The organism is Streptomyces iranensis (assembly GCF_017874715.1).
GTDB classification, from domain to species: Bacteria; Actinomycetota; Actinomycetes; order Streptomycetales; family Streptomycetaceae; genus Streptomyces; species Streptomyces iranensis.
This window is the reverse complement of sequence record NZ_JAGGLR010000013.1, coordinates 57,672-113,095: the sequence shown is the minus strand read 5'-3', so window position 1 is coordinate 113,095 and position 55,424 is coordinate 57,672. Positions and strand designations below refer to the sequence as shown.

General features: G+C 71.8%; 56 protein-coding genes and 1 pseudogene (2 of these 57 cut by a window edge). 24 read left to right on the top strand and 33 right to left on the bottom strand.

Going from position 1 to position 55,424, the window contains the following annotated elements:
- Nucleotides 1-106 (top strand): annotated as a pseudogene (locus J2Z30_RS24230) (DEAD/DEAH box helicase) (it extends 2,385 nt beyond the left edge of the window).
- Nucleotides 107-229: 123 nt separating this feature from the next.
- On the top strand, nt 230-1,096 hold the full coding sequence (locus J2Z30_RS24225) for an alpha/beta fold hydrolase (protein WP_044570257.1): 867 nt from the start codon (nt 230-232) through the stop codon (nt 1,094-1,096).
- Between the two features lie 126 nt (nt 1,097-1,222).
- Here J2Z30_RS24225 and J2Z30_RS24220 read toward each other — a convergent pair whose 3' ends face one another.
- Nucleotides 1,223-2,152 (bottom strand): NYN domain-containing protein, encoded by a 930-nt coding sequence (locus tag J2Z30_RS24220; protein WP_044570260.1) that lies wholly within the window; start codon nt 2,150-2,152, stop codon nt 1,223-1,225.
- Nucleotides 2,153-2,366: 214 nt separating this feature from the next.
- Between J2Z30_RS24220 and J2Z30_RS24215 the strand changes: the two genes are divergently transcribed.
- Nucleotides 2,367-2,519 carry a DUF8834 family protein gene (locus tag J2Z30_RS24215; protein WP_209468813.1) on the top strand — a complete coding sequence of 51 codons (153 nt, stop codon included), beginning with the start codon at nt 2,367-2,369 and terminating at the stop codon, nt 2,517-2,519.
- Nucleotides 2,520-2,592: 73 nt separating this feature from the next.
- On the opposite strand, the gene J2Z30_RS24210 is transcribed toward J2Z30_RS24215, so the two are convergent.
- From J2Z30_RS24210 to J2Z30_RS24195, 4 genes are all read right to left on the bottom strand, one after another.
- Nucleotides 2,593-3,198 (bottom strand): MarC family protein, encoded by a 606-nt coding sequence (locus tag J2Z30_RS24210; protein WP_044570261.1) that lies wholly within the window; start codon nt 3,196-3,198, stop codon nt 2,593-2,595.
- 90 nt (nt 3,199-3,288) lie between these two features.
- Nucleotides 3,289-4,143: a PHP domain-containing protein gene (locus tag J2Z30_RS24205; RefSeq protein ID WP_044570264.1), complete on the bottom strand. Its 855-nt coding sequence runs from the start codon at nt 4,141-4,143 to the stop codon at nt 3,289-3,291.
- A gap of 123 nt (nt 4,144-4,266) precedes the next feature.
- Nucleotides 4,267-4,908 carry a DUF6758 family protein gene (locus tag J2Z30_RS24200; RefSeq protein WP_044570266.1) on the bottom strand — a complete coding sequence of 214 codons (642 nt, stop codon included), beginning with the start codon at nt 4,906-4,908 and terminating at the stop codon, nt 4,267-4,269.
- Between the two features lie 233 nt (nt 4,909-5,141).
- The gene (locus J2Z30_RS24195) at nt 5,142-5,747 is read right to left on the bottom strand and encodes a suppressor of fused domain protein (protein ID WP_044570269.1); all 606 of its coding nucleotides are present in this window, start codon (nt 5,745-5,747) and stop codon (nt 5,142-5,144) included.
- Nucleotides 5,748-6,196: 449 nt separating this feature from the next.
- Between J2Z30_RS24195 and J2Z30_RS24190 the strand changes: the two genes are divergently transcribed.
- Nucleotides 6,197-7,297 carry a magnesium and cobalt transport protein CorA gene (locus J2Z30_RS24190; RefSeq protein ID WP_020868609.1) on the top strand — a complete coding sequence of 367 codons (1,101 nt, stop codon included), beginning with the start codon at nt 6,197-6,199 and terminating at the stop codon, nt 7,295-7,297.
- Nucleotides 7,298-7,346: 49 nt separating this feature from the next.
- On the opposite strand, the gene J2Z30_RS24185 is transcribed toward J2Z30_RS24190, so the two are convergent.
- Nucleotides 7,347-8,363 carry a DMT family transporter gene (locus J2Z30_RS24185; protein ID WP_107073287.1) on the bottom strand — a complete coding sequence of 339 codons (1,017 nt, stop codon included), beginning with the start codon at nt 8,361-8,363 and terminating at the stop codon, nt 7,347-7,349.
- A gap of 84 nt (nt 8,364-8,447) precedes the next feature.
- On the opposite strand from J2Z30_RS24185, the gene J2Z30_RS24180 reads away from it, so the two are divergent.
- Nucleotides 8,448-8,993, top strand: a complete 546-nt coding sequence (locus J2Z30_RS24180; RefSeq protein ID WP_044570271.1) for a hypothetical protein — start codon at nt 8,448-8,450, stop codon at nt 8,991-8,993.
- A 76-nt stretch (nt 8,994-9,069) separates the two neighbouring features.
- Here J2Z30_RS24180 and J2Z30_RS24175 read toward each other — a convergent pair whose 3' ends face one another.
- Entirely contained in the window at nt 9,070-9,813 is a 744-nt protein-coding gene (locus J2Z30_RS24175) for a hypothetical protein (RefSeq protein WP_044570274.1), read from the bottom strand.
- A gap of 200 nt (nt 9,814-10,013) precedes the next feature.
- Here J2Z30_RS24175 and J2Z30_RS24170 point away from each other — a divergent pair, with 200 nt between their 5' ends.
- From J2Z30_RS24170 to J2Z30_RS24160, 3 genes are read left to right on the top strand one after another with little or no spacing between them, the layout of a single operon-like run.
- On the top strand, nt 10,014-11,297 hold the full coding sequence (locus tag J2Z30_RS24170) for a magnesium transporter MgtE N-terminal domain-containing protein (protein ID WP_044570276.1): 1,284 nt from the start codon (nt 10,014-10,016) through the stop codon (nt 11,295-11,297).
- Nucleotides 11,287-11,802, top strand: coding sequence for a DUF1003 domain-containing protein (locus tag J2Z30_RS24165; RefSeq protein ID WP_044570278.1), 516 nt, complete (start codon nt 11,287-11,289; stop codon nt 11,800-11,802). The genes J2Z30_RS24170 and J2Z30_RS24165 overlap by 11 nt, the downstream gene beginning before the upstream one ends.
- A 57-nt stretch (nt 11,803-11,859) precedes the next feature.
- Entirely contained in the window at nt 11,860-13,014 is a 1,155-nt protein-coding gene (locus tag J2Z30_RS24160; protein ID WP_044570280.1) for an Mrp/NBP35 family ATP-binding protein, read from the top strand.
- A 147-nt stretch (nt 13,015-13,161) separates the two neighbouring features.
- Here the strand turns inward: J2Z30_RS24160 and J2Z30_RS24155 are convergent, their stop codons facing one another.
- The 5 genes from J2Z30_RS24155 to sigE form a co-directional block, all read right to left on the bottom strand.
- Nucleotides 13,162-13,830, bottom strand: a complete 669-nt coding sequence (locus tag J2Z30_RS24155; protein WP_044570282.1) for a hypothetical protein — start codon at nt 13,828-13,830, stop codon at nt 13,162-13,164.
- Nucleotides 13,831-13,949: 119 nt separating this feature from the next.
- On the bottom strand, nt 13,950-14,420 hold the full coding sequence (locus J2Z30_RS24150; RefSeq protein WP_044570284.1) for a sec-independent translocase: 471 nt from the start codon (nt 14,418-14,420) through the stop codon (nt 13,950-13,952).
- 99 nt (nt 14,421-14,519) lie between these two features.
- Nucleotides 14,520-16,400 (bottom strand): S1C family serine protease, encoded by a 1,881-nt coding sequence (locus J2Z30_RS24145; protein ID WP_044570286.1) that lies wholly within the window; start codon nt 16,398-16,400, stop codon nt 14,520-14,522.
- A gap of 224 nt (nt 16,401-16,624) precedes the next feature.
- A complete protein-coding gene (locus J2Z30_RS24140) occupies nt 16,625-17,566 on the bottom strand; it encodes an anti-sigma factor family protein (RefSeq protein WP_044570288.1) in 942 nt (313 codons plus the stop codon).
- Nucleotides 17,563-18,378, bottom strand: coding sequence for an RNA polymerase sigma factor SigE (sigE, locus tag J2Z30_RS24135; RefSeq protein ID WP_078956654.1), 816 nt, complete (start codon nt 18,376-18,378; stop codon nt 17,563-17,565). Before sigE ends, J2Z30_RS24140 begins: the two co-directional genes overlap by 4 nt.
- A 130-nt stretch (nt 18,379-18,508) precedes the next feature.
- On the opposite strand from sigE, the gene J2Z30_RS24130 reads away from it, so the two are divergent.
- The gene (locus tag J2Z30_RS24130) at nt 18,509-19,174 is read left to right on the top strand and encodes an O-methyltransferase (protein WP_044570291.1); all 666 of its coding nucleotides are present in this window, start codon (nt 18,509-18,511) and stop codon (nt 19,172-19,174) included.
- Between the two features lie 219 nt (nt 19,175-19,393).
- On the opposite strand, the gene J2Z30_RS24125 is transcribed toward J2Z30_RS24130, so the two are convergent.
- Nucleotides 19,394-19,561, bottom strand: coding sequence for a DUF3117 domain-containing protein (locus J2Z30_RS24125; protein WP_003966491.1), 168 nt, complete (start codon nt 19,559-19,561; stop codon nt 19,394-19,396).
- A 355-nt stretch (nt 19,562-19,916) separates the two neighbouring features.
- Between J2Z30_RS24125 and chcB the strand changes: the two genes are divergently transcribed.
- The gene (gene chcB / locus J2Z30_RS24120; protein WP_044570294.1) at nt 19,917-20,723 is read left to right on the top strand and encodes a 2-cyclohexenylcarbonyl CoA isomerase; all 807 of its coding nucleotides are present in this window, start codon (nt 19,917-19,919) and stop codon (nt 20,721-20,723) included.
- Nucleotides 20,724-20,756: 33 nt separating this feature from the next.
- Here chcB and J2Z30_RS24115 read toward each other — a convergent pair whose 3' ends face one another.
- Together J2Z30_RS24115 and J2Z30_RS24110 are read right to left on the bottom strand one after the other, a co-directional pair.
- Nucleotides 20,757-21,353, bottom strand: a complete 597-nt coding sequence (locus J2Z30_RS24115; RefSeq protein ID WP_044570296.1) for a DNA-3-methyladenine glycosylase I — start codon at nt 21,351-21,353, stop codon at nt 20,757-20,759.
- The gene (locus tag J2Z30_RS24110) at nt 21,350-21,877 is read right to left on the bottom strand and encodes a DivIVA domain-containing protein (protein WP_078956655.1); all 528 of its coding nucleotides are present in this window, start codon (nt 21,875-21,877) and stop codon (nt 21,350-21,352) included. The genes J2Z30_RS24115 and J2Z30_RS24110 overlap by 4 nt, the downstream gene beginning before the upstream one ends.
- A 137-nt stretch (nt 21,878-22,014) precedes the next feature.
- Between J2Z30_RS24110 and folP the strand changes: the two genes are divergently transcribed.
- Nucleotides 22,015-22,875, top strand: coding sequence for a dihydropteroate synthase (gene folP / locus J2Z30_RS24105; RefSeq protein WP_044570298.1), 861 nt, complete (start codon nt 22,015-22,017; stop codon nt 22,873-22,875).
- A 26-nt stretch (nt 22,876-22,901) separates the two neighbouring features.
- On the opposite strand, the gene J2Z30_RS24100 is transcribed toward folP, so the two are convergent.
- Both J2Z30_RS24100 and dapE read right to left on the bottom strand, forming a co-directional pair.
- The gene (locus tag J2Z30_RS24100; protein ID WP_020868627.1) at nt 22,902-23,651 is read right to left on the bottom strand and encodes an LOG family protein; all 750 of its coding nucleotides are present in this window, start codon (nt 23,649-23,651) and stop codon (nt 22,902-22,904) included.
- Between the two features lie 926 nt (nt 23,652-24,577).
- On the bottom strand, nt 24,578-25,648 hold the full coding sequence (dapE, locus tag J2Z30_RS24095) for a succinyl-diaminopimelate desuccinylase (protein ID WP_044570301.1): 1,071 nt from the start codon (nt 25,646-25,648) through the stop codon (nt 24,578-24,580).
- A gap of 147 nt (nt 25,649-25,795) precedes the next feature.
- Here dapE and J2Z30_RS24090 point away from each other — a divergent pair, with 147 nt between their 5' ends.
- Both J2Z30_RS24090 and J2Z30_RS51760 read left to right on the top strand, forming a co-directional pair.
- A complete protein-coding gene (locus J2Z30_RS24090) occupies nt 25,796-26,716 on the top strand; it encodes a VldE C-terminal domain-containing protein (protein ID WP_078956657.1) in 921 nt (306 codons plus the stop codon).
- A 214-nt stretch (nt 26,717-26,930) separates the two neighbouring features.
- Nucleotides 26,931-27,542 carry a hypothetical protein gene (locus tag J2Z30_RS51760; protein ID WP_052701370.1) on the top strand — a complete coding sequence of 204 codons (612 nt, stop codon included), beginning with the start codon at nt 26,931-26,933 and terminating at the stop codon, nt 27,540-27,542.
- 146 nt (nt 27,543-27,688) lie between these two features.
- Here J2Z30_RS51760 and dapC read toward each other — a convergent pair whose 3' ends face one another.
- Nucleotides 27,689-28,810, bottom strand: a complete 1,122-nt coding sequence (gene dapC, locus J2Z30_RS24080; RefSeq protein ID WP_044570305.1) for a succinyldiaminopimelate transaminase — start codon at nt 28,808-28,810, stop codon at nt 27,689-27,691.
- Nucleotides 28,811-28,962: 152 nt separating this feature from the next.
- Nucleotides 28,963-29,289: a ferredoxin gene (gene fdxA / locus J2Z30_RS24075; RefSeq protein ID WP_014054705.1), complete on the bottom strand. Its 327-nt coding sequence runs from the start codon at nt 29,287-29,289 to the stop codon at nt 28,963-28,965.
- Between the two features lie 114 nt (nt 29,290-29,403).
- On the opposite strand from fdxA, the gene J2Z30_RS24070 reads away from it, so the two are divergent.
- Complete coding sequence (locus J2Z30_RS24070) at nt 29,404-30,420, top strand: GNAT family N-acetyltransferase (RefSeq protein WP_044570311.1); 1,017 nt, start codon at nt 29,404-29,406, stop codon at nt 30,418-30,420.
- Nucleotides 30,421-30,438: 18 nt separating this feature from the next.
- Entirely contained in the window at nt 30,439-31,275 is an 837-nt protein-coding gene (locus J2Z30_RS24065; protein ID WP_044570313.1) for a transglutaminase-like domain-containing protein, read from the top strand.
- 250 nt (nt 31,276-31,525) lie between these two features.
- On the opposite strand, the gene J2Z30_RS24060 is transcribed toward J2Z30_RS24065, so the two are convergent.
- The 8 genes from J2Z30_RS24060 to J2Z30_RS24025 all read right to left on the bottom strand — a co-directional run bounded on the left by J2Z30_RS24060 (nt 31,526) and on the right by J2Z30_RS24025 (nt 39,515).
- The gene (locus tag J2Z30_RS24060; RefSeq protein ID WP_044581429.1) at nt 31,526-32,098 is read right to left on the bottom strand and encodes a response regulator transcription factor; all 573 of its coding nucleotides are present in this window, start codon (nt 32,096-32,098) and stop codon (nt 31,526-31,528) included.
- 100 nt (nt 32,099-32,198) lie between these two features.
- Nucleotides 32,199-33,470: a sensor histidine kinase gene (locus J2Z30_RS24055; RefSeq protein WP_078956659.1), complete on the bottom strand. Its 1,272-nt coding sequence runs from the start codon at nt 33,468-33,470 to the stop codon at nt 32,199-32,201.
- A gap of 43 nt (nt 33,471-33,513) precedes the next feature.
- Entirely contained in the window at nt 33,514-34,257 is a 744-nt protein-coding gene (locus J2Z30_RS24050; RefSeq protein WP_044570315.1) for an ABC transporter permease, read from the bottom strand.
- Entirely contained in the window at nt 34,254-35,219 is a 966-nt protein-coding gene (locus J2Z30_RS24045) for an ABC transporter ATP-binding protein (RefSeq protein WP_044581431.1), read from the bottom strand. Before J2Z30_RS24045 ends, J2Z30_RS24050 begins: the two co-directional genes overlap by 4 nt.
- A gap of 319 nt (nt 35,220-35,538) precedes the next feature.
- On the bottom strand, nt 35,539-37,812 hold the full coding sequence (locus J2Z30_RS24040; RefSeq protein ID WP_044570318.1) for a peptidoglycan binding domain-containing protein: 2,274 nt from the start codon (nt 37,810-37,812) through the stop codon (nt 35,539-35,541).
- Between the two features lie 196 nt (nt 37,813-38,008).
- Nucleotides 38,009-38,377 carry a DUF6113 family protein gene (locus tag J2Z30_RS24035; protein WP_044570320.1) on the bottom strand — a complete coding sequence of 123 codons (369 nt, stop codon included), beginning with the start codon at nt 38,375-38,377 and terminating at the stop codon, nt 38,009-38,011.
- The gene (gene mshB, locus J2Z30_RS24030; protein WP_044570322.1) at nt 38,374-39,258 is read right to left on the bottom strand and encodes an N-acetyl-1-D-myo-inositol-2-amino-2-deoxy-alpha-D-glucopyranoside deacetylase; all 885 of its coding nucleotides are present in this window, start codon (nt 39,256-39,258) and stop codon (nt 38,374-38,376) included. The genes J2Z30_RS24035 and mshB overlap by 4 nt, the downstream gene beginning before the upstream one ends.
- 62 nt (nt 39,259-39,320) lie before the next feature.
- Entirely contained in the window at nt 39,321-39,515 is a 195-nt protein-coding gene (locus tag J2Z30_RS24025) for a hypothetical protein (protein ID WP_020868640.1), read from the bottom strand.
- A gap of 320 nt (nt 39,516-39,835) precedes the next feature.
- Here J2Z30_RS24025 and J2Z30_RS24020 point away from each other — a divergent pair, with 320 nt between their 5' ends.
- The gene (locus tag J2Z30_RS24020) at nt 39,836-41,998 is read left to right on the top strand and encodes a S9 family peptidase (RefSeq protein ID WP_044570323.1); all 2,163 of its coding nucleotides are present in this window, start codon (nt 39,836-39,838) and stop codon (nt 41,996-41,998) included.
- A 181-nt stretch (nt 41,999-42,179) separates the two neighbouring features.
- On the opposite strand, the gene J2Z30_RS24015 is transcribed toward J2Z30_RS24020, so the two are convergent.
- Nucleotides 42,180-43,439 (bottom strand): hypothetical protein, encoded by a 1,260-nt coding sequence (locus J2Z30_RS24015; protein ID WP_209468812.1) that lies wholly within the window; start codon nt 43,437-43,439, stop codon nt 42,180-42,182.
- Nucleotides 43,440-43,962: 523 nt separating this feature from the next.
- Between J2Z30_RS24015 and J2Z30_RS24010 the strand changes: the two genes are divergently transcribed.
- From J2Z30_RS24010 to J2Z30_RS23990, 5 genes are all read left to right on the top strand, one after another.
- On the top strand, nt 43,963-44,970 hold the full coding sequence (locus tag J2Z30_RS24010) for an ABC transporter permease (protein WP_044570325.1): 1,008 nt from the start codon (nt 43,963-43,965) through the stop codon (nt 44,968-44,970).
- A gap of 71 nt (nt 44,971-45,041) precedes the next feature.
- Nucleotides 45,042-46,832, top strand: a complete 1,791-nt coding sequence (locus J2Z30_RS24005) for an ABC transporter substrate-binding protein (protein WP_044581433.1) — start codon at nt 45,042-45,044, stop codon at nt 46,830-46,832.
- Nucleotides 46,833-46,924: 92 nt separating this feature from the next.
- Nucleotides 46,925-47,902: an ABC transporter permease gene (locus J2Z30_RS24000; protein ID WP_044570327.1), complete on the top strand. Its 978-nt coding sequence runs from the start codon at nt 46,925-46,927 to the stop codon at nt 47,900-47,902.
- A 19-nt stretch (nt 47,903-47,921) separates the two neighbouring features.
- Nucleotides 47,922-48,995, top strand: a complete 1,074-nt coding sequence (locus J2Z30_RS23995; RefSeq protein WP_044570329.1) for an ABC transporter ATP-binding protein — start codon at nt 47,922-47,924, stop codon at nt 48,993-48,995.
- Between the two features lie 26 nt (nt 48,996-49,021).
- A complete protein-coding gene (locus J2Z30_RS23990) occupies nt 49,022-50,152 on the top strand; it encodes an ABC transporter ATP-binding protein (protein ID WP_044570331.1) in 1,131 nt (376 codons plus the stop codon).
- 18 nt (nt 50,153-50,170) lie between these two features.
- Here J2Z30_RS23990 and J2Z30_RS23985 read toward each other — a convergent pair whose 3' ends face one another.
- The gene (locus J2Z30_RS23985; protein ID WP_044581434.1) at nt 50,171-50,953 is read right to left on the bottom strand and encodes a GNAT family N-acetyltransferase; all 783 of its coding nucleotides are present in this window, start codon (nt 50,951-50,953) and stop codon (nt 50,171-50,173) included.
- Between the two features lie 96 nt (nt 50,954-51,049).
- Nucleotides 51,050-51,742, bottom strand: a complete 693-nt coding sequence (locus J2Z30_RS23980) for a M15 family metallopeptidase (RefSeq protein ID WP_044570332.1) — start codon at nt 51,740-51,742, stop codon at nt 51,050-51,052.
- 115 nt (nt 51,743-51,857) lie between these two features.
- On the opposite strand from J2Z30_RS23980, the gene J2Z30_RS23975 reads away from it, so the two are divergent.
- Both J2Z30_RS23975 and J2Z30_RS23970 read left to right on the top strand, forming a co-directional pair.
- Nucleotides 51,858-52,133 (top strand): hypothetical protein, encoded by a 276-nt coding sequence (locus tag J2Z30_RS23975; RefSeq protein WP_044581435.1) that lies wholly within the window; start codon nt 51,858-51,860, stop codon nt 52,131-52,133.
- Nucleotides 52,134-52,195: 62 nt separating this feature from the next.
- On the top strand, nt 52,196-52,561 hold the full coding sequence (locus J2Z30_RS23970; protein ID WP_052701373.1) for a type II toxin-antitoxin system VapC family toxin: 366 nt from the start codon (nt 52,196-52,198) through the stop codon (nt 52,559-52,561).
- 10 nt (nt 52,562-52,571) lie between these two features.
- Here the strand turns inward: J2Z30_RS23970 and J2Z30_RS23965 are convergent, their stop codons facing one another.
- Complete coding sequence (locus tag J2Z30_RS23965) at nt 52,572-52,772, bottom strand: hypothetical protein (protein ID WP_044570337.1); 201 nt, start codon at nt 52,770-52,772, stop codon at nt 52,572-52,574.
- A 117-nt stretch (nt 52,773-52,889) separates the two neighbouring features.
- Nucleotides 52,890-53,903 carry an NADP-dependent oxidoreductase gene (locus J2Z30_RS23960; protein WP_209468811.1) on the bottom strand — a complete coding sequence of 338 codons (1,014 nt, stop codon included), beginning with the start codon at nt 53,901-53,903 and terminating at the stop codon, nt 52,890-52,892.
- A gap of 110 nt (nt 53,904-54,013) precedes the next feature.
- On the opposite strand from J2Z30_RS23960, the gene J2Z30_RS23955 reads away from it, so the two are divergent.
- Nucleotides 54,014-54,559: a TetR/AcrR family transcriptional regulator gene (locus J2Z30_RS23955; RefSeq protein WP_044570340.1), complete on the top strand. Its 546-nt coding sequence runs from the start codon at nt 54,014-54,016 to the stop codon at nt 54,557-54,559.
- Nucleotides 54,560-54,569: 10 nt separating this feature from the next.
- On the opposite strand, the gene J2Z30_RS23950 is transcribed toward J2Z30_RS23955, so the two are convergent.
- Nucleotides 54,570-55,424: the 3' portion of an epoxide hydrolase family protein gene (locus J2Z30_RS23950; RefSeq protein WP_044570343.1), read on the bottom strand. 270 nt of this gene lie beyond the right edge of the window; only the last 855 of its 1,125 coding nucleotides appear in the window; its start codon lies off the right edge, out of view — the gene reads right to left on this strand; it ends in the stop codon at nt 54,570-54,572.

The following is a 55,424-nucleotide window of genomic DNA, read 5'->3' as shown; positions in this document are numbered from 1 at the left end:
TGCCGAAGGCACCACCGAGGCCGCCGACGGTGACGAGGCCGCCAAGCCGCGGCGCCGTACGCGCGCCAAGGCGGCCGAGACCGTCGAGGCCACGGTCGAGGGCTGACCCGGCACAACGGCACACGGCGCCACGCCACGGCAACACGCCCAGGGGCCCGTTCCGCGACACCGCGGGACGGGCCCCTGGGCGTTCATGTGCCGTTTCCCGCGGGCTGTATAGCCTCGTCCCATGAGCAGGCCGCCCTTTCTCACATTGCCCGCGAGCGCCCGTGCGTACCGCCTCCGGACCGCGCGCGGCGAGTTCGCCGTCCATGACGCGCGGCCCGCTTCGGCGGCGCGCGGGACCGTCCTGCTGGTCCCGGGGTTCACCGGGAGCAAGGAGGACTTCATCGCGCTGCTGGAGCCGCTCGCCGCGGCCGGTTTCCGGGCCGTCGCCGTCGACGGCCGGGGGCAGCACGAGAGCCCTGGCCCCCGTAAGGAGGCCGCGTACGCTCAGGACGAGCTGGCGCAGGATCTGCTCGCGCAGGTCACCGCCCTGAGCGCGGCGACCGAGGATCCCGTCCATGTGCTCGGGCATTCGCTCGGCGGGCTGATCGCGCGGACCGCCGCACTGCGCGACCCGGGGGCGTTCACCTCGCTGACGATCATGAGTTCCGGCCCGGCGGCCATCTCCGCCCCGCAGCGCGCCCGGATCAAGCTGCTGATCGACGCGCTGACCGTGATGGACATGGAATCCGTATGGCAGGCGATGCGCGAGCTGGATCCGCCCGAGGCCGCCGATGAGTCGACACCGCCCGGGGTGGCCGAGTTCCTGCACCAGCGCTGGCTGGGGACCGTCCCGGAGCAGCTGATCGTCACCGGGCGGCAGCTGTCCGACGAGCCGGACCGGGTCGATGAGCTGGCGGCGCTGCGGCTGCGCGTCCATGTGCTGTCGGGCGAGGCGGACTACGCCTGGCCGGTGCCGCTGATGGACGAGATGGCCGGACGGCTGGCCGCCCGCCGGACCGTGATCGAGGGGGCCGGGCACTCCCCCAACGCCGAGCGGGCCCATCCCACCGCCGACGCCCTGATCTCCTTCTGGCGCGACGTGGGCTGATCACTGAGTGGGCTGAGCACTAAGTGGGCTGAGCACTAGGTGGGCTGGGCACTAAGACGTCGTAGGACGCGGGCCTGGCGCTGAGACATCGGCTGAGCCCGAAGCCCGCCCCGAGCCCCGACGGGCTCAGTACTGCGCCTGCAGATGCTCCCAGAAGCCGTCCCGCAGGGCCCGCCGCAGATCGGCGTGGGCGCGCAGCGAGAGCCGCAGCAGCCCCTCCGCGTCGATCAGCAGTTCCTGGTCCACGGAGCCGGGCAGATACGGATGGCCCGGCAGCAGCTCCGCGAGGGTCTCACGGCCGCGTGAGGACAGCCACTGAGCGGCGATCCGCGCCCCGACGAAGCGCACCTCGTCCCGGGTCGGGGCGGGCCCGCACAGGGGCGCGTCGCCGTTCGGCTCGTAGCCGGTGGCGCGCCGGGTGACATACGGCTTGCAGAAGTCGAGGTCGAAGGTGCGCTGGCTGTCGACCTCCCACAGCAGCGGCTCGGCCTGGTTGCGCCCGTCGAGGGCCTCGATGCCCCAGAGGTGGACGCGTGCTCCGTAGCCCTGGGCCGCCTCGACGGCGGAGACCAGGTCCTCGTCGCCGCCGATGAGCACGGCGTCGCCGATGGCGCGGTGGCGGGCGAGGGACTCCAGGTCGGAGCGGATGAGCGAGTCGACGCCCTTCTGCTGGTTGTTGGCGTTGAGGTTGCCGAGCCGGACCTTGACGTCGGGCAGTTCGGCGATGCCCTGCTGCTCCGGGGTGTGGATCCGGCGCCGGGCGCCGTCGAACCAGTAGACGCGCAGCAGCCTGCTGTCCGGGAAGATCGTGCGCGCCTTGTCGATGAACGCCTCGATGAGCCCCTCGGCGTCCAGCTCGAACGCCCGGCGGTCCTCCGTGCCCGCGACCAGCCGCCCGGCGGCCGCATAGACATACCCCGCGTCCACGAAGATCGCGTGAGTCGAGGGCGTGGTCGCGACCTCGGCGAGTACGCGCTGCAGCAGCTCGTTCGTGCGCTCGATGCCCGCGACGATCGAGGCGAGGTCTTGTTGGCCCGGAGGCATGGTCTCACTCATACGCGGTTCATTCTCCGGGCGGCTCCGTGAGGGGCACAACCGGACCCCGCCCCGGCTACCAGCGGATACTTAGGCTGCGAAAAAATTTTATTAGCGTAGGGAATGTTTTCGGGGGACCCTCTGGTTGAACACGTACAGGAGGGCGCGGCAGCGACGCTGCGCGACTCCGTACACATCAGTTCTCCTTCAGGAGGATCAGACGAAGGGAGAAGCCTTGCGCTTCGAGATCATGCGCCTTGACGACATCGATGGCACCGCCATCGAGAGCACCGTCGTAGACGCCGCCTCCGTCAACCGGATCGTGCAGCAGGCCGCCGCAATCGGCCAGCGCATCTACATCCGTCCAGCCGACACCGCCGCCCGGTAGTGCCGTAAGGCCCTCCCAGCAGCACAGAGCGCCGAGCGCCCCCGTACAGACGGTACGGGGGCGCTCGCGCGTATCAGGCGGTGTGGGCCACCTGGATGACGCCGTTGATGATCTGCTGGACCGCGATGGCGGAGAGCATCATGCCGGACAGCCGGGTGACCAGCACCACTCCCCCCTCCTTGATCACGCGGATGATCAGCAGCGAGTAGCGCATGGTGACCCAGAGCACGCCATGCATGGCCGCGATCGCGGTCCACACCGCCACCTGATCGCCGATCCCACGCGCGTGCTGGACGGCGAGGATCACCGAGACGATCGCGCCCGGCCCGGCCAGCAGCGGCATACCGAGCGGGACGAGCGCGACATTGACGTCCTTGGTCTGGGTCGGCTCGTCGTTCTTACCGGTGAGCAGATCGAGCGCGATCAGCAGGAGCAGCAGCCCGCCCGCGATCATCAGGGCGGGGACCGAGACATGCAGATAGTCGAGGATCTGCTGACCCCCGATGCCGAAGACGGCGATGACGCCGAAGGCGACGGCCGCCGCCTGGCCCGCCATCCTGCGCTGCACCTTGGCAGGGCGGCCCGAGGTCAGCCCCAGGAAGATGGGTGTGATGCCCGGCGGGTCCATGATCACGAACAGAGTGAGGAAGAGGGAGCCGAAGACGGCGACGTCGAACACGGTGAATGACCTTGCGGGGACGAGCAGCGGTGCGGTGCTGATGCGGTAAGGGAAACGGAGGGAAGACGGAGCAGAGGGAGAAGCGGGGGCTCAGCCGCCCGCGCCCGGCACCGGGAAGGCGCCGGTCGCCCGGCGCACGATCTCCCCGTAGATCTCGGGGTCGGTCGTGTACTCGCCGAGCCGACAGGTCTTACGGCTGCCGTGATAGTCGCTGGAGCCGGTGGTGAGCACGCCGAGCTCGGCGGCGAGACCTCGCAGCCGGGCACGGGTGTCCTCGGCGTGGTCCATATGGTCGACCTCGATACCGTCGAGGCCCGCCGCCGCCAGCTCGCCGATCGCGCTCTCCGGGACGCACTGGCCGCGCTTGACGGCCAGCGGATGCGCGAAGACCGTGACCCCGCCAGCGCCCTTGACCAGCCGGATCGCCTCGAACGGGTCCAGCTCGTGCTTCTCCACATGCGCCCGGCCGCCGTCGGCCAGCCAGTCCTGGGTGAAGGCGTCCGAGACGCTCTCCACGACGCCCAGCTCGACCAGCGCGGTGGCGATGTGCGGCCGTCCGACGGCCCCGTCCCCGGCGATCTCCGCCACCCGCTCCCAGGTGATCGGCACGTCCAGCTCGCGCAGTTTCGCGACCATCGCCTGGGCCCGGGGCACCCGGTCGTCGCGCACCAGCTCGCGCTCGCGCGCCAGCTCGGGCTCGGCCGGGTCGAAGAGGTACGCCAGCATGTGCAGGCTGACCCCGTTGAGACGGCAGGACAGCTCGGCGCCGGTGACCAGCGTCAGCCCGGAGGGCAGCGCCTTCGTCGCCTCCTCATGGCCGCCGACGGTGTCGTGGTCGGTGAGCGCGACGACGTCCAGACCCTGGGCGGCGGCGTTCCGTACCAGCTCGGCGGGGGTGTCCGTACCGTCCGACGCAGTGGAGTGGGTGTGCAGATCGATGCGCACGGCACGGGCTCCAAGCTGCGTTCGGGATGGACCGAGGGGACGCCCCAGCATAACCACGCCCGAGGCCGCCGACGTCGGCGGCCCTGACCTGTGCATGACGCACCAGCCCGGCGAGAAGAGGGCTCAGGGTGAGAGCAGCCTCGGGGAGAGCGCCCCGCAGGGCACCAGGTCGACCTCGGCCCCCGCGTCCCGCAGATCGGTGAGCACCATCTCGTCGTACATCAGCAGCCCGGTCTGCTCGGGCCAGACAACCGCCCACAGCCACAGCCCGCACGCCTCGCCCGCGAAGACCGCGCGGTCGTCCGGGGTGCCCTCGACATGCCACAGCGGGGTGGGCCGGCCGGCGGCCAGCACCTTGACGTGCGGCGGCTTGTCCACCCGCATCCCCGGCCCCGGATCGGGCCCCGGGAGGCCCGCGAAACGCGCGCCCAGGCCGACGCCCAACTCCTCGGCGATCAGCAGCAGCTCACCCGGGCCGCCCAGCGGGCCGGGGCCGGAGCAGGCCACGGCGGTGGCGCGGCCACCGCTGCGGTCGTCCCCGGCGCAGCCCACACCGGTGAACAGCCAGCCCACGGGCAGCGGCCACGGCATCCATACGGGCACCCGGGCGCGGTTGGTGACGACCACGAGTGCTTCGACGCTCGGCGGGACGACCGGCTGGAGGGGGTGCACCGTACCGTGCACGCCGCACTGCCAGGAGTCGGCGAAGAGACCGGGCGCTCGCACCCGGCCACCGCACTTCGGGCAACTGGGTTCGCCCCTCATAGGGCCCCACGGTCCTCCCCGGTCGTCGCCGCGTCAAGGACGATCACCCGTCCGGAGGTCACTTCCCGCACCAGTTCCCGTCCGGCCCGCCGCGGCCCCGTTCCGGCCCCGCCGCCGTTCGCTTCCCCGCCCCGCCGCCGTTCGCTTCCGGCCCCGGCGCCGTTCGCTTCCGAGCCCCACCGCGGTCCCCGTCCGGCCCCGCTCCCGGGCCTCGCCGGGCTTCCGTACGGATCTCAGCCCGACAGCGGCACCCCGGTCCGCACCGGGTCGCGCAGATCCGTGCCGTGCCGCAGCCAGCGGTCCTGGAGGGCACCGGCGCCGTGCACCCGCTTCCAGGCCGCCTCGTTCGTGGTCATCGGCAGCATCGGCAGGAAGCGCACCGGCTCCAGGGGCTCCAGCAGCTCCAAGTCCTCGACCAGGCCGCCCGGTTCGGCGACGAGGACGGAGCTGAAGGGCGCCCCGGGCCACAGCGGCCCGCCGAGGTCCAGCGACGCGCCGGGGGTCACCACGACCCCCTCGACCTGGGGCGAGGCGGCCAGCACGGCGAGCGGGCGGAGCACCTCGTCGAGGACGGAGAGGTCGGGACCGGAACCGCCCGCCCTCACGGTCAGCACCAGCTCGGCGCGCGGCCCGCGCAGCGGATCGGCGACGGCGGCGGTCGGGCTGGTCATCGGATGGTCCGACATGCCGAGCGTGGCGTAGCGGGTCACATCGCTCTCATCGCGGAATCGCAGCACCTCAATGCGGTCCGTACCGACGAAAGTGACGGCGGCGCGGGCGTCAGGCTCGCCCAGCGCGGTGATCAACCGGGCCTCGACCAGCTGAAGAACGTCTGACATGCGGTGAGCATAGATCGCGTATCGAACAGGCAAAGCGGCGACGTAACGGTTCTGCCGACTGATAGCCTTAATCCCTGCCCAGGGAGTTACAGATCGTCCCTCACGGGGGACCGGCCGGAGGAGGTGGGGCTGCGGTGGATCCTAGTCGACCGTGCAGTACCGACAGTTCTCCCGTCGTTTCCCCTCGGTATGCGACTTCATGATCTGAGCCTTCCGTACCCCGCCGCTCGGCGGTGAAACACGCGAAGCCCACTCGCACCCAGGGCATTTGACGGTAGAGCGCCTTCGTACCGCTTTGTTCAGTTCCGAAGAACCTTCCGTCAGCGCCATCGCACGGAGCGCCGCCCGCTTTGCGGACGTACGGGCACGGGATGTCGTACGTCCACCTTCCGGGCGCCGCGCTGCGCCGCGCGCCCGCCGCTGACGGCCGGCCTGTGAAGGAGCCCGTCATGTCGATGATCCGTGACCTGCGCGCAGCCGTTCGGCCTGCCCTGCGCCGTTCCCGTACCGCCAGCGACTACGACGCGACGCGTGACCCGTCGGTCACCAGCGCCGTGGTCGACTGCGGGGTCTACCGCGACGGCAAGCGGGTCAGCGAACACGTGAGCCCGGCGAAGGCCATGGAGCGGGTCCGCGAGGAGGGCGGGTTCGCCTGGATCGGGCTGCACGAGCCGACCGAGCGCGAGTTCGCGGGGATCGCCCAGGAGTTCGGGCTGCACCCACTGGCGGTCGAGGACGCGGTGCAGGCGCACCAGCGACCCAAGCTGGAGCGGTACGACGACACCCTCTTCACCGTCTTCAAGACCATCCACTACGTGGAGCACGCCGAACTCACCTCGACCAGCGAGGTCGTGGAGACCGGTGAGGTGATGTGCTTCACCGGCCGGAACTTCATCGTGACCGTCCGGCACGGCGGCCAGGGCTCGCTGCGCGCCCTGCGCCACCGGCTCCAGCAGGACCCGGAGCTGCTCGCCAAGGGTCCCTCGGCGGTGCTGCACGCCATCGCCGACCAGGTGGTCGACGGCTATCTCGCGGTCGCCGACGCGGTCCAGGACGACATCGACGAGGTCGAGATCGACGTCTTCTCCGCCGCGACCTCCCGGCGGGGCGGCGACGCGGGCCGCATCTACCAGCTCAAGCGCGAGGTGCTGGAGTTCAAGCGGGCCGTCTCGCCGCTGCTGCGGCCGATGCAGCTGCTGAGCGAGCGTCCGATGCGGCTGGTGGACCCGGACATCCAGAAGTACTTCCGGGATGTCGCGGACCATCTGGCGCGGGTCAACGAGCAGGTGCTGGCCTTCGACGACCTGCTGAACTCGATCCTCCAGGCCAATCTGGCGCAGGCCACGGTCGCGCAGAACGAGGACATGCGGAAGATCACGTCCTGGGCGGCGATCTTCGCCGTGCCGACGATGATCGCGGGGATCTACGGCATGAACTTCGACTACATGCCGGAGCTGCGCTGGAAGTTCGGCTACCCGACCGTGCTCGTGGTCACGGTGGGCATCTGCTTCGCGATCCACCGCGGCTTCAAGCGCAACGGCTGGCTGTAGGGCCGGACGGCGAGCGGGCCCTCATCGGCCGGGTCGGGCCCTTGGCGAGTTAGCCGGGGTCCTTCGACTCAGCCAGGGTCGTTCGACTCAGCCGGGATCGTTCGACTCTGCCGGGGTCGTTCGACGCGCCCTTCCCGTCCGCCATGATGACCAGCGCGAGTCCGACCAGGATCACCGCGAGCGCCGGGTAGGCGGCCACGGGCGGCATCTGGCCCAGCCACAGGGCCGCGATCAGGGCCGCCCCCGGCGTCTCCAGCAGGATCGCGGTCGAGGTGACGGACGGGCCGAGGCCCTTGACCACCCGGTTGATGAGAGTGTGCCCCAGCAGCTGCGCGGTGACCGTCAGCGCGGCCAGCCGTAGCCAGGTGGTGCCGCTGTAGCCGCCGAGTTCCGCGCCCGCCACCAGGCAGGTCAGCAGCAGGAGCACGCTGGTGGTGGTGTAGCAGACGTAGGCGTACGCGGTGGTGCTCACCGAACGGCGCACCTCCGCCCCGAGCAGCACGTACCCGGCCGCCGCGACCCCGCCGAGCAGCGCGAGCCCGTCACCCAGCAGCGCTCGTGGGGAGGCGGACAGGTCGACCCCGGTGAGGATCACCACACCGAGGATCGCCAGCCCCATGCCCAGCCAGGCGAGCGTGGGCGGGCGGTGGCCGCGCAGCCGCAGCAACAGCGCCGTCCAGATGGGGGTCGTGGTCACCAGCGCGGTCGAGGAGGCCACCGAGGTCATGTGCAGGCTCGGCAGCCAGGCCCCGAAGTGCACCGCGAGCAGCGCCCCCGCCCCGGCCGACAGCAGGGCCGTCCGGCGGCCCATCCCGCGCAGCTCGCCCCGGTGGCGCCACAGGGCGAGCGGGGTGAGCGCGCCCACCGCCATGGCGTTGCGCCAGAAGGCGATGGCGAGCGCGGGCGCCACCGTCGCGGCGGCCAGCGGGGCGGAGAGCGAGACCCCGGCGATGGCGACCGTAAGGAGCGCGACGTCCACCGGACCGCTGTGGAAGCGGCCACCGTCACCGGGTGCGGTGGGCGTGGCGGCGGAGGCTGGGACGCGGGCGGCACGGGCGGTGGACACGCGGCCAGCGTAAGGCGCGTGGCCGTGCGACGGAACTGACATTTCACGGGCTGGGACGGGGCGTGGCTGGCCTAGGCTGTCGGCATGACGCAGACGCCGATGGACCGTGCACTTGTCGAGGAGGCGGCCAAGAAGTCCGCCCTCATCTGGGTCCAGGGCACCGAGGGCGCCCCGCGCGCCCTGTGGCACATCTGGCACGAGGGCGCGGTCTGCCTCGTCGGGGACGGGCCCGACGAGCAGCCTCTCGAGGGCCTCGGGCTGGCCGACGGCGGCAGCGCGACCGTGACCGCACGCAGCAAGGACAAGGGCGGGCGCCTGGTGAGCTGGTCCGCGCGGGTGGTCGAGCTGGCCCCGGGCGGCGAGGCGTGGACCGCGGCGGTCGACGAGCTCAAGGGCAAGCGGCTGAACGCGGCCGACGCCGACCACATCGCCGAGCGCTGGGCCCGTGAATGCCGGGTGCTGCGGCTGGAGCCCGCGTCCGGGGCGCTCGCCGAGCACCCCAGCGGCTCCCTGGCGGCGGCCCCGCTGCCGTCTCCGGCGACCACCCGCCGCCCGATCCCGGCGGCGCTCCCCAGGCTCCTGGCCCGCCGCAAGAAGCGGGCCCGTGACGCCCGTAAGGACGCGTCCTAGCCATCCGACGACCATCCGACGACCGGGCTGGCGACCGTAAGGACGCGCCCTGGCCCGCGCGAGGCACCGGGATCGCCTACGGCGTCTCCGGGATCTGCTGCCCGTAGTCGAGCACATGGCCCTTCTCCGGGGCGGTCAGCTCGAAGCCCTTGTTCCAGTCCGCGAGCCGGATCACCCCCGCGCCGCCCGCCCGCTGCAGCCGCAGCGGATACGGCCTTCCCTCCAGGGACACGTCGAGCGAGCCGCCCTCACCGGCCTTACCGGCGCTGATGGTGATCGTCCGGACGCCGTCCACCCGCCCATGGTCACCCGTGGCGATCTTGCCGTGCAGTCCGAGCAACCCGTCGAGCAGCAGCTTCATATCGGTGAAACCGCTGAGCCGCTGGTAGGAGGGGTCGCCGGAGGGGACCTTCACATACTTGTCGTCCAGCTTGCCGGCCGCGTTGTCCGCGTCGCCGCCACCGCTCTCGCCGTCGTGCGACCAGAAGCCCGCGTCGGCCTTGAGGTAGAGCTCCTTGCCGACGCGCAGCAGCTCGAAGCTGGAGCCCTTGGTGGACACCTGGCCCGTGCCGCCGTCGGCGTTGAGCCGCATGTTCAGCTTGTAGGTGGCTCCACTGGTGACGAGGTTGCCGGAGAGCCGCACCGATTTCGCGCCGCCGGCCGCCTGACGGGCCTTGCTCTCGATCTTCGTGGCGGGGAGCTTTCCCACGCCGTTCGTCCCCGCGTCGGGGTCCTTCTCCCCGCCGCCGCCACACGCGGCGAGCGTGGCGGCCAACCCCGCGCACATCGCCGCAACGACAGCCCTGTTCCGGGTGCGCACGTCCGCTCTGCCTCCTGATGCCGGTGCAGTAGGGCAGCGTACCGGTGCCGTGCCGCGGTGTCCGCAGGGTGCCGCGGCGCCCTCGCCCGGCGGCAGGGCAGGTGCGGGCACGTTAGCCTGAACCCGGTGAAGAGCGGATCATTGCCTTGAATGACCACGAAACCTGATAAGGAAGCCCCAGATACGAGGGGAGGCAGGGCATGCCGACAGGCACCCCCCGGGTCTTCGTCTCGCATCTCGCGGGCGTCGCCGTCTTCGACCCGAACGGCGACCAGGTGGGGCGGGTGCGCGATGTCGTGGCGATGCTGCGGCTGGCCGGCCGCCCGCCGCGGGTGCTCGGCCTGGTGGTCGAGGTGGTCGGCCGCCGCCGGATCTTCCTGCCCATGACCCGGGTGACCGGTGTGGAGTCCGGCCAGGTCATCACCACCGGTGTGCTCAACATGCGCCGCTTCGAACAGCGCCCCACCGAGACCCTCGTCCTCGGCGAACTGCTCGACCGCACCGTACGGCTGGTCGAGACCGGTGACCCGGTGACGGTCCTGGACGTGGCGATGAGCCAGCTGCCCGCACGCCGGGACTGGGAGGTCGACAAGGTCTTCGTCCGCCGCGGCAGGACCCGCGCGCTGCGCCGCCGCGGCGAGGCGCTGACCGTGGACTGGTCGGCGGTCACCGGCTTCTCGCTGGAGGAGCAGGGGCAGGGCGCGGAGAACCTGCTGGCCACCTTCGAGCAGCTGCGCCCCGCCGACCTGGCCAATGTGCTGCACCATCTGTCCGCCAAGCGCCGGGGCGAGGTGGCGGCCGCCCTGGACGACGAGCGGCTCGCGGACGTCCTGGAGGAGCTGCCCGACGACGACCAGGTGGAGATCCTCGGCAAGCTCAAGGAGGAGCGCGCGGCCGACGTCCTGGAGGCCATGGACCCCGATGACGCGGCCGATCTGCTCTCCGAGCTCCCCGAGCCCGACAAGGAGCGGCTGCTGGACCTGATGCGCCCCCGGGACGCGGCGGACATGCGGCGGCTGATGTCGTACGAGGAGGGGTCGGCGGGCGGTCTGATGACCACCGAGCCGATCGTGCTGCGCCCGGACGCCACCGTCGCGGACGCGCTCGCCCGGGTGCGCGACCAGGATCTGACCCCCGCGCTCGCCGCCCAGGTCTATGTCTGCCGCCCGCCCGACCAGACGCCCACCGGGCGCTATCTGGGCATCATCCACTTCCAACGGCTGCTGCGCGACCCGCCGTTCACCCTCGTCGGCGCGGCCGTCGACTCCGATCTGCCGACGCTGCCGCCGGACACCCCGCTGCCCGTCGTCGCCGGCCATCTGGCCACGTACAACCTGCTCGCGGCGCCCGTCGTGGACGAGACCGGTTCGCTGCTCGGCGCGGTGACGGTCGACGACGTCCTGGACCATCTGCTGCCGTCCGACTGGCGGGAGCGCGAGCTGCACGCCGGGATGGCCCTGCCGGAGGCCGCCGATGGACGGTGACGGCGGCCGTCTGGACCGGCCCAAGGCGCGGCGCCGCAGCCCGCTGCCGCGCTGGGACCCCGAGGCGTTCGGCAAGGCGTCGGAGCGGATCGCGCGCTTCCTGGGCACCGGGCGGTTCATCGCCTGGATGACGGCCTTCGTGGCCTTATGGCTGCTCTGGAACATCCTGGCGCCGCCGCGGCTGCGGTTCGACCCGTTCCCGTTCATCTTCCTGACGCTGATGCTCTCGCTCCAGGCGTCGTACTCCGCCCCGCTGATCCTGCTGGCCCAGTACCGGCAGGCCGACCGCGACCGGGTCAATCTCGAACAGGACCGCAAGCAGAACGAACGGTCCATCGCCGACACCGAGTTCCTCACCCGGGAGATCGCGGCGCTGCGGACGGGCCTGGGCGAGGTGGCCACCCGCGACTGGCTCCGCGACCAGCTGGCGGACCTGCGCCAGGGGCCGGACGGCGGCCGGAGCGCCCCGCGGCCGGGCGGCCACGGCGAGACCCCGGCCGAGTGAGGAACGCGACCGCTGACGGCCGTCCGCACCCCACCCACGGCGCCGTACCATCTCCATATGGCTACCGACACCCTCCCAGCACCGAGCGAAGACGCGGTACGCGCCGCGCTCGCGACGGTCAACGACCCGGAGATCCACAAGCCGATCACCGAACTCGGCATGGTCAAATCCGTCGAGATCGCGGCGGATGGCTCGGTCGCCGTGGTGGTCTATCTCACGGTCTCCGGCTGTCCGATGCGGGACACGATCACCAGCAATGTGCGGACGGCGGTCGCCGGGGTGGAGGGTGTGACCGGAGTCACGGTCGACCTCGAGGTGATGAGCGACGAGCAGCGGCGCGAGCTGGCCACCTCGCTGCGCGGCGGCCAGGCCGAGCGCGAGGTGCCCTTCGCCAAGCCCGGCTCGCTGACCCGGGTGTACGCGGTGGCCTCCGGCAAGGGCGGGGTCGGCAAGTCCTCGGTGACGGTCAACCTGGCCGCCGCGCTGGCCGCGGACGGGCTCAAGGTCGGCGTGGTGGACGCCGACATCTACGGCCACTCGGTGCCGCGCATGCTGGGCGCCGACGGACGGCCCACCCAGGTCGAGAACATGATCATGCCGCCGTCGGCGAACGGCGTGAAGGTGATCTCGATCGGGATGTTCACCCCGGGGAACGCCCCGGTGGTCTGGCGCGGGCCGATGCTGCACCGCGCACTCCAGCAGTTCCTGGCCGATGTCTACTGGGGCGACCTCGATGTGCTGCTGCTCGACCTCCCCCCGGGCACCGGCGACATCGCGATCTCCGTCGCCCAGCTGGTGCCCAACGCCGAGATCCTGGTGGTGACCACGCCGCAGCAGGCCGCCGCCGAGGTCGCCGAGCGGGCCGGCGCCATCGCCGTCCAGACCCATCAGAAGATCGTCGGCGTGGTGGAGAACATGTCCGGGCTGCCCTGCCCGCACTGCGACGAGATGGTCGACGTCTTCGGCACCGGCGGTGGCCAGGTGGTCGCCGACGGGCTCAGCCGGACCACCGGTACGACGGTGCCGGTGCTGGGCGCCATCCCGATCGACGTACGGCTGCGCGAGGGCGGCGACGAGGGCAAGCCGGTCGTGCTGACCGACCCCGACTCCCCGGCAGGCAGCGCGCTCAAGGCGATCGCGGGCAAGATCGGCGGCCGCCAGCGCGGCCTCGCGGGCATGTCGCTGGGCGTCACCCCGCGCAACAAGTTCTGAGCGGGCGCGGTCGCGACCTGCGGCTGACGCATTCGCGAACTGGTCGCGGCGCGCGGCCTACGCGCTCGCGGGCTACGGCCGACGCGCTCGCGGCCCACGGCTGAGGGGCGGTTTCCCGGGGAAACCGCCCCTCAGCCGTGTACGCCCCTACCCGTCCCGCCCGTCGTAGCGGGCGATGTCCTTCACGACGGCGAAGCCCAGGCCGTAAGCGCTCATCCCGCGCCCGTACGCGCCGATGTGCACGTCCTCGTTCGCCGTACCGGCCAGCACCCAGCCGTACTCCGACTCGCGGTAGTGGAAGTCGGTCGGCACCCCGTCCACCGGGAGCGACAGCTGCGACCAGCTCCCGCCCTCCAGATCGTCCGCCAGCTCCCAGGCGATCGCGGTCTGCTGGTCCAGCCAGTCCTGGCGCAGCGCCCGCTCCATGCGGGTCGGCCAGGTGCACGACAACAGACCGGAGCCGGCCAGCCAGGCGGCCGAGGAGACCGAGGTGGCCTCCAGCTTGCCGGTGCCGTCCGCGCTGTCCCGCCCCGGGCGGCTGGCGACGGTGACGACCACCGTGAAGCGCTGCTGGTCCATATCGGTCTCGACCCGCAGGGACGGCTCCTCGCCATGGCCGGTCGAGCCGTACTCGACGATGCCGTCCGCGGCCGCGCCCACCTGCATCAGCCAGCGAGGGCCGGTGAACGCCTCGTCAAGCCCGTACCAGGGGAAGGCGGCCATCAGATAGCCGTCGACGCTCCGCCGGGCGTCGGCGGGCATCCCCTGCGCGGCCGCTGCCACACCTCGTTCCCCTAGCCGACCCGTGGTCTCCATGTGCGCGCGGCCTCCTCGTTTGCCCTGCGTCGTGGGCGGCCCGCCCCCCTCGGGCGACCCTCACCCCGGACAAAGGGAGGATAGCCATACGGGTCAACCAGGCCGGGCATACGGGGGGATCAAGTGGCGTCGGAGTCGAAAGGCGGACGCTCCTCGCGTCCCGGCTCCTCGCGCTTGCGCAGCAGGTCAGGCGTGCTGGAGTCGTCCTTGGACAGGGACAGCGGGGTGGTGTCGGAAGCCCCTGAAGAGCCCTGCGGCGCATCACTCTCCCGGCCGTGCACCGCGTCGGCGACCTCCGCCATCTCCTTGCGGAGGTCGAAGCCGTTACGGATCTCCTTCAGGCCGAGCTCATCGGAGTCCAGCACGTGCTTGCGCACGAAGGTCTTGGGGTTGAGGTCCTCGAACTCGAAGTCCTTGAACTCCGGCCCCAGCTCGGAGCGGATGTCCTCCTTGGCGCTGTCGGAGAACTCCCGGATCTTCCGGATGAACTGCGTCACGTCCCGAATCACCTTCGGGAGCTTGTCCGGGCCGAAGACGAGCACCGCAAGGACAACGAGCGCGACAAGCTCGAGAGGTCCTATGTCCAACACCTTGCAGCTCCTCAAGACGTCTGGGCCCCGGCCTGGGCCACTCAATACCGTACCTGGCGGTGGGGTCGGCGCGGGAGACGGCCGGGCCAACAAGGGGCGTCAGCCGCTGCTCGCCGAGCCCAGGGTCAGCTCCGCGGCGCGCTCCTTGCCGTCGCGCCTGACGGTGAGCCCGAGCCGGTCCCCGGGGCGGTGGCTGCGGATCTTCACGATCAGCTCCTGGCCGCTGTGCACCCGGACGCCGTCCACCTCCGTGATCACGTCACCGGGCTCGATCCCCGCCTTGTCGCCGGGGCCGCCCTCGGTGACCGGCGCGCCGCCGCCGGCGCCCTTGGTGTTCACCCGGGCGCCGTCGCCCGTGTAACCCATGTCGAGGGTGACGCCGATGACCGGATGGCTGGCCTTCCCGGTGTTGATCAGCTCCTCGGCGACCCGTTTGCCCTGGTTGATCGGGATGGCGAAGCCCAGGCCGATGCTGCCCCCCTGGCCGCCGCCGAGGCCGGAGCCGTCGTCGGCCGCCCGGATCGCGCTGTTGATCCCGATGACCCGTGCCTTGCGGTCGACCAGGGGGCCGCCGGAGTTGCCCGGGTTGATGGGGGCGTCGGTCTGCAGCGCGTCGACATAGCTGACGTCGCTGCCGTCCTCCTTCTCGCCGCCCGCGGTGATGGGGCGCTCCTTGGCGCTGATGATCCCGGAGGTGACCGTGCCCGCCAGGTCGAAGGGGGCGCCGATGGCCACGACGGGGTCGCCGACGCGCACCGAGTCGGAGTTGCCCAGCGGCAGCGGGGTGAGCCCGGAGACGCGGTCGACCTTGATCACCGCGAGGTCGTACCCGGTGTCCCGGCCGATCACCTCGGCCTTGGCGTCCTGGCCGCTGTTGAAGGTCACCGATATGTCGCCGTCCGTGCCGGCGGCCTGGACGACATGGTTGTTGGTGAGGATGTGGCCCTGCTTGTCGAGGACGAATCCGGTGCCGGTGCCCTCCTCCGCGCCGCCGCGCACATGGATGGTCACCACGCCGGGCAGCGACCTGGCGGCGATTCCGGCGACGCTGCCCGGGGACCTGGCCTCCTTCTCGACCGGGGCCTGCGGCAGCTTCACATCGACGCCCCCGGAGGCTCGGTCCCGCTCCGCGTAGGCGCCGATACCGCCGCCCAGGCACCCCGCGACCAGGGCGATCAGCAGCACGGCGATCCAGGCGCCGCGGCGGGAGACGGTCTTCCGCTCGCGCTCGGCGGGCGGCGGGGGAACCACGGTCCAGGGGTCGTAGCCGCCCCACTGGAGGCCCTGGGCCGACTGCGCCATGGAGGCACCCTGGTGGCCCTGATGGCCCTGGTGGGGCTCTCCGGGGCCCGGAGGCAGCTGTGTGCCGTGCGGCGGGGTCATCCCGGGGTGCAGCGGCAGGGGCGGGGGCGCGCTCTGGCCCGGTACGGGCCCCGCGGCGGGCGGCACGGTGGTGCCGTGGGGCGGGGTCATCCCGGGCGTCTGGGACGGCGTCTGGGCAATCCCCGGTGTCTGGGACGGCGTCTGGGCCATCCCCGGTGTCTGGGGCGGCCTCTGGGCCGTCCCCGGCGTCTGAGGCGGCGTCTGGACCGTCCCCGGTGTCTGGGGCGGCGTCTGGACCGTCCCCGGTGTCTGGGGCGGCGTCTGGGCCATCCCGGGCGGGACATGCGTGCCCTGCGCGGGGGTGGCCACCGGGTGCTGAACGGGCGGGGCCGGAGCCCAGGGCCCTGGGTCGCCGTAGGGCGGGGTGCTGTACGGATCGGGCTCATGCAACGGCCGGGGCGTCCGCTCCCCGGGCGCCAGGCCCTCCACGGGGGCGTCCACCGGCTCCGGCGCCATCTGCTCGGCCGCCGCCTCCGCACGCCCCTCGGCGCCCTCCGCCGCGTCGTTCGGCCGGTCGCCGGGTCGCGCGGCGGCCGGGCGGCTCCACCACCTCGGCTTCGGCTTGGGCCCGGGGGCCTCGGCCATCGGCTCGTCCATGATCTCCCCAAGTTCCCGCAGACAGGCAGGGACCGCACCCGTCCGGGGCATACATCGCCGCCTCCGGGTCGCGCTGCCCGGAGGCGATTCAATCAGGTCCGTCGGCGCTCGCGCAGGGCGGACGAAAAGACCTTGTCATGATCGGCAAAGACACGGACGGCCGGAGACTGGGCGCCCTGATCGCCGTCGTACTGCATCCGCGCTGCTTCCGTACTGCTTCCGCGCTACTTCGGGGGCGCGCTGACCCCGAGGTACGGCGAACCGCCCGGCGCGGGCCCGGACGGGACCTCCAGCTGGGTCGGCCGGGGGGCCGGGGGTGTGGAGTTCGACGTCCGCAGCAGCTCCGTGACCGACAGAATCGGCTGTATCAGCGGATTCAGCGCCGCCACGGGCTGGCGCAGGGACGGTGGGTACGGGGTGGCCGTCGGGGACGGGGTGAGCGTGCTGGCGTCCGTGGTGGCCGTGGTGGGCGGCAGGCCCACCTCCCGGCGGGCGCGCTCCCGCACACCCGCGTATACGGCGGTGTCGGCGGTGTCGGCGCCCACCGGGGAGACCGTGGTGTCGGCGCCGTCGGCCGAATTGCCCGGGGGGTCGACCGCCGCGTCCAGCGGCAGGGCCGCGCCGAGCGCGAAGGCCGCCAGGGAGACCGCTCCGGCCGCCGCGAAGGCGAACCTGCGGCGCGGGGCGGGGCGCTCGACCTCATGGATCCGGAAGCCGCGCTGACGCGAGGCACGGGCCGACGCCGCCGGTGCGATCGCGGTGCCCGGGGGCATCGCGGGCACGAAGGCGAACGCCCGCTCCCGTCTCTCCTCCGGCTCCCGCACATCGCGCATCTCGCGCACGTCCCGCGACCCGCCGCGCAGATCGCGCGGGCCGAAGACGCTTGAGCCCCCGAAGGGGGAGCCCCCCAGACCGTCATCGCCGCCCGTGGCCGGCAGACCCTGGAGGCGGGCCAGAAAGCCCTCCGACGGTGCCGGGGGCGCCGTCTGGGCGAACACGTTTTTCAGCCGACGCTGAGCATCGGCCTCCGCCTTGCACTTGCAGCAGGTGGCGAGATGGGCGAGGACGCGCTCTCGCGCGTCATGCCCCAGCTCACCGTCGACCAGAGCCGCAAGGCGGTCGCCGAGATGCTGCTCGGCGGGGGACGGACCGCCTGATCGGGTCACGCGATTCCGACCTCCCCGCTCAGCCGGGGGGCCGTGACACCCGGCGCCACCGCGGCGACCTCGTGCTGCTGCCCGGTCCGCGCCGCGGGGGCGCGGTGCTGCAGCGCCTTGCGCAGATGCGAGCGGCCGCGGTGGATGCGGCTGCGCACGGTGCCCAGCTTGACGCCCAGGGTGGCCGCGATCTCCTCGTACGACAGCCCCTCGATGTCACAGAGCACCACGGCGGCGCGGAACTCCGGGGCGAGGGTGTCCAGCGCCTGCTGCACATCCGCGTCGAAGTGGGTGTCGTTGAAGTGCTGCTGAGGAGAGGGCTCGCGGCTGGGGAGCCGCTCCGCCGCGTCCTCGCCGAGCGCGTCGAAGCGGATGCGCTGCCGGCGGCGGACCATGTCGAGGAAGAGATTGGTGGTGATGCGGTGCAGCCAGCCCTCGAAGGTGCCCGGGGTGTACGTCGACAGCGAGCGGAAGACGCGGACGAACACTTCCTGGGTGAGATCCTCGGCATCGTGCTGGTTACCGGTGAGCCGGTAGGCGAGGCGGTAGACCCGTGCGCTGTGAGTGCTGACGATCTCCTCCCAGGTAGGAGGCGTCCACGCCGCGTCCGCATCCGTGGCGAAGGTCGCGGTGGTGGCGGACTCGGCGATGGGCGCACCTCCCGTGCCCTTCGGGCTACGGGGGTGAGAACGGTCAGCGGTGTTGGTCACGGATTTCGGCTCGCCCACTGACCTGCGAAAGCGCTTCAGCACTCTCCGGTCACCGGCCGCAGCCGCACCTCCCCTGTCGGCTCTGGTGGTGTCCAGTAGAGCCCCTACCATATCCACCTCGCCCGTTAGCTCCGGATAAGCATTTTTGACCTGCATTTGGTCGTGATCCATACGGTCCCCCCGGCTTCTACAACGCCTGGTCCCATCTGCGGGTTCCCGTGCGCAGCGGATACAGTCACCGTTGCGCCAACTACGGGGACAGGAGAGGGTCATTACCGGCAACCGGCAGACGAGCTGGGCGTTCGCCGACGCGTTCGTCGCCGAGGACGAAGCCCTTCACTGGGCCCGTGACCGGGCCCGGGAAGCAGGGCTGCGCTCGGTGTCGGCGGGCACCGGCGCCGCGCTGCGGCTGCTCGCTGCCACCGCCGATGCCAAGGTCGTCGCCGAGATCGGCACCGGGACGGGCGTCTCCGGGATCCACCTGCTGCGCGGAATGCGCCCGGACGGCGTGCTGACCACCGTGGACACCGAACCGGAGATGCAGCAGTTCGCCCGGCAGGCGTTCCGCGCGGCCGGGTTCACCGGGAACCGGGCGCGCTTCATCCCCGGCCGCGCCCTCGACGTCCTGCCCCGGCTGGCCGACGGCGGATACGACCTGGTCTTCTGCGACGGCGACCGGCTGGAGTGCCTGGACTACCTCGCCGAATCGTTGCGGCTGCTGCGGCCCGGCGGGCTGGTCTGCTTCGAGGGGGTCTTCACCAACGGGCGGACCGTGGACTCCACGGCCCAGCCCACGGAGGTGCTGCGGGTGCGCGAGCTGCTGCGGACCGTACGGGAGTCCACCGTGCTCCAGTCGTCCCTGCTGCCGGTCGGCGACGGCCTGCTCTGCGCGGTCAAGCGGGGCTGAATCCCACGGTCGGACGGGGCTGAATCCTCACGGCCGGAACGGTCGGGAACAGCCAGAACGGCCGGAACGGCCAGGAACAGCCAGGAACAGCCGGAATGGTCGGGAACGGCCGTCCGCCGCCCCGGGCGGGCGGAACCCCGTACAAGCGCTGCCCCGGCGGTCGGTACCTGACGTACCGGCCGCCGGGGCAGCGCGCGAGTGATGGTGGGCCGCAAGCCGTCAGCCGACAACCTTCTTCAGGGCGTCGCCGAGGGCGTCGGCCTCGTCCGGTGTCAGCTCGACGACGAGCCGACCGCCGCCTTCGAGCGGAACGCGCATGACGATGCCCCGCCCCTCCTTGGTCACCTCGAGCGGGCCGTCGCCCGTCCGCGGCTTCATGGCCGCCATGCTCGTTCCCCTTCCTGAAACCAGCTCATCGCAGCCGACAACCCAGGTGTCACCGGCATCGAACACGTTGCTTCCCCCTCATTATCCCGCATGGCACGACCCGATGACCAACATCGGTCGGCAACGCCTGTGCGAGGCGTTCCCCCAAAACCACCCAATTCGGGGAGGTGATCGCGGTAGCGTACGCCCGCCGTCACCGAACGAAGGGTCGGTTCTTTGACGCAGGTCACATGTCGGTCGGTCATGATCTCCGGCATGCTGTGCGCTGACCGCCGCGGCAGGCCTCTTCCGGGCCCGCCGGTGCGGCCGCAGCCCGAGCCGCCCACCCGCCTCGCCCCACCGCCGGAGGACCGCCATGGCCGACGCCGTGCTCTACGACCTCACCGAGGGTCTCGCCACGATCACGTTGAATCGTCCCGACGCGATGAACGCCCTGAACATCGACACCAAGGAGGCGCTGCGCGACGCGCTGCTGCAGGCCGCGGAGAGCCCGGCGGTACGGGCCGTGCTGCTCACCGGCTCCGGGCCGCGCGCCTTCTGCGTCGGCCAGGACCTCAAGGAGCACATCGGCCTGCTGGCCGCCGACCGCGACGGCAGCGGCGAGGGCTCGACCATGAGCACGGTGGCGCTGCACTACAACCCGATCGTCACCGCGATCGCCGGGATGCCGAAGCCGGTGGTCGCCGCGGTCAACGGCGTCGCGGCGGGCGCCGGGGCGGGCTTCGCCTTCGCCGCCGACTACCGGATCGTCGCCGACACCGCCTCCTTCAACACCTCCTTCGCCGGGGTCGCGCTGACCGCCGACTCGGGGGTCTCCTGGACCCTTCAGCGGCTGATCGGCTACGGCCGGGCGGCGGATCTGCTGCTCTTCCCGCGCACCATCGACGCCCAGGAGGCGCTCGGCCTGGGCATCGCCCACCAGGTGGTCCCGGCGGCCGAGCTGGCCTCCGAGGCGGCGGCGGTCGCCCGGCGGCTGGCCGGGGGCCCCACCGCGGCCTACGCGGCGATCAAGGAGTCCCTGGCCTTCGCCGCGGGCCACACCCTCACCGAGGCCCTGGCCATGGAGGATGAGCTGCAGCGCCGCGCGGGGGCCTCGGACGACCACGCCATCGCGGTGGAGGCGTTCGTGAACAAGGAGAAGCCGAGGTTCACCGGCCGCTGACGGGACCCGCCCCGGCCGTCGGCGGCCGGGGCGTCAGACCGCGTCGCGGATGTGGCAGTCGGCCAGGTGGTCGTTGACCAGGCCGCATGCCTGCATCAGCGCGTAGGCCGTGGTGGGGCCGACGAAGCGGAAGCCGTGCTTCTTGAGGTCGCGGCTGAGGGCCGTGGACTCCGGGGTGATCGCGGGGACGTCGGCGAAGGTCCGCGGGACCGGACGGCCGTCGGAGGCCGGGGCGTGGGACCAGATCAGCTCGCTCAGCTCACCGGGGGCCAGGGCCGCCGCGGCACGGGCGTTGGCGATCGTGGCGGCGATCTTGGCTCGGTTGCGGATGATGCCGGGGTCGGCGAGCAGCCGCTCCTCGTCGGCCTCGGTGAACTCAGCGACCTTCTTGATCGAGAAGTCGGCGAAGGCGGCCCGGAACCCCTCCCGGCGGCGCAGGATCGTCAGCCAGGACAGCCCGGACTGGAACGCCTCCAGGGAGACCCGCTCATAGAGCGCGTCATCGCCGTGGACCGGGCGGCCCCACTCCGTGTCGTGGTAGACGCGGTAGTCGGTCATGGTCTCGCTCTCCAGGCCCCAGGGACAGCGCGGCAGACCGTCCGGACCCTCGACCACACCCTGCTCGCTCATGCGCCCTGCCCTTCGTAACCACGGCCCTCGAAGCCGTTTCCGTCGAAGCCGCGCCGCCCGAAGGCGTCGAAACCCCTGTCCTCGAAACCCCTGTCCTCGAAGCCGCCGTCCTCGAAGCCGCGCCGCTCGGGGCCGGGGCCGGGGCCCTCGAGGCCGCCCGGCCCGAAGCCATGGTCGCTCTCCGGGGCCGACAGCGGATCGGGGCGGGGCCCGGAGGGCGACAAAGGCTTCGGGCGCGGACCGGCGAGCGCCGTCTCCAGCTCGGCGATCCGGGCGTCGCGCTCGGCGAGCTCGGCGCCGAGGCGGCCCAGCACATCGTCCACGTCCGCCATCCGGTAGCCCCGCAGCGTCATGGGGAGCCGCAGCGACTCCACGTCGGCGCGCGCCAGCGGCCGGTCGGCGGGCAGCGGGTCTTCCAGCCGGTCCGGGGGCGCTTCGGTGAGCGGGCCGTCACCGCCACCGACGACGGCGAGCGTGACCCCGCCGACCACAACGACCAGCGCGATCAGCAAGAACAAGAACACGGTGATCGTCTCCCCGTCAGATGCATGGTTGAGTCTGTGTCCGTCGGCCTCGATAACTGTCTGCCCCGATCGTGCCATGCCCCTCGGACAGTTATCGTCGCTGCCCGCAACCTGGAAGAAGACGTGAGGGAAGTTCGATGCTGCGGCTGGGACGACGTGAGTTCGGCGAGAACGACCGGGTGATCATGGCGATCGTGAACCGGACGCCGGATTCCTTCTACGACCAGGGGGCGACCTTCAGCGACGAGCCCGCCCTGGCCCGGGTGGAGCAGGCGGTCGCGGACGGCGCCGCGATCATCGACGTCGGCGGCGTCAAGGCCGGTCCGGGCGACGAGGTGAGCGCCGAGGAGGAGGCGCGCCGCACGGTGGGCTTCGTGGCCGAGGTGCGCAGGCGCCATCCGGACGTGGTGATCAGCGTGGACACCTGGCGCCATGAGGTCGGCGAGGCGGTCTGCGCCGCGGGCGCCGATGTGCTCAACGACGCCTGGGGCGGGGTCGACCCCAAGCTGGCCGAGGTCGCCGCCCGGTACGGCGCCGGGCTGGTGTGCACCCACGCCGGCGGGGCCCGGCCGCGCACCCGCCCGCACCGGATCGGCTACGACGATGTGGTGGAGGACATCCTGCGGGTCACCCTGGAGCTCGCGGAGCGCGCCGTCGAGTTGGGGGTGCGGCGCGACGGGATCATGATCGACCCGGGCCATGACTTCGGGAAGAACACCCGCCACTCACTGGAGGCGACGCGCCGGCTGGGCGAGCTGACGGAGACCGGCTGGCCCGTCCTGGTCTCGCTGTCCAACAAGGACTTCGTCGGCGAGAGCCTGGACCGGCCGGTCAAGGAGCGGCTGATCGGCACGCTTGCGACGACCGCCGTATCGGCCTGGCTGGGTGCCCGGATCTACCGGGTGCACGAGGTGGCGGAGACCCGTCAGGTGCTGGACATGGTGTCGTCCATCGCGGGCCACCGGCCCCCGGCGGTCGCCCGCCGGGGACTGGCCTGAGTGCACCGCCGAGGAGACGCGCGCGGTCAGGGACCGGACTCCTTGGTCACCAGGTCGATCACCTCGTCGATGTCATCGGTGAGGTGGAACAGGTCCAGGTCGTGCGGGGACGCCTTGCCCTCGGCGATGAGGGTGTTGGTGAGCCAGTCGACCAGGCCCTTCCAGTAGGCGCTGCCGAAGAGGACGATCGGGAAGCGGGTGACCTTCTTGGTCTGGACGAGGGTGAGCGCCTCGAAGCACTCGTCGAGCGTGCCGAGCCCGCCGGGCAGCACCACGAACCCCTGGGCGTACTTCACGAACATCGTTTTTCGCACGAAGAAGTAGCGGAAGTTGACCCCGATGTCGACGTACGGGTTCAGGCCCTGCTCGTACGGCAGCTCGATGCCCAGGCCGACCGAGACACCGCCCGCCTCGGTCGCGCCGCGGTTGGCCGCCTCCATCGCGCCGGGGCCGCCGCCGGTGATCACCCCGAAGCCCGCCTCCGCGAGGGCCCGGCCGATCCGCACCCCCGCCTCGTACTCCGGGGACCCCTCGGGCGTACGGGCGGAACCGAACACGCTGATCGCCCGGCCCAGCTCCGCCAGGGTGCCGAAGCCCTCGACGAACTCCGACTGGATGCGCATCACCCGGAACGGGTCCTCGTGCACCCAGTGGGTGGCCCCCTGGGTGTCCAGGAGCCGCTGGTCGGTCGTCTCGGGTCGCATCTGATGGCGGCGGCGCACGACCGGGCCCAGACGCTGCTCCCGCAGCGCTCGCTCTTCTTCGGCGTTGCCCACTGAGTGCTCCCTTCGCCAAGACCAAGATCTGGTCAAAGATCTGTGCTTCAGGGTAGGCCCCTTGGACGGCATACAACCGAAATCCGGGCCATGCTCACCCACCGAACCGCTGATCACACAGGTGCGCGGTCCGCCGACGCCGCCACGGGGCCCCCGGCGGACCACGCGGCGGAGCCGCATAGCGATGCTTTCCCCTCCCCGCCCCTTCCCGATACCAGGGACTTCGCCCCTGGACCCCGAAACCCGCCCCCGAGACCCGGGGCGAACCCCCTGCCACGCGGCGGAGCCGCACAACGATGCCGAGGGGAGGGACAGAGCCCCGGCCCGGGGTCAGGGGCGGAGCCCGGGTTTCGGGGTCAGAGGCCCCGCCCCGACCCGGCGTCTGGGGCGGAGCCCCGGGTTTCGGGGTCTGGAGCAGGGCCCCGCTTTCCGGGTCTGGGGCACAGCCCCGGGCCGGAGTCAGGGACACAGCCCCGGGCCGGAGTCAGGGACGGAGCCCCGGTTTCCGGGGTCTGGGGCACAGCCCCGGCTCCGGGGTCTGAGGCACAGCCCCGGCTCCGGCGTCTGAGGCAGAACCCCGGCCCGGAGTCAGGGACACAGCCCCGGCTCCGGAGTCAGGGACAGAACCCCGGTTTCGGAGTCAGTGGCAGAGCCCCGGTTCCGGAGTCAGTGGCAGAGCCCCGGTTTCGGAGTCAGTGGCAGAGCCCCGGTTTCGGGGTCAGTGGCAGAGCCCCGGTTCCGGAGTCAGTGGCAGAGCCCCGGTTTCGGGGTCTGGGGCGGAACCCCGGGCCGAGGTCTGGGGCAGAGTCCCGGGCCGGGGTCTGGGGCGAAGTCCCGGGCCGGGGTCTGGCCCCGGTGCCGGGGTCTGGGGCGGAGCCCCGGTTTCGGGGAGGGGCGGGGAGGGGGAAGAGTCGCTGGACGTCGTCCTAGCGGGTCAGCCAGGCCCGCAGTCGTTCCTCGGCCTCCAGGACGGCGGCGACCGGTACATGCTCCTCGCGGGTGTGGGCCAGCTTGGGATCGCCGGGGCCGTAGTTCACGGCGGGCACGCCGAGCGCCGAGAAGCGGGCCACGTCGGTCCAGGCGTCCTTGGGGGCCACCTCCACCCCGAGCGTCGCCACGAGGGCGGCGGCCGACGGATGGGCGAGACCGGGCAGGGCGCCGGGCGCGCTGTCGGTGAGCTCGACCTCGAAGCCGGTGAAGACCTCGCGGACGTGCGCGAGCGCCTCGTCCTCGGAGCGGTCCGGGGCGAAGCGGAAGTTCACCGTCACCGTGCAGAAGTCGGGGATGACATTGGTCGCGTGGCCGCCCTCGATCGTCACGGCGTTGAGGCCCTCGCGGTAGGTGAGCCCGTCGATCTCCGCCCGCCGGGGCACGTAACCGGCCAGCCGGTCCAGGATCGGCGCGGCCTTGTGGATGGCGTTCTCGCCGAGCCAGCTGCGCGCGGAGTGGGCGCGCCGCCCCTGGGTGCTCACCCGTACCCGCAGCGTCCCCTGGCAGCCGCCCTCGACCTTGCCGTCGGTGGGCTCCAGCAGCACGGCGAAGTCCCCGGCCAGCCACTCGGGGTGGTTCCTGGCCAGCCGCCCCAGCCCGTTGAGCTCGGCGGCGACCTCCTCGTGGTCGTAGAAGACGAAGGTCAGGTCGCGGTTGGGCGCGGGCACGGTGGCGGCCATGCGCAGCTGTACGGCGACGCCGGACTTCATGTCGGAGGTGCCGCAGCCCCACAGCACGCCGTCGTCGTCGAGGCGCGAGGGCACGTTGTCGGCGATCGGCACGGTGTCCAGGTGGCCCGCCAGCACGACCCGCTCGTCCCGGCCCAGGTTCGTGCGGGCCACGACGGCGTCCCCGTCCCGGTCGACGGTCAGCTGGGGCAGGGCCCGCAGGGCCTGCTCCACGGCGTCGGTGAGCGCCTTCTCCTCACCGCTGACCGAGGGGAAGTCGACGAGCCGGGCGGTGAGCCGGGCCGCGTCCAGGGACAGGTCGAGTGCTGGGTGTGCCATACCCGCGACCCTAGCCGGTCGGCCCGCGCGCCCGGCGGCCCCTGGCCCCCGGCCCCCGGCCCCATCCCCCCCGGCCGCCGCCGCGAACGTGGCGTTCCCCACCCCGCGCCCGGGAACCGGAAACAGGCCGCGTGAGGCTCCAGTACCGTGTGGCCCGTGCCCCTGTCCGTCTTCTCCCACCGCGCCCGTCTGCTGCGGGCCGCGGTCGCCTGTGCCGTACTGCTGGGCCTGGCCGGATATCTGGCGGCGCAGCTGGTGACGGGCGGTGTGGGACCGCCGCGCTGTGTCGTACGGGCGGGCGGCGTCCAGGTGCGGCTCTCTCCCGAACAGACCGTGAACGCCGCCACGGTCGAAGCCGTGGCCGCCTCCCGCGGACTGCCCGAGCGGGCCGTCACCATCGCGCTGGCCACCGCCCTCCAGGAGTCGGGGCTGCGCAACATCCGCCACGGCGACCGGGATTCACAGGGGCTGTTCCAGCAACGCCCCTCCCAGGGCTGGGGAAGTGTGCGGCAGATCCGCGATCCGGTCTACGCCACCGGGCAGTTCTACGACGACCTGGTGCGGATGCCCGGCTATTCGCGGCTGCCGCTGACGGTGGCGGCGCAGCGGGTGCAGCGCAGCGGCTTCCCGCAGGCGTACGCGAAGCACGAGACCGAAGCGGTGGTGCTGACCGGCGCCCTCACCGGTCGCTCCGGCGCGGCCCTCAGCTGCCCGGGGCCGCCGGACGACGGCGAGGCGGGCGATCCGGTGCGCGTACGGGCCGCGCTGAAGCGGGAGTTCGGCCCGGAGACGGAGGCGCGGCCGGCCCTGGCCGGGCACGGCGGCGGTCAGCAGGCCGCCCCTTCGCCGCACACGGTGCTGGTTCCGGTGCCCAAGGCGACGGCCCCGGGACGCGCCGGGCAGCGCGGCTGGGAGATCGCGCACTGGGCGGTGGCCCACTCGGACGAGTTGCGCATCGAACGTGTCTCTTATGGCGAGCACGAATGGAACGCGCGGAATTCCGGGGCGGGTTGGCGTCCGGCCAAGGGGATTTCCGGGGCGGAAGTACGGATCGACACCATGCGATAGCGCATGGGATCACCGCAGTTCAGAGCGGCTGACAGTGGATTGCGTGGCACGTACGGCGGAATGGGCCGGACGTATTACGCGCAGAAACGGATAATGCGACGCATTACCAACTCTTTGCCTTGGGGCACCGCAACCTTCGCGAGGTTCACGCGGTATTCACAGCGTCCGAATCGCCGGACACAGACGCCAAATGTCCCCTCGTCAAAGGAGCACCATGTCCCTCCCTCTCACCCGTCGGATCGCCCGCGCGGCGCTACTGGTCGCGGCGAGCGCGGCTCCCGTCGTCGGCGCCGCCGGCGCCGCGAGTGCGGCGGAGCCGGCCCAGCCGCAGGCCTCCAACCTGGGGCTGTCCTCGCTGGACGCCGCCTCGGTCGGTGAGGTCGCCGACGTCGCCTCGCAACAGGTCGGGAGCACGGCGGGTGAAGTCAGCGGCAAGGCCGGCGGGACCGTCAAGGGGATCCTGCCCGGCAGGGCCGCCCCGGCGAACGTGACCCCGGCCAAGCCCGCCAAGCCCGCGAAGCCCGCCAACCCCGCGAAGCCCGGGAAGCCTGCCAAGGGCGTGAAGGCCGCCAAGTCCCACAAGGCCGCCAAGAGCGCCCCGGCCAGGGCCGCCCACGCCAAGGCCGCCGGTAAGGGCGAGACCCGGGCCCTCGGGCACGGGAAGGGCAAGGGCGGCGCCCACGCCAAGGGCAAGGCGGTGCGGCCCGCGCGGCCCGCCCCGGCTGCCCCGGCGGCCGCCCCGCAGGCCCCCGCGCCCAGCGCCCCGCAGAGCCCGGACCTCCCGGTCAAGGGTCTGCCGATCAAGGGCCTGCCGCTGCTCGGCTGATCGTCGGCCCGGACGTACGCAGGGGCCCGGGGAGTTCTCGTACTCCCCGGGCCCCTTCGGGTCCATCGGCCCGCGGCGGGCTTCCGGTTCTCAGCCCGCGACAAGCATCCGGTTCTCAGCCCGCGGCAAGCATCCGGTTCGGGTTCTCAGCCCGCCAGTCGGCGGACCGCCGCCTCCACCCGCTCGTCGGTCGCCGTGAACGCGACCCGGACGTGCCGCTCCCCCGCCACGCCGTAGAACTCGCCCGGGGCCACCAGGATGCCCAGCTCGGCGAGGGCGCCCACGGTGTCCCAGCAGGGCTCGTCCCGCGTCGCCCACAGGTACAGCGACGCCTCGCTGTGCTCGATGCGGAAGCCGTGGCCCGCCAGCGCCGACCGCAGCGCGGCCCGGCGCCGCTCGTAGCGCTCGCGCTGCTCCGTCACGTGCTTGTCGTCACCGAGCGCCGCGACCGTGGCGGCCTGCACCGGTGCGGGGACCATCATCCCGCCGTGCTTGCGGATCTTCAGCAGCTCGCCCAGCACCGTCTCGTCACCGGCGAGGAAGGCCGCCCGGTAGCCCGCCAGATTGGACCGCTTGGAGAGCGAGTGGACCGCCACCAGCCCCTCGAAGGAGCCGCCGGAGATCTCCGGGTGGAGCACGGAGACCGGGTCGGCCTCCCAGCCCAGCTCCAGATAGCACTCGTCGCTGACCACCAGCACCCCGTGGGCACGGGCCCAGGCGACCGCGGTGCGCAGCTCGTCCCTGGACAGCACCTGGCCGGTGGGGTTGGACGGGGAGTTGAGCCACAGCAGCTTCAGCCCGGCCGGGTCGAGCTCCGTACCCGCGGCGCCGGCCGCGAATGTCCGCGTGTCGTACGGCACCGGCTCGGCGCCCGCCAGCCGCACGCCCACCTCGTACGTCGGGTAGGCGAGCCGCGGGAAGGCGACCCGGTCGCCGGGGCCCAGACCCAGCTGCGTCGGCAGCGAGGCCACCAGCTCCTTGGAGCCGACCACCGGCAGCACCTGGGTGTGGGTCACCCCGGCCGCGCCCAGCCGCCGCTCCACCCAGCCGGTGAGGGCGTCACGCAGCGCGGCCGTGCCCCAGACGGTCGGATAGCCGGGGCTGTCCGAGGCATCGGCGAGCGCCGCGCGGATCAGCTCGGGAACCGGGTCGACGGGGGTGCCCACCGAGAGGTCGACAATGCCGTCGGGGTGGGCCGCGGCGGTCGCCTTGTACGGTTCGAGCCGGTCCCAGGGGAAGACCGGGAGGCGGGCGGAGACGGGTGGCACGGGGTGGCTCGCTTTCTTCGGAACTGTCCGGGCCGAGGGGCCCGGGAGAGCCGCGGAGCGCCGACGAGGCCCGGGAAACAGCCCGGTCCCGCAGGCCACAAGGCCATACGGGACCGCCGACTGCTTCCGGGCGATGGCGCCGGGGCAGGGGTTTACTCGTCGTGCTCCTGCGGCGGAAGCGCGGCGATGAAGGGGTGGTCCCGCTCGATCAGGCCGAGCTTGCTCGCGCCACCGGGCGAACCGAGCTCGTCGAAGAACTCGACGTTCGCCTTGTAGTAGTCCTTCCACTCCTCGGGAGTGTCGTCCTCGTAGAAGATCGCCTCGACCGGGCAGACCGGCTCACAGGCCCCGCAGTCGACGCATTCGTCCGGGTGGATGTACAAGGACCGCTGGCCCTCGTAGATACAGTCGACGGGGCACTCCTCGATGCACGCCTTGTCCTTCAGGTCGACACAAGGCTGCGCGATGACGTAGGTCACGCTGTCGTTCCTCCTCGTTAGGGCTGCTATCGCGCGGGAGCGCGGCGTCGTCGATGCCCGCACCTAGTATCTCCGTTCTTGGGCACCGAACGCACATGAGGGGCTGACAGAGCTGTGGATTTCACCACTGGCGGACGTCTCGAAGTCCGGATCACCCCGGATGACGTGGGAAAACGCGTCTCGGTCAGGCTTGTGACCGAAGATCGTGAGCCCGGCGCCACCTTCACCGACGTGGTCGGGGTTCTCACATCGTGGACCGAGGGCACGCTCTCCATCACCCGGCGTACCGGTGAGCCGGTGCGGATCGCCGAGTCGTCCCTGGTGGCGGGGAAGGTGGTGCCCGCCGCTCCGGCCCGCCGCCGCGGCCCCGCGACGAGCGCGCCCGAGCTGGACCGGGTCGCCGCCCGCGCCTGGCCGCCGGTGACCAGCGAACCACTGGGCGAGTGGACGCTGCGCGCCTCCGGCGGATTCACCCGGCGCGCCAATTCGGTGCTGCCCCTCGGCGACCCCGGGATGGGGCTCGACGCGGCGCTGCGCCGGGTGACCGAATGGTACGCGGCCCGGGAGCTGCCCGCGTACATCCAGGTCAGCGCGGGCGCCGAGGGCACCCAGGAGCTGCTCGCGGCGGAGCTGGAGAGCCGCGGCTGGATACGGGAGGTCTCCTCGCGGATGGAGGTCGCGGCGCTCGCCCCCATCGGGGACCTGGACGCCGACACCTCGGCGGTGACGCTCTCCGGCCGGCTCGACGACGCCTGGCTGACCCGCTACCAGCGGTCCTCCGGCGAGCCCTCGCCCGAGGCGCGGAAGGTGCTGTCGGGCGGCCCGTCGGTGTGGTTCGCGACCATAGCGGCGGAAGGGGGCGGCGCCCCGGCCGCGATCGGGCGCTGTGTGGTGGACGGCCGCTGGGCCGGGTTCACCGCCGTGGAGGTCGCCCCGGAGCGGCGGCGCCAGGGCCTGGCCAAGGCCGTGATGACGGCGCTGGCCCGCAAGGCGCTCGACGAGGGCGCCTCGGCCGCGTATCTCCAGGTGGAGACGGACAATGGCGGGGCGCACGCCCTCTACGAGGGCATGGGCTTCACCGTTCACCACAGCTATCATCACTGGCGCGCGTCCGGGGAGGATCCGCGCTGAGCAGGGTACGAGGCGGCTATGCCACGGATGAACGACGTCTCCCGCCGCCGCTGGTTCGCCGACGCGGCCCGCGAAGAGCGCCCCGATCTGGCGCTGCTGTGCCTGCTGGTCGGCATGGAGGCCGACCCCGGCCTGGACGAGACCGGAATCGACGAAGCGCAGATCGAGCTGGACCAGCTGGCCGGTCAGCTCCCCTTCTCCCCCGGCGGCCCCGAGGACTGGGCCGCCGCGCTGGCCCGCCTGCTCGGTGAGCGCCATGGCTTCCGGGGCGGCCCGGCCGACTACCGGCGGCTGGGGTCCTCGCTCCTCCACCAGGTGCTGCGGCGCCGCCGCGGGCTGCCGATCCTGCTGTCCGTGGTGTGGATGGAGGTGGCACGGCGGGCGGGCGCGCCGGTGTACGGGGTGGGGCTGCCGGGCCACTTCGTGGTCGGCTTCGGGGATCCTTACGGCGGCCATGTGCTGGCCGATCCGTGTCACGGCGGGCGGCCGCTGTCCGCCGAGGACGCGGCGACGCTGGTGTCGGGGGCCACCGGCGCCCCGCTCTCGCCGTCGATGCTGACCCCGGCCGGGCCGCTGGACATCGTGCTGCGGATCCTCAACAACATCCGCGCCTGGGCGTCCGCCCGCCCCGAGCGCACCGATGTCCGGCTCTGGGCGCTGGAGCTGTCCCTGCTGCTGCCCAGCCATCCGGCCGAGCTGCGCTACGAGCGGGCGAAACTCCTCGTGGAGCGGGGCGAGTTCCTGACCGGCGCCAAGGAGCTGGAGGACTACGCGGAGGTCGTGGCGGCGGTGAAGCCCGACGCCGCCGAGACGATACGCCGCCAGGCCCGCGCCGCCCGCGCGATGCTGAACTGAGGGTGTCCGACGGATCCTGACGCTTGCGGCGGGCTGCTCCCTCCCCGCCCGTTCCCGCAGCATCGACACACGGCTCCGCCGCGTGGCCCGCCGGACACCCCGTAAGCGATCCGCTGGAAGTGCCCCGACCCGCCGTCGACCGTCCACGGCGCCGTCGTGGCCGGTCGCCCACGCGGCGTAGCCCGCACACCGATACAGCCCCGGCGGAGCCGCACACCGATACAGCCCCGTGCCCCTCAAAGCGCGGGCGCTACAGCCAGCCCTTGTCGCGGGCGATGCGGACGGCGTCGGCCCGGTTGCGGGCGGCGGTCTTCTGAATGGCCGTGGAGAGGTAGTTGCGGACCGTACCCGGCGACAGATTCAGCGCGCGGGCCAGCTCCGCGTTGGTCGAGCCGTCCGCCGAGACGCGCAGCACCTCGCGCTCCCGCGCGGTCAGCGGGCTGGCCCCGTCCACGAGCGCGGCGGCGGCCAGCGTGGGATCGATCACCCGCTCCCCGCGCAGCACCCGCCGTATCGCGTCCGCGAGCTGCGCCGCCGGGGCGTCCTTGACCAGGAAGGCGTCGGCGCCGGACTCCATGGCGCGGCGCAGATAGCCGGGGCGGCCGAAAGTGGTCAGGATCACGATCCGGATCCCGGGGTCGGCCCGGTGCAGCGCGGCGGCGGCCTCGATCCCGCTCATACCGGGCATCTCGATGTCCAGCAGCGCCACATCGGGGCGATGGGTCCGGGTGGCGTCCACGACCTCGTCGCCGCGCGCCACCTGCGCGACGACCTCGATCTCGTCGTCGAGCCCGAGGAGCGCGGCAAGCGCCTCCCGCACCATGGACTGGTCCTCGGCCAGCAGTACCCGGATCACGCCCCGCAGCGTAGCCGCCGTAGCCGCTCCCGCGGCGGCCAGGGCTCACCGGACTTGCCCGCCTTCGCTACGGCGCGGCCCGCGAGGGCAGCTCCACGCGGGCGCCGCGGGAGAGCGGGACCAGGGCCCGGAGGGTGAAGCCGCCGCGCTCGGCGGGGCCGGTCTCCAGACGCCCGTCGGCCAGCTGGAGCCGCTCGGCCAGCCCGGTGAGCCCGTTGCCGTGCGGGCCGGTGGCACCGCGGCCGTCGTCGGTGACGGTCAGGCGCAGCTCGTCGCCCGTCTCGTCGAGCGTCACCGCACAGCGCCGGGCCCCGCTGTGCCGCACCACATTGGTGACCGCCTCGCGCAGCGCCCAGGCCAGCGCCCCCTCCTGGTCGGGCGGAAGGTCGGGGTGGTGGATGTCGGCGCGGCTCAGATCGGCGGCGATGCCCCCGGCGGCGAGGGCGGTACGGGCCCCGGCGACCTCGGCCTCCAGGGTGGGGCGTCGAAAGCCGCTGACCGCTTCCCGGACGTCCACCAGCGCCTGCCGGCTGACCCGCTCGATATCGGCCACCTGCCGCGCCGCCTGCTCGGGCTTGTCGGGCAGCATCCGCCCCGCCAGCTCGCTCTTGAGCGTGATCAGGGAGAGCGAGTGGCCCAGCAGATCGTGCAGATCGCGGGCGAGCCGCAGCCGCTCCTCGTTGGCGGCGAGCTGGGCCACGGTGGCGCGGGCGGCGCGCAGCGCCCGGGTGGTGCGGACCATCTGCCCCACCGCGCTCATCGCGAAGCCGCCGAGCAGCGAGGGGATGACCAGGGCGGACACCAGTCCGTGCGAGCCGCGCACCAGCACCCCGATGCCCACCATGAACGCCGTGTTCAGCGGGATCGCCCAGCTCGACAGCCGCAGCGGCAGCACCGCCCCCAAGGCGACGGACACATAGACCGAGAGCACCAGCCAGTCGTCGCCCATGGTGAAGGTGAGCACGGCGGCGAGCGCGCTGATCATGCCCAGCGCCCCCAGGACCGCGGCCCGGCTCAGCGCCCGCCCGGTGTGCCGGAAGACCAGCATCAGATAGACGGCGACGAAGACCAGCAGGCCGAGCCCGCCGCACACGGTGCCCAGGGCGGTGTGGTTGCCGTCGGCCAGATCGCTCACCGGTGCGCCCATATAGGCCATCCAGATCCCGATCCACATCAGCTTGACCAGCGCCTGTTTACGGTTCTCGGGGGGCTGCCCGATCGCGGCCACCCGGTCGTTCTCCTCGTCGTACGCCATCGCGTCGGCCCACCAGGTCAGCCGGCGGCGCCCGCCGGGGCGGGCTTCCGGATCGCCGTCGGTCCATTCGGCCCGGTCAGCCATGGTTCTTCTCTCCTCGGATCACGCCTCGGGCCCACACCCTCGGTCATGCCTTACGGGTGTCCTTGCGGTACAGCCACGCCGCACCGCCCGCGAAGACCGCGAGGTAGCCGATGAGCAGCGCCACGTCCTTGGTGTGCGGGGCGCCGCCCAGCTCGATCGCCTGGCCGAGGGCGGTGTAGGCGTGGGTGGGCAGATAGTCGCCGATGTTCCGCAGCCAGTCCGGATAGGACGTAGTGGGCATCCACAGCCCGCCGAGGATCGACAGACCGAAGTAGATGATCATCGTCAGCGGCCGTACCGCGTCCCCGCTCGCCAGATATCCGATGGCCACCCCGAGCGCGGCGAAGACCAGGGAGCCCGCCCAGATCGCGGCGGTCAGCGCGGGCCACTCCCAGACGGCGTCCAGCCGTACGCCCTTGCCGACGGCGGCCACCACGAAGACGATCACGATCGACGGCAGGGTGGTCACCGCCCCCGCGGCGATCTTGGCGCCCACATAGCCGCGTCCGGGCAGCCGGGTGAGCCGCAGCTGGCGGGTCCAGCCGCCCTCGCGCTCCTTGGCGATCCGCTCGCTGTTGCCCATCAGCACGGCGGTCAGCGCCCCGAAGGATGCCATCGCGACCATGTAGTAGAGCGGCATCGACAGCCGGGTGCCGGGCACCCGGTCGTCGGCGTCACTGCTGCCCGCGATCATCAGGAAGAGCACGGACGGGTAGATGACCGTGAAGAACATGAATTTGCGATTGCGCAGGGTCCGCGCGATCTCCAGCTTGACCAGCGTCTTCATCGTGCGGACTCCTCAACTGCCGCCGCGGCGTCGGTGATGGCGAGGAACGCCTGCTCCAGGCCGAGGCCGGTGACCTCGAGCCCGTGCGGATAGAGCCCGAGCCGGTAGACCGCGGATACGGTCGCGTCCGCGTCGGTGGACCGTATCCGTACGGTACGCCCCGAAATCTCGATCCCGGTCAGCGCGGGCAGGGCGCGCAGCGCCGTCTCGTCGACCGGTCCGTCCAGTTCGAAGGAGATCCGCCGGGCCCCGGCCATCGCCTTGATCTCGGCGGACGAGCCGTCGGCCAGCACCCGGCCGCGGTGCAGCACGATCACCCGGTCGGCGATGGCGTCGGCCTCTTCGAGGTAGTGGGTGGCGAACAGGATGGTGCGGCCCTGCTTCACCTGCTCCCGCATCGCGCCCCAGAACGTCTGCCGGGACGAGACGTCCATACCGGTCGTGGGCTCGTCCAGCACGATCAGATCGGAGGCCCCGGCGGTCGCGAACGCGAAGCGCACCCGCTGCTCCTGGCCGCCGGAGAGCTTGTTCACATTGCGGGAGGCGATCTCGGTGATCCCCGCGCGCTCCAGCACCTCGTCCACCGGATGGCCCTTGGGGTGCAGATCGCAGGCCAGCCCCACCAGCTCGCGGACCGTCACCTCCTCCATCAGAGACCCGCTCTGGAGCATCGCGCCGACCCGGCCGCGGACGATGGCCTGGCGCGGGGTGGTGCCGAAGACCTCCACCCGGCCGGAGTCGGGTTGGCGCAGGCCGAGCAGCAGATCGAGGCTGGAGGACTTGCCGGCGCCGTTGGGGCCCAACAGGGCGACGGTCTCCCCCGGGTACAGGGTGAGATCGAGATCGGTCACGGCGCGCACACCGCCGTAGGCCTTGTTCACCTTCTCGAAGCGGACCACGGGCGGCGCGCCCGTGGTGGCGGCCCCGGTGCCGGGGGCGGAAGCAGCGGTCGTTGTGGTCATGGCCATAAGACTGGCCGAGGGCGGGGGGTGACCGGCAGTGTCAGCGGTCGTGACCTGGAGATGACAGATGTCATGGGTCGGGGCGTGACGCGGCCTGAGCGCTCCGCTGGAAGTGCCGCGATGCGTCGTCGGCCGACCGCGGCGCCGTCGTGACTGGTCGCGCCCGCGCGGCGGAGCCGCACATCGACACAGCCCCGCGCCCCTTCGGGGCGCTGCCCGCACCATAGCGGACTTCCTCCGACCCGCTCAGGAAGAGACGCGGCCCCCGCCCGGTGCTTCGGGCGGGGGCCGTGTCGTCCGACCACGTGTGACGGGCCGGTCAGTTGTCCTTGCCGATGACGCCGATACGCTCGCTGGGCGTCTTGCCGCGCAGCGCCAGACGCAGTGCCGACTCCACGTCCTCCGGGGTGACGGGCTTCTTGGAGCCGTCGCCCCGCTCGAGCAGGACGCCGTCGAAGGTGCTGCCGTAGAGCTGCTTGAGGACGGCCAGGTCGTAGTGCTCCACCAGCTTGCCGTCGACCACCCGCATGGAGAGGATCTTCGGCAGCGACTTGTCCGGGCCGAACGGGATCGAGTGCTGGGCGTCCGTCTGGACCGTGGCCAGCCCCGACATCGCGGGCTCGCCGAAGCTCTTCAGCTTCCGGTCCACCTCGGCCTTGCTGACCGTGGGGCGCTTGATGGTGACCGGCAGGGTGATGGCCTTGTTCTGGCCGGTCTCGGCGCGCAGCTGGAACCCGTCCGAGACGGCCTTGACCGCCTTGTCCACGTCCAGCCCCTTGCCCTCCTTGCCGTACACCGGGACGGCCTTGCCGGAGGCGAAGCTGATGCCGCCCTCGCGGGCCGTGCCGGAGTCGCCCGCGAGCCGCTCCAGGGCGTCCCGCAGCTTCTCCTCGTCGACGGTGACCGCCGGTTCGGCCTCATGGGTGCCGCCGAAGAGCGAGCCGATCACGGTGACCGGGTTGTAGTCCCGGCCCGCGACATTCCGGACCGTGGCCTCGGTGTCGAGCGCCAGGCCCGCGACGGACGGCTTGATCTCCTTCTCCTGGCCGTCGACCGACACCGTCAGCGGGGCGGTGGTGCGCTTGCCCAGCTTGGAGTCCAGCTTGTCGACGGCGACCTGCTTGGAGGTGCCGCCGATGTCGACGCCGAGGACGGTGGTGCCGTTCGGCACATCGGCGTGGTTCATCACCAGCCCGGCCGCGTAGGCCCCGCCCGCGATCACGAACAGCAGGCCCGCGGCCATGACGACCTTCGACCGGCCCTTCTTCTTGGGCTTACCGGCCTTCGGGGCGGACGGCGCCGGGGCGCTGTCGCCGCCGGGCGCCGGGGCCCCCGGACCACCCGGAGCGGGCGGGGACGGCGGCTTGGCCCGGCCCTCGGCCGAGGGCACCACGGGCACCCCGCTGACCAGCGTGTCGCTGGAGATCTGCTCCGGCGGCACCCCGCCGGTCGGCGTGGGCTCGGGGTCACGGAACAGCGGGGGGGCCGGAGCGGCTCCGAGGCCGTCCGCGCGCCCCGCCCCGGGGCCGGTCAGCGGGCCCACGCCGGTGGTGGCGCCCAGGCTGCCGGACAGCGGCGAGCCACCCGGCGGAGTCGGCGGCTGACCGGCCGGGCCTCCCCCGGCCAGCGGACCCACTCCGCCCGGAGGCGTCTGCGGGTCACCGCCGTACGGGCCGCCCGCGGGGCCCGGTCCGGGCGGGGCCAGCAGGTCGCTGTCGCGCGGGCCCGCACCGGGGCCGGACGGCGGCAAGTACATGTCGCCGGTGACCGGGCCGGTGGTGGGTCCGGTCGGCTCGGGGTGGCCGGACGGGGCCTGGGCGTCGGTGAAGTACGGCAGATCGGCGACGGGGCCGCCGCCCTGCTGCGGAGCCGGGAACCCCTGAGTGGTGTCGGGGGCCGGGAATCCCTGGGTGGTCTCCGGGGAAGGGAAACCCCGCGTGGTGTCGGGTGCGGGGAACCCCTGAGTGGTGTCAGGGGAAAGGAAACCCTGGGTGGTGTCCGGAGCCGGGAACCCCTGGGTGGTGTCAGGGGCCGGGAACCCCTGGGTGGTGTCAGGGGCCGGGGGCACCGGCGGCCTCGGGGTGCTGCCGGTGGCCGACGAGCCGCTTCTGGGCTTACGGGGCGCGAACCAGTCGCTGGTCCGCTCGCCGTCGCCCTTGCCGCTCTTCCTCTCCCGGCCCTCGGTGGGCTCGTTGGCCCCGCCGGGCTCGGCCGGCACACCGCGCTCGGGCGTCGGTGTGAAGTCGGCCCGGGGCAGGGCGCTGGTGCGCTCGGGGGCGTCGTCGTCCCCGCCGGAGCGCGGCGCGGGCACGCCGTCCTCCGCGACGGGCGTACGCATGACCACCGGCGGGATGGGCCGCGACCCCGGAATGTTGATCTTGATCCGGGTCGTCAGCGTGGTCTCGGTCTTCGGCTCCTCCGGCTTGGCCGCGGCACGCGCCTGCCCATCCTCGGCGGCGCCCTGCGGGGCCTCCTGCGTGGGGTTCGGCGAGGGGTACTGGCGGGATCCGTACGGCGGGGTGCCCGACGGGTAGGCGGCACCGCCGCTTCCCTCCCGGGGCCCGGAGGACGAACTGTCAGATTCACGGCTCAAAGCAGGTTCTCCCAGTTAGCTCCGCCGCCCGTCAGACCTCGCGCGGGCGGCTCGGCGGCGGCACCACCATACTGGGCGGTGCGGACGCGCACTTGACGGCCGCCGGATCACCGCATCCGGTACGCCCGAGGCGCACCCTTCGCCGTGTGTCCGAAGGGCCTCCGAGTGCCGGGGACGTCGTGCCAAAAACGTCACGTCACTTACCAAGTCGGACCGGCGGGCCAGGAGGTTGCGGCACCAAAGGCAGCGTGGCACACATCACACCGATGAACATCCCGCCGAGGAGGAAAGCGTACGACCCCAGCCCGGCGCCGAAAAGGAAATCCCCTTCCGGACGGGAGGAAGTGAGCAGCAACACGGCCACCGTCCAGGCGCCCGCGGGCACTCCGCCGCCCATCCGGGCGCCCATGGCCTTGACCCCGCCGTAGCACAGGCCCGCGACCGCGAGCAGCGCGAGCAGCAACCCGCCGGGGAACCACGCCGCTTGGACCAGCGCGCCCGCGGCGCCCACCAGGACCCCGGCCACGGCGAGCAGGGCGTATCCGCCCAGGCGCGGGGCCGTCATGCCGCCACCCCCGCGAACAGGTCGTCCTCGCGGTCCGCCCCGGCCTCGCCCCTGACGAGCCGGTAGTGCTCATGGAGGAACATCGGCTGGACCAGGTCGTTGGAGAGCGCGAAGAAGGGTCCGTCCACCGAGATCTGGCTGGCGTGGGCGCGCATCGCCGCGGCCTTCGCCCCGGCGTGGGGGACGCCGTCGATGTAAGCGGTGACGTCCGCGTCGTCCACCACCCCGGGGACGTCGTCCACCGTGGCGACGCCGGGGAAGAGGGAGTCACGGCCCTCGGCCCGCAGCCGGGCGAAGCCCTCCTCGACGGCCGAGCGCGGCACGCAGTTCCAGTAGACCTTCGCGATGTCGTGCGGCTCGCCGAGGTCGGGGCGGAAGCCGGGATCGGCGGCCAGCTCCACGGCGCGCATCGCCACGCGGTGCGCCTGGATGTGATCGGGGTGGCCGTAGCCCCCATTGGTGTCGTACGCCACAAGGACCTGTGGCCGGATCTCACGGACCACGGCGACCAGATGCCCGGCGGCCTCGTCCAGGTCGGCCTGCCAGAAGCAGTCCGGCCGGTCGTTCTGCGGGGCGCCCATCATTCCGGAGTCGCGATAGCGGCCGGGCCCGCCCAGGAAGCGGTGGTCCTCGACCCCCAAGGCGTCCATGGCCGCGGCGAGTTCGCCGATCCGGTGCGGGCCGAGCGCGTCGTCGCGGTCGGCGGCGAGATGCGCGAGGGCAGGCGGGATGACCTCGCCCTCCTCACCGAGGGTGCAGGTCACCAGGGTGACGTATGCGCCCTCGGCGGCGTATTTCGCCATGGTCGCGCCGTTATTGATCGACTCGTCGTCCGGATGCGCGTGCACCAGCAGCAGACGACGGGCGGGAAGAACGGTCATGGGCACAGCCTACGATTCGCACACACGTGCCCATGGGTCGCACACCCCGGCCCCGCTCGGGGTCAGATCTTCACGCCGCCGATCATGTCCGCCACGTTGGTGGTGAGGTCGTCGATCGTCGGAGCGACCGAGGAACTGGCGAGGTAGAAGCCGAGGAGGACACAGACGATCGCATGAACCGCCTTCAGTCCTGCCTTGTTCACGAGCATGAAGACGATGATCAGCAGCAGCACTGACACCGAGATCGAGAGCGCCACAGCGGCTCACCTCCAGTTACACGCACTCGGACGGACAACATATAGATGCCACAGGGGGGCTACCCACTATGCGCAATCGATCATAACTATGGCGGTGTGCACATGACTCGGTGCACGGGAGCATGACAGGGGCGCATGCCTGATCGCACGAACTTCCCGGCCCCGGGGGCGACTTCTCGTTGGTTATGCGCCATCTCGCCATCGCCCGGGGTCGCTTGACACCCGCGCCGTCCCGGCCGGACCGTGCCAGGGGCAACACCCGCCCGGCCTACCGGTCCGTACCCTCCCTCGCGATGATCCGACAGCCGTACGCTCCCCCTATGACCGGACAGCTCTCGTTCCCACGGCAGCACGCGCGCACCCAGCGTTTCACCCTCGGGACACCGCGGGCCCTCGCCGTGGCCCCCGACGATTCACGCGTCGCCTTCCTGCGTTCCCGCTCGGGCACCGACCGGACCGGCCTGTTGTGGGTGTACGACCTCGCCGGGCGGCGCGAGTACCCCGCCGCCGACCCGGCCGAGCTGCTCGGCGGCGCCGACGAGGAGCTGTCCCCCGAGGAGCGGGCGCGGCGCGAGCGCAGCCGCGAGGGGTCGGCCGGGGTGGTCGGCTACGCGGTGGACGCCGCGGTCGAGCGGGCCGCCTTCGCCCTCTCCGGGCGGCTGTTCACCACGGAGCTGCCCACGGGCACCACCCGCGAGCTGCGCGCCCCCGGCCCGGTCGTGGACCCGCGTCCCTCGCCCGACGGCCGCCACATCGCCTACGCGGCGGGCGGGGCGCTGCGGGTCACCGGCGCGGACGGCGCGGGGGACCGGGCGCTCGCGGAGCCGGAGGGGGACTCCGTCACCTACGGCCTCGCGGAGTTCATCGCGGCCGAGGAGATGGACCGCTCACGCGGCTTCTGGTGGTCGCCGCGGAGCGACGCCCTGCTGGCCGCCCGTGCCGACGAGTCCCCCGTACGGCGCTGGTGGATCGCCGACCCCGCCCACCCCGGCCGGGAACCCGCGGAGGTGGCCTATCCCGCCGCGGGCACCGCCAACGCGGAGGTGCGGCTGGTTCTGCTCGGTCTGGACGGCTCCCGTACGGAGATCGAGTGGGACCGGAAGCGCTATCCGTACCTCGCGCGGGTGCATTGGTCGGCCTACGGTCCGCCGCTGCTTCTGGTCCAGGCCAGGGACCAGCGCAGCCAGCTCTACCTGGCCGTGGACACCGACACCGGCCGGACCAGCACGGTCCATGTGGACGAGGACGCGGTTTGGCTGGATCTTTTCCCCGGGGTGCCGGCCTGGACCGAAGATGGACGACTCGTCCGCATCGCGGACGAAGGGGGCGCCCGGGTCCTGATGGTCGGCGACCGCAAACTGACCTCCGGCGCCCTCCAGGTGCGCGCGGTCCTCGACATCGGCACGGACGACGTGCTGTTCTCCGCCTCCCCCGGGGCCGGAGCTCCACTGCCCGAGCAGCCCGGCGAGATCGCCGTCCATCGCGCCTGGTTCCGGGGCAGCGGCGACCAGGGCGGCTGGGAGCCGGTCGGCAAGCGGCCCTTCCCGGCGGTCCACTCCGCCGTGCGCGGCGGTGAGGTGATCGCGCTGTCGTACACGGGGCTGGACCGGCCCGGGGTGAGCGTGGAGCTCCTACGGCCCGCCGACCACGGCGCGGCCGAGCGCCTCGCCGAGCTCGACGCGTACCCGGAGCGGCCCGTCATCACCGCGCGCCCCGAGCTCGTCTTCGCGGGCAAGCGGGACATTCCGTGCGCCGTGCTGCTGCCCAGCGGCTATCAGGAGGGCGACGGGCCGCTGCCGGTCCTGATGGATCCCTACGGCGGCCCGCACGGCCAGCGGGTGGTCGCCTCGCACAACGCCCATCTCACCTCGCAGTGGTTCGCCGACCAGGGCTTCGCGGTGGTCGTCGCGGACGGCCGCGGCACCCCCGGCCGCTCCCCCGCCTGGGAGAAGGCGGTGCGCGACGACCTGGCCGCGGTCACGCTGGAGGACCAGGTCGAGGCGGTGACGGCGCTCGCCGGGCGCTATCCGCTGGACCTCGGCCGGGTGGCCATCCGCGGCTGGTCCTACGGCGGCTATCTGGCCGCGCTGGCGGTGCTGCGCCGCCCCGATGTCTTCCACGCGGGCGTGGTGGGCGCCCCGGTGACGGACTGGCGGCTGTACGACACCCACTACACCGAGCGGTATCTGGGCCTGCCGGAGGAACAGCCCGAGGTCTACGCCGCCAACGCGCTGATGACCGACGAGGGGCTGTCCGGCGCGGCCGACACCGCACGCCCAATGATGATCATCCACGGTCTGGCGGACGACAACGTGGTGGCCGCGCACACTCTGCGGCTCTCCTCGGCGCTGCTGGCCGCGGGCCGTCCGCATGAGGTGCTGCCGCTGTCCGGGGTGACCCATATGACCCCGCAGGAGCAGGTCGCGGAGAATCTGCTCCTGCTCCAGGTGGACTTCCTCAAGCGGTCCCTCGGACTGCGGTAGCGCTCCGCTGGGGGTGCTCTGACCTGTGTGAGTGCCCTGATCTGCGGTCGACCGTCTGCGGCACCGTCGTGGCTGGTCGCGCCCGCGCGGCGGAGCCGCACATCGACACAGCCCCGCGCCCCTTCGGGGCGCGTCCCGAACCGCGGTCGACTTCGCCTCCCGGGGCCGTGCCCCGCCGCCGTCACCAGCCCGGTGGCGGCGCCGGAGGTGCGGACGGCGGCGGGGGCGCGGCGGGCGGGGTGCCGGGCGGCGGGGGCACCAGCGGCGGAGTGGCGGGCGGCGGCGGGGCGTAACCGCCGTCACCGTAACCACCCCCGCCGTAGCCCCCACCGCCATAGCCACCGCCGTAACCGCCGCCGTAGCCCCCGGCCCCGGAGCCGTCCCCGTAGCCCCCAGGACCCTGGGCGTCGTAGCCCCCGGGCCCCTGGCCGTCGTAACCCCCGTAGCCGCCATGGCCGCCGCCGTACGCCGGGGCGCCCCCGAGGCCTCCGAGTCCCGCGGCGTCCTCCTCCACGCCTCGCCGCGCCAGCACGATCAGGGCGATCAGCCCCGCGATCGCCTCGAAGAAGCCGGTGAGCACGCTGAGCACGCCCACCGTCGGCAGATCGCTGAGGTGGTCCACATAGTCGAGCTTGATGTAGAGCGATGCCTCACTGATCCCCGTGGCCGTGACCAGGGCCGCCGCCACCATCCCCAGCGGGCGCGCCAGCGGGGCGCGCGCGAGCGCGGCGGCCGCTCCGGCCAGGGACAGCGCCACCGCCGCCCACGCGATCCAGGCACCGGGCGCCGAGAGCAGAGTGGGCAGCGTGTGCTTGCCGGTGAGCAGGTACTTGTAGATCTCCCAGCCGCGCTCCTGGGCCCAGTAGATCTGCCAGGCGGCGATGACGACCCCGAGGGCGCCCAGGAACAGCGCGCCGACGACCGCGGCCCCGGGCGCGGGGCGGCCCGGCGGCCGGTCGGCGGGCGAGACCGGCCGGCCGGGCGGGGCGGCGAGGTCGGCGGGGCGGCGTGCGGCGGCCACGACGGCCAGCAGCAGCCCCGCGAGCACCACCTGCGCCCAGGCGCTGACATTCGCCCGGGTCTTCAGATCGCCGGGGATGCCCTGGAGCCAGTCCGAGTTCAGGTTCCACAGGCTGGGCAGGCGCACCGCGACGGTCACCACCGCGACCGTGCCGAGCGCGCCCGCGGCGGCCGGTGAGCGCAGTGCGGTGATCCCGACGACCGCGTAGACCAGCAGCAGCGCGAGGTCGAGCAGGGAGGAGCCGAAGATCCCTCCGGTGGCCCGGAACGGCAACCCCGCCCAGGTCCACCACAGATGGTTCGCCTCATCGGCCTTGTCCAGGTCGTGGATGATCCATCCCAGCGAGATCAGCCCGAGAACCGCGCAGACGAGCGCCCCGAAGACGCGCGCTCCGCTGTTGAGTATCCGTCCCTGCCCCATAGCCGTAGGTCTCCCCCGCCTCGCACCCCGGGCAACCGTCGCGAGCCGAAGAAAAATACCGATGGTGGAAGAAAAATGCGGATCGTGACCGTCCGGAGACCACCGGGAGACACGGTCGGCCCGAGCCCCCGAAGTGGTGCGACCGGCCGGGGCGGCATCGCGCGCCCCGACCGGTCCACGGCACCCGCACGGCCGTACGCAGTTCAGCCTGGCGCGTCCGTATATCGGTGTTGCGACAGATGAGTTGCCTGTGTGTTAACGCGTTTCCTGCCCATAATCCACGCTTTGTCCGTCATGAGGGGTCTCTGTCAAGCACGCCTGGACCTCGATCTGCCAAATCTTCGCTCAAGGTTCGAATGAGCGGCACATCCACCCTCCCCGGACCCTTGACTGTGCCGTTCCCCGATTGCGAAAGTCCGCTCAACCCGACACGCATGCACCACCCTGGCGAGCGGGCGGCGACATGACGCGCATAGACAACGCGAGTTGACGGTGTGACACCAGTGCGGGGGGACGCTACGCGATGACGAGTCCATCCCAGACCGGCGTGGTCGAGAAGACCGCACCGGGCGGCACGGCGGGCGAGGCGCCGGCCGGTCTGGCGCCCCGCCAGCTGATGTGGCGGCGCTTCAAACGCGACCGCACCGGTGTGATCTCCGCGTGCGTGGTGGTCTTCTTCTTCGCCGTCGCCGTGCTGGCGCCGGTGATCGCCTGGCTGTACGGCAAGGATCCGTACACCACCTACGGACTGGACCGGCCCGAACTGCTGGACCCCCTCACCGGCTATCCGATGAAGCCCAACGGCGGCATCGACGGCGAGTTCTGGTTCGGCATCGAGCCCAAGCTGGGCCGCGATGTGCTGACCCAGCTCGTCTACGGCATCCGCACCTCGCTGCTGATCGGGCTGGCCGCGACCGTGCTGTCCACGCTCACCGGCATCGTGATCGGCGTGGTGGCGGGCTATACGGGCGGCCGCACCGACTACTTCCTCGGCCGCCTCATCGATCTGCTGCTGTCCTTTCCGCAGCAGCTGTTCTTCGTCGCCTTCATGCCGGTGGTCACCGCGCTGTTCGTCAGCCCGCAGAAGGAGACGCCCACCTATTTCCGGGTCACGGCCCTGGTGATGGTGTTGTGGCTGCTGGGCTGGATGCAGCTGGCCCGGCTGCTGCGCGGCCAGGTGCTGTCCCTGAGGGAGCGTGAGTTCGTCGAGGCGGCCAGGGTGACCGGCGCCTCGCCGTGGCGGATCGTCCGCAAGGAGCTGCTGCCCAACCTCGTCACGCCCATCCTGGTGCAGTCCACGCTGATGCTGCCGAACTTCGTGACGACGGAGGCGGCGCTGTCCTTCCTCGGCGTCGGCGTGGTGGAGCCGACCCCCGACTGGGGCCGGATGTTCGCCAAGGGCGCGAACTTCTACGAGGGCGACATCACCTACATGTTCTTCCCCGGCATCGCCATGGTGGTCTTCGTGGTCGCCTTCAACCTGCTCGGGGACTCGGTCCGGGACGCGATGGACCCGAAGACCACGCGGTGACCGGGGGGCCGCCGGGCCCAAGGCAGAGAACGGCAAGTCTTCCGTCCGATGAGGCAGGTGCAGTGACCACGATGACGTCCAAGAACAGTCGCAGAGCCCGTACCTACGCCGTCGCCCTGGCCGCGGGGGCCCTGGCGCTCGCGGGGTGCAGCAGCGGTGGCGGTGGCTCGGACCCCAAGGATTCGAACGAGCCCAAGATGGAGTCCCAGGACATCACCCTCGGCACCGCCGCGGACTCCACCGGACCGGCCAAGGACCTGCCGGGCGCCAAGAAGGGCGGCACCGTCACGGTGCTGCAGCGGGACGCCTTCGAGCATCTGGACCCGGGGCAGATCTATGTCAGCGATGAGCTGATCATGCAGACGCTCTACAACCGGACGCTGACGAACTACCAGTTCGACGACAAGACGGGCAAGGCCAAGCTGGTCGGCGACCTCGCCACCGACACCGGCAAGTCCTCCGACGGCGGCCGCACCTGGACGTACACCCTCAAGGACGGGCTGAAGTACGAGGACGGCTCGCCCATCACCTCAAGGGACGTCCGGCAGGCCGTCGAGCGGCTCTACGCGCCGTATCAGACCAACGGGCCGACCTATCTCCAGCAGTGGCTCTCCGGGGAGGGCCAGAAGTACCGCAAGGCGCTTCCGGACGGCCCCTACAAGGGCAAGCACCTGCCCAAGTCGGTGCTGGACACGCCGGACGACAAGACCATCGTCTTCCACTTCGACCAGCCGCGCGCCGAGGTGCCGTTCGCGGTCGCCATGCCCAATATCAGCGCGGTGCCGCCGGGCAAGGACACCAAGGAGAAGTACGACAAGGCCCCGCTGTCCTCCGGTCCGTACAAGGTCCAGAACTTCAAGCCGGGCAAGGGCATCCAGTTCGTCAAAAACGACCAGTGGGACCCCAAGACCGACTCGATACGCCATCAGTACGTCGAGAAGTTCGACGTCTCCTTCGGCCACCAGTGGGTGGACTCCACCCGCCGGCTCCAGGCGAACAAGGGCGCCGACCGGAACGGGATGACGTGGACCAACGCGGTCGACCCGTCGCAGATCTCCACGGTCCTCAAGGACAAGGAGGCGATGTCCCGGTCGCTGACCGAGACGCAGCCCTATGTGGACGTCGTCTCGATCAACACCGATCGGGTCAAGGACAAGAAGGTGCGCGAGGCGATCGCCTGGGCCTTCCCCAGCGGGCAGTACCTCCAGCAGTTCGGCGGCCCCAAGGGTGGTGAGGTCGGCGGCGGGCTGGTCGGCCCCACGCTCAAGGGCTACGACCCCTCCTTCGACCCGTTCCAGAAGAAGAAGTACCCCGGCGGCAACGCCAAGAAGGCCAGGGAGCTGCTGAAGGAGGCGGGCAAGGAGAACTACGAGCTCGTCTACGCCTACGGCAACGGCGACACCCACCAGGACGCCTCGGTGGTCGTCCAGCAGGCCCTGGAGCGGGCCGGGTTCAAGGTGCAGAAGAAGGAGATCGACCAGTCGACCTTTTACACGCAGATCGGAAAGGTCAAGAACAAGTTCGACCTGTACCGGTCCTCGTGGGGTGCCGACTGGCCGTCCGCCTCGACCGTGGTCCCGCCGGTGTACGGCGGCGAAAACGTCTACGACGACTCCTCGAACTATTCGCACCTCAACGTCCCGGCGGTCAACAAGGAGATCGACAAGGTCGCCAAGGCCAGCGACCTCAGCCGGGCCACCTCGGAGTGGATCAAGCTCAGCGAGAAGATCCTCACCGATGAGATCCCCGCCGTCCCGACCTTCTACAACCGGCTGTTCACCCTCTGGGGCTCAGGGCTGGGCGGAGTGAAGTTCAACTCGGTCTACGGCGCCGTGGACCCGACGGCCGTCTTCATCAAGTAGCCGCGGCCGTAACCAGGCAGCGCAGACCCCGGCCGCACCCGTATCGGCGGGTGCGGCCGGGGACCCGCCCCTAGCGGAAGATCACCGACGTCATGTTGAGATTCCTCGCCCGCCGGTCCCTCGGCGCGATCGTGATCCTGATCCTGATCAGCGCGATCACGTTCTTCCTCTTCTTCGCCCTGCCCGCCGAACCGGCCCGGCTCGCCTGCGGCAAGAACTGCGATCCCACCTCGCTCGCCGTGATCAACAAGAACCTGGGCCTGGACCAGCCGGTGCCGGTCCAGTACGCGAAGTTCATGGTGGGGATCGTCGCCGGGCGGGACTTCGCCGTGGGGCACTGCAGCGCCCCCTGCTTCGGCTACTCCTTCGTCAGCCAGGAGCCCGTCTGGGGCACCATCGCCGACCGCTTCCCCACCACCCTCTCGCTCGCCCTCGGCGGTGCCGCCGTGTTCCTGGTCTGCGGGATCGGCATCGGCATGATCGCGGCCTGGCGGCGCGGCACCTGGATCGACAAGTTCTTCAGCTCGCTGTCGCTGCTCGGCGCCTCGATGCAGATCTACTTCGTCGGAGTGCTCGCCCTGGCCTGGTTCGTCAGCGGTCTGGGGATCATGGACCAGCCCGCCTACTACCCCTTCACCGACAATCCGGCGAAGTGGTTCAGCGGGATGCTGCTGCCCTGGGTGGTGCTCTCCCTGATCTTCCTGGCCAACTACAGCCGGATGACCCGCTCCCAGATGGTCGAGCAGCTGCAGGAGGACCATGTCCGCACCGCGAGAGCCAAGGGGCTCTCCAGCCGTACGGTCTTCTTCCGCTACGCCTGGCGCGGCGCCATCGCCCCCATCATCACCATCTTCGGCATCGACCTCGGATCGCTCTTCGGCGGGGCCATGGTCACCGAGTACACCTTCACCCTGCACGGCATCGGGCGACTGGCGGTGGAATCCGTCCAGCTCACCGATCTGCCCATGCTGATGGGCGTGATGCTGGTCAGCTCCGCGGCCATCGTGGTGTTCAACATCCTGGTCGACGCCGCCTACGCCTTCATCGACCCGCGCGTGCGCCTCGCCTGACAGACCCGGAGCTGCCGAGATGACCACACTCACCAAGCCCGACGACGGCGCGACGCCCCCATCGGCCGGCCCCGGCGACGGCGCCTTCCTGTCCGTACGCGATCTGTACGTCCGGTTCTCCACCGAGGACGGCGTCGTCAAGGCCGTGGACGGCCTCTCCTTCGACCTCGAACGCGGCCGGACGCTCGGCATCGTCGGCGAGTCCGGCTCCGGAAAGTCCGTCACCAACCTCACCGTCCTGGGCCTGCACGATCCGCGCACCACCGCGGTCAGCGGCGAGATCCTGCTGGACGGGCAGGAGCTGACCGGCGCGCCCGAGCGCACCCTGGAGCGGCTGCGCGGCAACACCATGGCGATGATCTTCCAGGACCCGCTGACCGCCCTGTCGCCGTACTACACGGTGGGCCGCCAGATCGCCGAGCCGTACCGCAAGCACACCGGCGCCTCCAAGAGCGAGGCCCGCTCCCGGGCGATCGAGATGCTCCAGAAGGTCGGCATCCCCAACCCGCGGCTGCGGGTGGACGACTATCCGCACCAGTTCTCCGGCGGGATGCGGCAGCGCGCGATGATCGCGATGTCGCTGGTCTGCGACCCCGATCTGCTGATCGCCGACGAGCCGACCACCGCCCTCGACGTCACCGTCCAGGCCCAGATCCTGGATCTGCTGAAGGACCTCCAGCAGGAGTTCGGCTCCGCGATCATCCTCATCACCCATGACCTGGGCGTGGTGGCCAACACCGCCGACGACCTGCTGGTGATGTACGCGGGCCGGGCCGTGGAGCGCGGTACGGTCCGCGAGGTGCTGCGGGCGCCGCAGCACCCGTACACCTGGGGGCTGCTGGGCTCCATGCCGCGGCTGACCTCCGCCGTGGACCAGCCGCTGAGCCCCATCCCCGGCTCCCCGCCGAGCCTGCTCAGCCCCCCGCCGGGCTGCCCCTTCCACCCGCGGTGCCGCTACACCGACCAGGTGGCGGGCGATCGCTGCGCGACCGAGCGGCCGTCGCTGCCGGACGGCCGCGGCGCGGCCTGCCATCTGAGCGCCGAGCGGAAACAGACCCTCTTCACCGAGCAGATCAAGCCCCGGCTGGGCTAGGGACCAGGGCTTAGGAGCGCTGACGCATGAGCATCGAGTCGGGCACACCCGAACCTCTCCTGGTCACCGAGCGGCTGACCAAACACTTCCCGATCATGGGCGGTTTCCCGTTCAAGCGGAAGATCGGGGCCGTGCAGGCGGTGGACGGGGTCGATCTGACCGTGCACGCCGGGGAGAGCTTCGGGCTGGTCGGCGAGTCCGGCTGCGGCAAGTCCACCACGGGCCGGCTGCTGACCCGGCTGCTGGAACCCACCAGCGGCACGATCACCTACCGGGGCCGGGACATCACCCACGCGGGCCGCAAGGAGCTCGCGCCGATCCGCTCCGAGATCCAGATGATCTTCCAGGATCCGTACTCCTCGCTGAACCCCCGGCAGACCGTCGGCACCATCATCTCCGGCCCCATGGAGATCAACGGCATCGATCCGGCGGGCGGCCGGGAGGCCCGGGTGCGCGAACTGCTGGAGATCGTGGGCCTCAACCCCGAGCACTACAACCGCTTCCCGCACGAGTTCTCCGGCGGCCAGCGCCAGCGCATCGGGGTGGCCCGCGCGCTCGCCCTGGAGCCCAAGCTGATCGTGGCCGACGAACCGGTCTCGGCGCTGGACGTCTCCATCCAGGCGCAGGTCGTCAATCTGCTCCAGAAGCTCCAGCGGGAGCTGGGCATCGCCTTCCTGTTCATCGCCCATGACCTCGCCGTCGTACGCCACTTCTCGCAGCGCGTCGCCGTGATGTACCTGGGCAAGGTGGTCGAGGTGGGCGACCGCGAGTCCATCTACCGCCGCCCCCGTCACCCGTACACCCACGCGCTGCTGTCCGCGGTGCCGGACGCGGCGGTGATGATGGCCGAGGAGGCCTCGGACGGCCCGGACGCCGTGGAGACCACCCGCCGGACACGCATCCGGCTCGCCGGGGACGTCCCCTCCCCCATCGACCCGCCCTCCGGCTGCCGGTTCCGCACCCGGTGCTGGAAGGCCCAGGACAAATGCGCGCGGGAGGAGCCGCCGCTCATCCGCCTGGAGGGCAACCGCGAGGGCCACCTGTCCGCCTGCCACTTCCCCGAGGACCCGACGCTCGAGGCCCGCGAGGAGGACGTGGTGCTGGACCCGGCGCTGATCGCGGCGGAGTCGGAGGCCCTGCCGCACAAGGGGCCGTAACGGACCGGGGTTTCGGTATCAGAACCGCGAGAAGGAATGCACCCGCCCGACGGCGGTGAACCCGCGGCGGCCGTACCAGCGCAGCGGCCAGTCGTCCTGGTCGGCGACGAGGAACCGCAGCGCGCACCCCGCGGCGGCCGCGCGGCGCAGCGCGTCGGCCAGGACGGCGTCGGCGTAGCCGCGGCGCAGATACGGCTCGGCGGTCGCCACCTCCTCGATCTGGGCGACCCCGGCGGCGGGCTCCAGATACAGATCGGCCCAGGAGGCGATCTCGCCGCTGTCGTCGTGGGCGGCGAGGAAGAGCACCTCCTCGGCTCCGGCCCGCCGGGCGGTGCGCCGCTCCACGAGGTCGTACACGGTCTTCTCGTCCGCGTCCGGCATCCACCGCCACTGCTGCGCCGTCACCGCCCGCCGCAGCAGCCCGTGCGGATACGGCCCCAGCTCCCGCTCCACCACATCGGCCGCCCCGGCCGCCGGCGCCGGCCCGGTGTGGACCATCAGCACCTCGGTGACATGGGTGTACCCGGCCCGTTCCAGCGCGGGCACACAGAGCAGCCCCAGGGCCTCGTCATGGACCGTGATCCGGCGGTGCGGCAGGAAGGCCATGGCCTCGTCGGCGAGCGCGGGCAGCCCCTCGGGGTCGGCGGGCCCGGTGATATGGAGCTGATTGTGCTCATGGGAGCGGGCGTACTCCCGGTGCAGCACCAGGAAACCGCCCGGCACCTCCCGCACTTCACCGGCCTGTCGACGGGCGAAGGAGATCCGGAAGTCGATGATGCGCTGAAGGTCGTTCTGCGACACGTCGCGATCATAGGTGAACTCATACAAGGGAGCGCTCTTCGCCCGGCCCACACGTGAGGACCGTCTCACGCCGCCCCATTCCGCCCCGCGCGCTGATCAGGGCTCCGGGACGGGGCCGTAGACGGCCGTGGGGGCGGCCGTGGACCAGGCCCAGTAGCGGTCGCCGTAGGACCAGTGCCACCACTCGGTGGGGTAGTTGACCATGCCGACCGAGGACAGCGCCTCGATCATCAACGCCCGGTTCCCGCGGGCCCATTCGGACAGGCCGGGGGCGTGGGTGTAGCAGGCCCCGCCGCTCTCCTCCGGTGTCGCGGCCTCCGGGCTGCCCATGTCGATCTCCGTACCGTCCCGTGTGCATACAGTGAGGTCGATCGCCGCCCCGGCGACATGTCCGGCCGTCTCCGCCGGGGCGCACCAGCGGCTGGCCGCCGTCCGGATCCGCTCCTCGTCGGCGCCCGGATCGAGCTTCCGCAGCGTGGCCGCGTAGCCATCGAAGATCTCCCGCTGGAGCGCCGGGGGCCGGTAGCCCTCGACCAGCAACCACCGCCAGTCGCCGGGCAGCGACTTCTCGGCCCGCTCGAGACGTTCGGCGACTCCGGCCCGGAGGTGCGCGAAGTGCCCCGCGGGATCGGCCCGCCGGACGTCCACGCGCATCCGCCCCCGGCAGTCGACCAGCGGTTCACCACATTCGCGCACCGGCACCGCCCTGACCCGTGGGTCGCCGATCAGGACGATCCGCTGATCTGCGGGGAAGGGCGAGTGATCTGCCGGGAAGGGCGAGCTGGTCATGGGGCTCTCCTCACACGTGCCGGTGGGCCGTCCCACAATCTGCCCGTCCCCACGTTCGGATGAACCACCGTCCACAGGCGCCCGGAACGGGCAGCCCGTCCGTATGATCGCCGGTATGAGCCTCGAACGTGTCACGATCACGATCCCGAGCGAGACCCTGAGCGCCGCCAAGGAAGCGGCGGATCGCGAGGGCATGAGCGTTTCGGCCTGGCTCTCGCGCGCGGCAGAGCACGCGGCCAAGATCGAGGCAGGGCTGATCGCGGCGGAAGAGGTGCTGGCGGAGATCGGTCCACCCACCCCGGAGGAGCAGGCGTGGGTGGATGAATTCATGGACACGGTCACGAGGCCCGTCACGGACGGCGAGTCCGGTGTCGGCGATCACGCGGCTTGATAGCCAAGCGCTCGGGGGGACAGCCGATGACGGTACTACGACCCGTTGTCTATGACGCGGGAATGCTGATCGCTGCTGAGCGATCCCAGACCAAGGTCTGGCGGGCCCACCGGGCCTATCTCACGGCGGGTGGTGTGCCCCAGGTGCCCGCGCCTGTGGTCGCGCAGGTATGGCGGGACGGGGCACGCCAGGCACGCTTGGCGCAGATGCTCAACGGGTGCGATGTGGCGGTCATGGACGAGACAGCGGCTCGGGAGATCGGGGAGTTGCTGGCCCGAGCGGGAACGTCGGATCCGGTGGACGGAGCGGTCGCGGTGCTCGCCGCGCGGCAGAAGGCGGCGATCGTCACCTCCGACCCCGACGACATTCGGCATTTGCTCGACCGGCTTGACAGCCGAGGCAAGCTGGTGGCCGTGCAGCAGGTCTGATTCAACTCCCTCACGGACTTCCCCACGCCATGTTGGACAGGGCCACGAACAGCACAAAGGCGATCCCCACGCCCTGTACGGCCTTGCCCCAGCCGGGCATGGATTCGCCCCGCTTGACCGCTGAGCGCTGCGCGGAGAAGGCGAACGCCAGCGCGATGAGGGCGAGGGGACCGAGCACGATGGACAGCCAGTCGACTTGTACGGGGGTCATGGCGGAACTTCCTTACGTTCACCTCGGCTACGGGCGGCCCATCCTCCCCGGGGCCGCCCGGGACCCCTCCCGAGCAGCGATGCCTCCGCCTTCGCCGCGCGTCCGAACGGCCCGTTCCTAGGCGACCGTGAGCACGATCTTGCCTTGGATATGCCCTCGGGCGGCGCGTTCGTGCGCCGCTCGGGCATCCGCGAGCGGAAACGTGCTGTCCACCGCGACGCGAACCGTGCCCGCGTCGAGCAGAAGCCCCAGTTCGGCGAGTTGCGCGCCGTTCGAGCGGACCTGGGTGGCGGTGACCGTGACGCCCAGCTTCGCGTTCTCCTCGTCGTCGAACTCGGCGAAGTACACCGGGTAGAGGGATCCGCCACGCTTGAGGGTGCGCAGGAAGCGCCTGCTGTCGGGACCCCCGACGTTGTCCAGGACGAGATCGACGTCACGGGCGACCTCCTCGGGCCGCTCCTTGGTGTAGTCGATGAACTCGTCGGCGCCGAGCTCGCGCAGGAACGTCTCGTGGGCGCCGGAGGCCACGGCGATGACGCGGGCTCCCTTCCACTTGGCCAGTTGGAGAGCGAGGTGCCCCACGCCACCGGCGGCGCCGTTGATGAGCACCGTGGTCTCGCTGTCGAGTGCCATCGGGCGGTGCCGGGCTTCTTGGAACGGCGAGGGATGGTCGTGCCCGAGCTCGATCAAGAACTGCCACGCCGTCAACCCCGACATGGGCAGCCCGGCGGCGTGCACATGGTCGATGGCGGCCGGCTTGGGGGCGAGGTCGGACGCCGGCGCGGTGACGTACTCGGCGTATGCGCCGCCCTGGAGAGCGATGGGGAAGCGCAGCAGGCCGACCACCTCGTCTCCGACCGCGAAGCCGTTGACGTCGGCGGCGACGGCTTCCACGACGCCCGAGACGTCGGTCCCCGGAATCAAGGGGAGATCGAACGGGGGCTTGAGCTCGGGAGGCAGTTCGCGCATTCCCTCGCGCACGTACCAGTCGGGAGGGTTGATGCCGACCGCGTGCACGCGGACGAGCACCTCACCCGGCCCCGGTTCGGGGACCGGCGCCTCCTCATAACGCAGCACCTCGGGGCCGCCGAAGTCGTGCAGCCGGATCGCCCTCATCGTGCGTGTCGACATCATTTTCTCCTGCCCGCGCCGCGGGATACGCTGATCGGATCAGTGGTCCATATATCCGTACCACTGATCCGAATATATGGACCACTGGTCCGGATAGTCAAGAGGGGCAGATGCGGGCCGACGCCAGGAAGAACCGTGACCACCTGCTCGCAGTCGCGGGCACCGTCATCGCCGAGCAAGGCGTCGACGCGTCGCTGCGCGACATCGCGCGCAAGGCCGACGTGGGGCTCGCAACGCTGCTCCGCCACTTTCCGACCCGCGAGGCGCTGCTCGAGGCCCTGCTCCACACGAGCTTCGACGAGCTGACGGCAAAGGCGGACGAGCTCGAAACGTCGAGCTCGCCCGAAGACGCTCTCGCTTCGTGGCTACGCGACTGCGTGGCGTGGACAACCGAGTATCGGGGGGTGACCGTGCTGATGGCGGCCGCCATCGAGGACACCGAATCCGCACTCCACGCTTCGTGCGTCACCCTGCGCGCGGCCGGGGCGCGGCTCCTCGCCCGTGCCCAGGCCGCGGGCATGGCGCGGACGGACATCGATGGCACCGATCTGTTCGCGCTGATCGCGGCGCTCGCATGGCTGGGCGACCAGCCCTCGCTCGCGTCACGCGCCGAGCACCTCTTCGAGGTCGTCGCGAGCGCGATCCTGACGAAATGATCGGCGCAGGTCAGCGCAGGTCGCGGAAGAACGTCCGTACGTCGCCCACCAGCAGCTCCGGGACCTCCATCGCCGCGAAGTGGCCGCCCGTCCCGAACTCCGACCAGTGGGTGATCGCATGCCATGGCTCGGCGAGACGGCGGATCGCGGTGTCGCCCGCGAAGACCGCGACGCCGGTGGGGACCCCTGAGCGCTCGGGGGCCGCGCCCCAGGCCGAGGCGGCCTCTTTGTAGAGGCGGGCGGAGGGGCCCGCCGTGTTGGTGAACCAGTACAGGGAGACGTTCGTCAGGACCGCGTCGCGGTCGAGGGCATCCGGTTTGTCGCCGTGGGCGGCGAACCAGTCCACGTTCCAGGCGAGTTGGCCGACGGGCGAGTCGGCGAGGCCGTAGGACAGGGTCTGGGGGCGGGTGCCCTGGATGGCGGCGTAGCCGGAGAGCTCGCGGTGCCAGCGTTCGAGACCGGTGAGGCGTGAGCGCTCGGCCGGGGTCAGCTCCTCCGGATCCGTCGCGCCGGCCGACCCCGCGGTCACCAGCGCGTTGACATGAACGCCGACGACCCGGGCCGGCGCCACCCGCGCCACCTCGGGAGAGATCAGCGACCCGAAGTCGCCGCCCTGCGTGCCGTAGCGCTCGTACCCCAGGCGCCGCATCAGCTCCGTCCACGCGGTGGCGATGCGGCGGATGCCCCAGCCGGGCTCGCGCGGCGGGGCGGAGAAGGCGAATCCGGGGAGGGACGGGACGACGACGTGGAAGGCGTCGGCCGGGTCGCCGCCGTGTCCGCGCGGATCGGTCAGCGGGCCGATGACCTCGGTGAACTCCGCGACCGAACCCGGCCAGCCATGAGTGATCAGCAGCGGCAGGGCATC

Coding starts and splice junctions, on each gene's coding strand:
- folP (WP_044570298.1), top strand. CDS start 22,015: ATGCTGCGGCTGGGACGACGTGAGTTCGGCGAGAACGACCGGGTGATC.
- J2Z30_RS23965 (WP_044570337.1), bottom strand. CDS start 52,772: ATGACCCCCGTACAAGTCGACTGGCTGTCCATCGTGCTCGGTCCCCTC.
- dapE (WP_044570301.1), bottom strand. CDS start 25,648: ATGGCACACCCAGCACTCGACCTGTCCCTGGACGCGGCCCGGCTCACC.
- chcB (WP_044570294.1), top strand. CDS start 19,917: ATGGCCGACGCCGTGCTCTACGACCTCACCGAGGGTCTCGCCACGATC.
- J2Z30_RS24200 (WP_044570266.1), bottom strand. CDS start 4,908: ATGAGGGGCGAACCCAGTTGCCCGAAGTGCGGTGGCCGGGTGCGAGCG.
- J2Z30_RS24005 (WP_044581433.1), top strand. CDS start 45,042: ATGACGTCCAAGAACAGTCGCAGAGCCCGTACCTACGCCGTCGCCCTG.
- J2Z30_RS24165 (WP_044570278.1), top strand. CDS start 11,287: ATGGACGGTGACGGCGGCCGTCTGGACCGGCCCAAGGCGCGGCGCCGC.
- J2Z30_RS24190 (WP_020868609.1), top strand. CDS start 6,197: ATGTCGATGATCCGTGACCTGCGCGCAGCCGTTCGGCCTGCCCTGCGC.
- J2Z30_RS24115 (WP_044570296.1), bottom strand. CDS start 21,353: ATGAGCGAGCAGGGTGTGGTCGAGGGTCCGGACGGTCTGCCGCGCTGT.
- J2Z30_RS24020 (WP_044570323.1), top strand. CDS start 39,836: ATGACCGGACAGCTCTCGTTCCCACGGCAGCACGCGCGCACCCAGCGT.
- J2Z30_RS24160 (WP_044570280.1), top strand. CDS start 11,860: ATGGCTACCGACACCCTCCCAGCACCGAGCGAAGACGCGGTACGCGCC.
- J2Z30_RS23955 (WP_044570340.1), top strand. CDS start 54,014: ATGCGGGCCGACGCCAGGAAGAACCGTGACCACCTGCTCGCAGTCGCG.
- J2Z30_RS24000 (WP_044570327.1), top strand. CDS start 46,925: ATGTTGAGATTCCTCGCCCGCCGGTCCCTCGGCGCGATCGTGATCCTG.
- J2Z30_RS24195 (WP_044570269.1), bottom strand. CDS start 5,747: ATGTCAGACGTTCTTCAGCTGGTCGAGGCCCGGTTGATCACCGCGCTG.
- J2Z30_RS24065 (WP_044570313.1), top strand. CDS start 30,439: ATGCCACGGATGAACGACGTCTCCCGCCGCCGCTGGTTCGCCGACGCG.
- J2Z30_RS23980 (WP_044570332.1), bottom strand. CDS start 51,742: ATGACCAGCTCGCCCTTCCCGGCAGATCACTCGCCCTTCCCCGCAGAT.
- J2Z30_RS24170 (WP_044570276.1), top strand. CDS start 10,014: ATGCCGACAGGCACCCCCCGGGTCTTCGTCTCGCATCTCGCGGGCGTC.
- J2Z30_RS23990 (WP_044570331.1), top strand. CDS start 49,022: ATGAGCATCGAGTCGGGCACACCCGAACCTCTCCTGGTCACCGAGCGG.
- J2Z30_RS24055 (WP_078956659.1), bottom strand. CDS start 33,470: ATGGCTGACCGGGCCGAATGGACCGACGGCGATCCGGAAGCCCGCCCC.
- J2Z30_RS23995 (WP_044570329.1), top strand. CDS start 47,922: ATGACCACACTCACCAAGCCCGACGACGGCGCGACGCCCCCATCGGCC.
- mshB (WP_044570322.1), bottom strand. CDS start 39,258: ATGACCGTTCTTCCCGCCCGTCGTCTGCTGCTGGTGCACGCGCATCCG.
- J2Z30_RS24155 (WP_044570282.1), bottom strand. CDS start 13,830: ATGGAGACCACGGGTCGGCTAGGGGAACGAGGTGTGGCAGCGGCCGCG.
- J2Z30_RS23970 (WP_052701373.1), top strand. CDS start 52,196: ATGCTGATCGCTGCTGAGCGATCCCAGACCAAGGTCTGGCGGGCCCAC.
- J2Z30_RS24125 (WP_003966491.1), bottom strand. CDS start 19,561: ATGGCGGCCATGAAGCCGCGGACGGGCGACGGCCCGCTCGAGGTGACC.
- J2Z30_RS24180 (WP_044570271.1), top strand. CDS start 8,448: ATGACGCAGACGCCGATGGACCGTGCACTTGTCGAGGAGGCGGCCAAG.
- J2Z30_RS24225 (WP_044570257.1), top strand. CDS start 230: ATGAGCAGGCCGCCCTTTCTCACATTGCCCGCGAGCGCCCGTGCGTAC.
- J2Z30_RS24010 (WP_044570325.1), top strand. CDS start 43,963: ATGACGAGTCCATCCCAGACCGGCGTGGTCGAGAAGACCGCACCGGGC.
- J2Z30_RS24050 (WP_044570315.1), bottom strand. CDS start 34,257: ATGAAGACGCTGGTCAAGCTGGAGATCGCGCGGACCCTGCGCAATCGC.
- J2Z30_RS24220 (WP_044570260.1), bottom strand. CDS start 2,152: ATGAGTGAGACCATGCCTCCGGGCCAACAAGACCTCGCCTCGATCGTC.
- J2Z30_RS23975 (WP_044581435.1), top strand. CDS start 51,858: ATGAGCCTCGAACGTGTCACGATCACGATCCCGAGCGAGACCCTGAGC.
- J2Z30_RS24045 (WP_044581431.1), bottom strand. CDS start 35,219: ATGACCACAACGACCGCTGCTTCCGCCCCCGGCACCGGGGCCGCCACC.
- J2Z30_RS51760 (WP_052701370.1), top strand. CDS start 26,931: ATGTCCCTCCCTCTCACCCGTCGGATCGCCCGCGCGGCGCTACTGGTC.
- sigE (WP_078956654.1), bottom strand. CDS start 18,378: ATGGTAGGGGCTCTACTGGACACCACCAGAGCCGACAGGGGAGGTGCG.
- J2Z30_RS24035 (WP_044570320.1), bottom strand. CDS start 38,377: ATGACGGCCCCGCGCCTGGGCGGATACGCCCTGCTCGCCGTGGCCGGG.
- J2Z30_RS23960 (WP_209468811.1), bottom strand. CDS start 53,903: ATGTCGACACGCACGATGAGGGCGATCCGGCTGCACGACTTCGGCGGC.
- J2Z30_RS24015 (WP_209468812.1), bottom strand. CDS start 43,439: ATGGGGCAGGGACGGATACTCAACAGCGGAGCGCGCGTCTTCGGGGCG.
- J2Z30_RS24145 (WP_044570286.1), bottom strand. CDS start 16,400: ATGGACGAGCCGATGGCCGAGGCCCCCGGGCCCAAGCCGAAGCCGAGG.
- J2Z30_RS24060 (WP_044581429.1), bottom strand. CDS start 32,098: ATGGTGCGGGAGGCGCTTGCCGCGCTCCTCGGGCTCGACGACGAGATC.